The organism is Hominimerdicola aceti (assembly GCF_025567495.1).
Taxonomy (GTDB): Bacteria; Bacillota; Clostridia; order Oscillospirales; family Ruminococcaceae; genus Hominimerdicola; species Hominimerdicola aceti.
On record NZ_JAOQJZ010000004.1, the window covers coordinates 1 to 56,053 of the forward strand.

Here is a 56,053-nt window from a genome sequence, read left to right on the forward strand (position 1 = left end):
CCGCCAAATACGCCACCGAAAATAGCTCCGGTCACCACGCCGTCCTTAAAGCCCTCCCAGAATGAACCTCCTGACGCCCAACTTGATAGTCCACCTATCAGACCTCCGCTCAAAGCACCTTTCAATGAGCCGATTAAAATTCCAGAGCCAAGCCAGTTCAAACCCGGAACAAAGCAAAGAACAACACCGGTGATAACAACTGCAATCGCAAGAATCTCTTTCCAATGCTCCTGGCACCACTCGCCGACCTTTTTGCAGCCGTCTTTGAACTTCTCCCAACCGCTTTTTTCGCATTCGGGCTTCAGATATTCATATTTATCGTAAAAATCATCTTTGCTCTTATTGATTGCATCGGCGGCGTCACCGTCAATGCGTACAACATCAGATATAAAATCATTTATATCCTGTTTTAGATTTTCCAGAGTTTCAATCTTATCTTCCTGCGTTTTCGTTGATGATTTTATCGAACTGATAACATCATCGACGTCGCATATGCTTTCATCTATGGAAAGCACCTTTGATTTCAGCGATTTCAAGTCTGATTTATAGCTTTTGACCGATGTTTTTGCTTTATTTATCAAACTTGACATCTGGTTTATCTTGCCTGAATATAAAGTAATCGTCGCCATATATACTATTCCTCTTCGTACATCTTGCGTCTGTAATACTCCATATCATATGACGCATTCCGTCGTACATTTCGCCAATCCGAGGCTGCCGAGCAAGCCGTATCTATCCCTGAATTTATATCCTGTAATTCTGATTCTGCACGGTTTATATTTTCTTCTAACTCGGAAATTTTATTATTTACCGTATTTTTCTTGTTCCTGAGATTTGAGAAAATATTGTTTAAAGTATTCTGACTTTTCATTGATTCTGAACTGTAAACGCTACTCAAACTCTTGTTGGCAACTGAACTTGAACTTGCCATTTTGCCGAAATTTTCAGAAGCTGAATCGATTTTATTATTGATCGATTTTATATCATCTTGAAGTATTGAGTCTTTTTTTAAAGCTGCATTTAGCTCTGACAACACTTTTTGATGTCTTTTTAAATCTGATTTGAGCTGATTGATATATATAATTTTTCTTTGTCTCTGAGACCTCAGCTCATTTGCTCTGTTTTCATAGTTATTAACTTCAGAACAAGCGTCATAATATCTACTTCTAGATTCATAGTAGTAATCTTCATAATCCATAGGTATTAACACTCCAATCACGAATATTTGCTGAGTTTTAATTTCCCAATGACCAACATTAGAGATTCCGTAAACATAACAATAGGAATAGTTTTTTCTACGGGCTGAAAAATCACTGATACTGCTAGCCATATGAAAAATTCTATTGATAAGATCAAATAGGCTCTTTTTTTAAATACGCTAATTTCATCTCTGTCTAAAGGCTTGTTTTTATCTTCGACAGGGGCAAAAGCAAAGCATACCACCATTCCGACCAATAATAAGATAATATATATTATTGACAAATCAACATAACCAATAAATAATAACATTGCCATGATAATCACTATGGAAATAAAATAGCTGATGTTTGACAAGCAAAATCCAAAAAACTGACAAGCAAAACGCAAAAAAGTGATGAAATGTTTCAACAAAACGAAACACTCATCACTTTTTTTGAATTATCGAGAATTTTTGAAACGTATTTTTTACAGCTCTAAAATGTCATTTAAATCGCATTTTAAAAATCTGCAAATCAGCTCAAGATGTGAAAATTTGAAACCGACAGCGATGTTATTGCAAAGCTGTGAGATTGTGGACGGTCTGATGCCTGTCGCCTGCGCAAGTTCAGCCTGAGTAATGCCCCTGGAATTAAGCAAAGCCCTTAATTTTACTCTCATGATTACCTCCGGTATGTTTTTTACAACATAAATAACGAAATCCGTTATTTATTCTCTAAAAAAAATACTAGAAATTTGTGATTATTACCTCTTTGAAATCACCTGATGAAAGACTGTTATTGCGGGTGACCGCCTGAATATTGTAGTCTTTATACAGGTCTCTCACATACTTGTCATCGTTGTACGACAGTACAAATCTGCCCTTGATCTGGTGAAGAACTCTGCAGAGCCGCTCATGGTCATCCTCGGTAAATTTAACAGTGTAATGCCGCTCTGTCTTGTGGTATGGAGGGTCGCAGTAGAATAAAGCTTTCTCACGGTCGTATACCTTGATAAGATCCTCAAAATCTTTGTTTTCGATCACTACTCCATCCAGTCTTGCCTCGATATCTGCGAAATTATCTGTGTTAAGCCGCTTTTTGTTGCAGCCGAACGTTCTCAGACTTGCTCCGAAGCCTGTCTTGACAAGCACATAGAACATAGCAGCCCGCTGAATGTCTGTAAATCCGGTTACAGATATGCGCTCACGGCAGTCAAGGAACATTTCCCGGCTGTTTAAATAGTATTTTATCTCCTTTTTAAGCTCATCAGAATGATATTTTAAGCATCTGAAAAAGTTGACCAAATCACTGTTGGCGTCATTATAGATCTCTAGATCAGCGTGTTTGCCTTTTGCAAAAAGTATAGACCCGCCTCCGCCGAATACATCGATAAATCTGTTGTAGCTTTCAGTAGGCGGGAAAGACTTGATGATCTTACTTTTAAGCTGGCTCTTTCCACCAATCCATGGTATTGGACTTTTCATAAATATGACCTCCTTTTAATATAGTATACAGCTCCGAGCGGATTGCCCGGAGCTGTTACTTTTAAATCTTTTTAAGCCAATCAGCAACAACATAATAATGCTTGCGACCAAGCTTGATTTTTCTCCAGTAGTGACCGTGATGAAATTCATAAAAATCATCAGCGACTTTTACCGGAGTATTATCTTCGAGAACGCCAACGATCGTTCCGGCGGTGAAGTTGCAATCGCTCCTGTAATTAAGCCTAGTGACTGTCACCATTTGGCTGTATGATGTTTCTTTTGTATCCATAAGCTACTCCTTTACTTTATCGTTGCAGACAGCTTTTTAATAAATTTAGTCCCCGCAATACCGTTCTGAGTATAGCCCCACTTTTTCAACAGAGCATTGACCGCCTTTAGGGTACCGTCTCCGAACGTGCCGTTGTTGTCAAGTTTGTACCCTGCCAGCATAAGGAGCTGTTTCAGTGCAAGAACTCCATCGGATTTATCACCTTTCTTAAAGCCCGAACTGTCAAGTACCTTAGACGTGCTTGTGTTAGTAGCCTTAAACCCGTTAAGCCCCTTAGCCTTTATCACAGATGGGTAATCCACATAGCAGTAATCCATGTCTACCGGCACGGAAACACCGCTGACCTTGCCCGTTGAACTGTACTGCCACATACCGTATGTGCCGCCGTAGTTGCACTTGCTGTTGTATTCTGCAATCCACAGTGCATAGCGTCTTGCGACATCATTTGTTATGTAAGTCTGGAGCGGACTGCGGCTGATATACAGACCTGCGAAGTAGCCTGCTTCCTCCAGCGCAGTGCAAAAAGTTTTTACCATGTCGGAGCATACCGTTTTACCGCGTGCAAAAGCTTTCTGCCACTCCAGATCAAAGTAAATCGGGTATTCAAAAGTTTTGCCCTTGATGTAATCGAGACAAAGAACTGCGTCCTGTTTCGCACCGGATACCGTTGTCTGCCATGTATAGTAATATGCACCGACGTCAAGCCCAGCTGCCTTTGCATTTTTGTAATGCGTTTCAAAAAGCGGGTCTTTTACTACACAGTTCTTCGTGTGATCCCAGTTATTGCATCTGATAATAACAAAACTGTAGCCCGCCGCTTTGACCTTTGCGAAATCTACGTTTGTCTGATACATAGAAACATCAATGCCTTTAATTGTCGCTGCCATGATAATTATCCTCCTTGTTATTTTTATAGTTTTTCTGATACTGCGTGCCGAAATAGAACGATATCACCACAGTAAACACCGTGATGAACTGCTCTGCTGAAATCGTGCGGCGCAGTGCCAGCACGCAAAACACCGCTGTCAACAATATCGTCACGATAGACTTGACGTCTATAAGCTTTGCAAATTTCTGTTTCATATCTTGCTTACTCCTTTATCTCAAAAGCAAATCTGCTTAACAGATATTTCTTATTATTGAGCAGTATAGTTTGTGTAGGTACAGCGTAGTCACAATAAGTATTGCTATCTGATATACCCTGTATATGAGAAAGTATATGATATACATTTGTAAAACCTTTGTTTTGACTGGTAGAAACTACAGGAGTAAGTGATGTTACTGACTTTTGTTGACAAAAATACCTATAAGGTGTAGACAGTACGGACATTCCGTTTGTAAAAACAGCATATTTGTCAATAGTATTAGTAGCACAACTTGTTGTCATGCCTATTTCAGTTTCTCCTGTTTCATAATTAGTTATTTCGCCAATTATTATATTTATATTAGGTCTACTAGCTGTGTTATTGTCTATACCTATAGCAACTAAATCACTTTGCTTATAAATAATCCATCTTCTTTTATCGCTTTTATAATTTGTTATGCTAACACACGGGCAAGTCAATGCTTCAGTTCTTAGGTCACACCAACCGTGTGCCGCAGTATCAGTAAATTGACCCCTTAAAAACAGTTCATCTGTTACCCAAAGCTGAAAGGTGGCATCTTTGGTATCAATACTCGCATTATCGCCCTCGAACACAACTTTCTTAAAGTCATAGACCTCGATAAGCTTCTTGACTAATCCTCTTAGTCCGTCTGTTCCCTCATATATTTTCATCTTCGACCGCCTCCGCTATGCCTATTATACCTATATTTCCGTACGCTTCTCCCACTGACACACCCACAAGGCTCTGTCCGCTCGCCATATCGGGTATAGTGTCGATAATATCCATATTGCCGTTGAAGTCCTCGATGCTGAACCTGTCCGTCCTGTCGGGCTTTTTAAGTCCGAGATTTTCCGTGAAACTAGCCAACTATACTTCCCCCTTCCGCATTTTTGCCAACTATGAGATAGTACACCTTGAAAGCGTATGTGCCGCCCTGGTCTGAGGTGTGTTCAAGGTATGCCTCCCAGTCGATGTCCCTGCCGTTGCTTGCGACTTTGTATTGAAAACTCTGCGACTTGAAGTGCTTTTTGCCCCAGTCGCACACCATAAACACCGCAGGGTTAGTGACCCCCGAGGGTATCATGCCTGTGCGTGTATTGTAAGTCCATTGTGAGCCGTTGTCGGCGTTGACCTTCATATTCACCGTGAAAGACCCCCACCGCATATACAGTGGGTAGAGCCTGTTCACAAGACTTACTATCTGCGCCGCTGTCTTTGCACGAAACACCGCTGTACCGCCGTCTAAAAGCTCGTCCGTCTGTTCGCCCGAGTACCGCAGCTCATACTCCTCCTCGCCGACTATTTCTTCAAGTGCCGCCACTCTCGCCGTAAGCTGCTGGATAAGCTCCTCGGTGGTGGGCGTTGTCTGACCTGTGTCTGCTGTATCGGCAGTTTTCTCCGCCTGCGTATCAGCTACAGTTGTTATCTCGTTCTCGTCCATAATCTCGCCTCCTAAAGCTGTTCTTCCACAGACAGACCCACCGCAGAAATATCGGCTGAAAGTCCGCCGTCAAAATTGAATCCTATGTTAGTTATTGGTATATCGTAGCTTTCGCCGCTTTCGCTGACGTATGTTATCACGTCCCCGACGTCAAATCGTGGGTCGCCAAGGCGGTGAAAAAGCTCCGTTGTATACCACGAAAAGCCGCCTATCCTATGCCACAATGACCGCAGCAGCGACATTGTCATATACGGATTTTCAAACTCCAGCACACGCCCTGCCGAGCCTGTGGTGTTGCCCAGCCGCAGAGTTTCGCTGTCGCTGACCTTGCAGACAATGCCTGCAAGGATATTCGGACGTTCTCCCAGTGTTGGCAGGTCGATAGTGTTGTTGTCCAGTATCTTCACGCTCGAGCCGTACCATTTGCGGACGTACCGCCCGAAGCGGTCAACAAAACCGAACTCGCCTTGTGCCGAGGCGATGTAACTGAGCATTTGCCGCATTGTGGTGTCTTTTGGTATGCTCGATATTTTGAAGTCGAAGTTTGCGGTCTTTAATCTGATATGACCCTTGCCGTAAAGCCTTGCACCGCCCTTTACACGGAGCTTTGCAGGGATGGTGTAGTCGTTGCCGTTTTGCAGTCCAAGCTGCTTGCATATGTCATCCTCAACAGCCTTTGACCACGCAGGTAGCTTGACCTTTGGCACATAGGTCTTGTCGGAGAAGTAAAGCCTATCCGCAAAAGTGACCTCAGTATTTCCGCCCGACTTTTTCGACTTCACGCAGGTGAACCGCCCCAGGGGTATTCTTTCGCCGCCAAGCACCTCTCCAAGCTTACTTATCTGCTCCACTGTCAGCTTTGAAAGTTCTGCGTAGGTGTAGGATTCTAGGGTGGAGTAGGTGGTCACGCCTGTGAGGTCCGCAAGGTACAAGGAAAGGTCATACTCGCTGCCGAGGAAACGTGTTTCAGCATCGTTTATCTGTAATGCCCACGACTGCGAGCACACTGCACCAAGCTCTATGTCGTCACTGAGGCTCGTTGACTGCACGTCACTGGTAGCGGACATTATGTTGTCCCCCATTATTACGCTCTCGTCGTTTTCAAGCCACATACGCCATGTGCGGCAGTAGCTTTCGATGCGTGAGGAGACGGTTGTACTTGTTGTATACATATATCCGCCTCCTACTGCATGATAAGGTCAACAGCAACGCCTTTGCAAAACTGCCGCTTTTCGTCCCAGCCGAATATTTCATAGCTTGGATCTCCTGCATAGACTCTTATTTTGATTTCATTAAAAGTCTCGTCCAAAAGTGTGGCGTTAAAAAATGGGCTATCAACATTTGAGATATACTTATTTATCTGTGCAGTCTGCTCGCCTGTGAGATGATACCATTTAATAGTGACCGTTTTCTTTATAGCCCTGATGTCTCCGACCATAAGACAATTAGCGGTGCGCCCTGCATTGCCCGACCAGATTTTATTGTTACAAAAAGTAATTTCAGCAGGAGTGGCTACCGTTTCTTCTTCAAATTTCAATCCATTTGATTTCATAGTATCCCTCCTATACTTTTATCGGCGATTTGCCGTTGCGCTTGATAAAATCATTTATATCGTCAATAACGATCTGTGACAGCACTCTGCCCTTTACTTCGATCGGTATCGTTACGCTTATTTTCTGATTGCCTACAGCTCCGCCGTAAACAGCAAGCGCCTCAAACAAAGCCTGCTTGATCGTATCCAGCGGAGCTTCGATGTTTGTGCCGCGTTTCTGGTCGCCGAGAACCGCAAGAAACTCGGAGTTCGGCGGAATTACCGCGCCGGTGGCGAGCATTGGAATCTGAGGAACTGGTATAGGGTCATAGTCCCAAAACTCATCAAATGGTGTAAAGCCTGCTATTTCAATATCACGAATATCATTAAGTATGCCATTAAGAAAATCCAGTGGAGTAGAAATAACTTTATTTATTCCGCCAATTATGCCGTTTACAACCGTTGTGAATACTCCTGTTATACCCTCTTTGATACCGTCAAAAATTTTGCCACCAGTCGAAAATACGTCCTTAACTGCTTGCCAAGCCTTTGAAAATATATCTTTAAACCAATCAGCTACCTTAATAAACGGTGATTTTATTGCAGTCCACAAATCCCTGAAAAATTGTGCTGTAGCCGAAAACGCCGATTTTATATTTGTCCACGCAGTTGTAAATATATCTCCAAACCAACTTCCTGCTGCAGAAAAAATGTCTTTGATTCCTGTCCACAGATTTGAGAACCAACCTATAACGGCATTCCAGACAGACAAAATACCGTCCCAAGCTGCTTGGAAAATTCCCGTAAACCATTCTGCCACGACAGCAAATACATCTTTTATGCCTTGCCATATTCCGGCGAAAAAGTCTTTAATTGATGTCCAGACCTCTGTTACCCAGTCTACAAATTGCTGTATGGTCATTTTAAAGCTGTCCCACAAATCAATAAAAAACTGTTTTACTGTTTCCCAATTTTTGTACAGCAGTACGCCGATAGCGATAAGCGCACCGATTCCTAGACATACAAGTGTGATTGGACTCGTCAAAAAATTAACTGCTACACCAAGTGCAGTAATTAACGGTGTCAATACACTTGTTCCTGCCGCCAATGCGGCAAATGCACTTACTACGCCTTGAATTATTCCGGATATTGCAAATGCCGATCCCAAAGTCCCAACTACAACAACAAAATTTTCGACAGCAGTCTGATGATTCTTTATCCAGTCACTAACCCCATTTAAGGCTGATGTAATACCTTTCAACGCGCCTACTATAATACCTCCGGTCCATGTTGCAATAGGCTTCAAAAATTTATCCCACAGCCATTTACCCATAGGTTTTAACGCTGAAATTGCTGAATCAAGAACTTTTATAGCTGCCGCCAGCAAATTAAGAAATGTTGGTATCAAAGTACTTATAGTCCATGATGCCATAGGGAGCAAAATATTATCCCAGAACCATTCGATACCGTCAAATATGTCGGCAGTTAAAGGCTTTAATGCGGATGTTACATTTTCAAATGATGTAATGAGCGGTGAGAAGTCAATGTTCTGCGCCCATTCAACAGTGTCTGCCGTTATGTTTTCAATTGTGTCGAGTATATCATTAAAAATATCAAGAATGTCCTGAATAATTTTTGTACCACTGCTATCAGACCAAGCGGAGGAAAAATTGCGTGACACATATCCGATTGTATTATTAATGTTTGTCCATATACCGAGTAAATGTTCAGAAACTTGCTCGCCCGTTCCGTTACTCCAAACATCGGTGAATGATCCGCCTATGCTTTTGATAATACTCCATACACCCTCGAAAGCAAATCTCATACTATCTGTTACCTTGACTCCATTTTTATCCCAAGCTTGTTTAAATGGCGTAAAAATAGTATTAAAAGATGATTTTACCCAATAAAAAAAATCTTTAAGCTTTTTATCGGCATCAGATGTATCAACATCTACAGTAGTGGAGATCGTATTGCCGCTTAGAGTACCGACCACTGGCGATGCATTTGTATCAGATGAGGAACTGTTGTCCGCCAGCTTATTTATCTGATCAAAGCTTGCAAGTGCATTTTCTTGAGCCTCGACAGTAGCTTCAGCCGATGTTGCCATATCGGAATAATTTTCCGCCGCCTGCGAAGAACTTTCAGCAACTCCATCTGTTGTATTCATCAGTTTAATTCCAAACACCTCAGAAAGTGCTTTAACTGCTGAATTAGCAACAGCTGTCAAACTTTGCAATTCCGCTGTTATGTTTTTTACAACTGTTACAGCACCAGAAAGAACAGGCTGTCCTATTACAGCAAGCAACTGTTTCCAAGACTCTTTCAGATTACCGATGACATTTTCCCAGCCGTCTGCTTCTCGCGCGGCTTGTCCCTCCGCTCCAGAAAGAGCATTTGCATCCTTGACCATTTGCAATAGTGTAAGTTGCTTCTGAGCTTCGGATAATTCCATAAATGATTTTCCATAGAGTTTATTAGCCGCTGTGTTTCGCGTAGTTTCTGTACAACTCAAACCCAAAGCAGCATCGTTTTCAAAGTTGCCTTTCAAGAACGATTTTAGGCTTTCTGCAGTATCTTCAAGGCTTCGATCGTAATATGCCGCACTGTCTGCTGTTACCTGCAACGCTTCTTCCATCATTTTTAGAGCACTAACTGAATCCATACCCGTAGTTTTAGCAAAAGCATAAATAGATGTGCCTACATTTTGAAGTCTTGTCTGAAGAATGCTACTGTTATCAGCTACACTTTTCATAGCATTATCTGCAGCAGATTTTAAAGTTCCAAAAGTCTGTTGCATTTGAGAATTTGCAGCATTTATATCTGCAGCAGCTTCAAGAGCTTCTTTTCCACTGAACACAGTACCAAGTGCTGCACCCATTTTTAAAACTATATTTCGGAGATTATTAAGCTGGTTACCTAAACTGTTTATACCTTTGGAAAATCCTTTTGTATCTATTTTTGTATCGAAATTAAGTCTGCCGTCAATTGCCAATTATATCAGCCTCCTTTCTTGACAAAATCCTCCATACGCTGTATAATGAAAAAAATACATAATGGGAGGAAATGTTATGTTTTGCTTTAAATGCGGCGCAGAAATATCCGATGAATCAGATTTCTGCATGAAATGTGGAACTGAAATTCTGCATCACAATAAAACCGAAATTGAAGAAGTCAACTCGATTTCAACTATACCTATGAATGCCACAATAAAATCGGCTTTTGTGTCAACTATAATAGTTTCGGAAACGGAGATCTCATACAAAAGTGGGCTCAAAAGCGAAACTATAAAAGTATCCGACATATCAGATATTAGATATACAGCCGGAACTCCTTCCGAGAACGGTCGCTTGTTTATAACAGCAAACGGAAAATCATATAACGTAATGTTTTTCTTTAACAATAATAAAAAAATTGCTGAGTTATGTGGTTACTTCTCCGCACTTAGCAATAATACTTTTATACCGATGGAAGTAACCACATCAACTTCATCACAAACAGGCGAAACACAACATGAAGAAAAAACGTTATCAAAACGTCAGCGTATAAAGGAAAACAAGAAAAACGGTATTGCTTGCTGTCCTAAATGTGGAAGTACTTCGCTTACGGCAAACAAAAAAGGCTTTGGAGTCGGAAAAGCAGTCATAGGAACTGCTGTTGCCGGTCCAATAGGTCTTGTTTCCGGAAACAAAGGAGCAAAAAAAGTTCGTATAACTTGCCTTAACTGCGGTAATCAGTGGTGGGCGTAATAAAAAAGTCAGTCCAAACGGGCTGACTTTTTTTATAACAGATTATTTATAAAATCAAGTTCATCCTGTTCCTCTGCTGTAAGCTTCACCTTAATATCAATAAGTTCTTTGTTGTTCCGGTAAAAGTCCTGTTCTCCTTTACTAAGTTTTTTATTGTGTGCAAGCTTATAGCGTATATTTATAACATTACTGTATAAACCCTCACCAATCTCATTAAAAAGGCCTAAAACCGTCCACCAATGCATATAATCAATTTCACGAATTTCCTTTCCTGCTACCTTATTGAGAGCTGGAAAAATAATCCCTTCATCCTGATCCCAGTTTATCAACGGTTTAGGTTGACGTTTAGATTTTGGCATATCTCCGCCGTCAAGAAACCATTTGGCTTGTTCTGCCGCTTCGTAAAGATCCGAGTTAGGTATCTGATCGTGATGCTTGTACAACAGTTGTATACATCCATATGTTTTGGCTTTGTCATTAAGCGTATCGTCATTGCACATAGAAAAAATCAGCAAAGCTACGCGATAATCACTATATATTGAATATATTTTACCGTTGACTGTCAAAGCTTTAGGCAATGCACCTATCATTTTGTTTCACTAACAATGGTATTGCGCTGTGCCGCATAGGAATTAAGTTTCTCCTGTGATTTCTTTCTTTCCTCCACAGAACATTCATTTATGTACGCGAAGATGCACTGCATAAAATTCATAAATATTGGTTGACCTCCGGCAGGCGAAAGACATGAATCAGTTCCGAATACTATTAATGAAATATCATAACCAAAGATATCATTTATAAGATCCTTCACCGCCATATCAAGTTTGTCCACACTATCAGCGGCAAGTTTCAGCTTTTCAAAGTCCGGATTATTCTCATCAAGATTCTGCAGATCATTGATAGAGTTCATATCGATATCTCCGTATCTACTGCGTATATTCTCATATTTCTCATCAAAGCCTGAAATTCGGTTAATAAACTGAGTATCTGTTGGATTAATACGGATTATTTTATCCGGATTCCCATTTAATTCGATATTTTTGTATCCGTCGTCAAAACTAAGCTTAATTGTTTCTGACATAAAAAACACTCCTTAGAAAAGAGGGGCTTAGTCGCCCCTCAAATTATCCTTCAGCCAGCGGCGTAAATGTCACCACTTTATTTGCGATTGTTACAGTACCCTTAATACGATTGCCGCAGGGTTGGATATTAAACGGTATGTTGACACCGCCCTGCGGTCCGCCATATGACTGCGGCTTAACGATGCAATCTTCCATCCATGCATCGTAAGGACCTTCGGTCTTATCGATAAGCACCTCAAGATATTTGCTCTTGCAGTCGTCGCCAACAAGACGATCCAACGCAATAGATTTGATCTTTTCGTAAATCGCATCTTCTGTATTTGCGTAGTAGGTTTCAACAGACAAACTAGGTTCGTAACCGTTGTCATTTACATCTGTTTCATCAAGGATATTCTTAACAGTCGCGGTATCCGGTCCCAAATCCATAGACATATCCTCAATGTTTTTGCCGATCAGGAACCATGACGGAGTTTCTCCGCCAAAAGTGGAATCCAACAAATGCATAAGATGACTTCTTTTAAGCTTTTTTATTCCTGTAGCTGCCATTTATATTTCCTCCTCAAATGTAAAATGTATCTGTATCTGATACAATCCTCTGTCTCCGTCCTCATCCAGAGCAAGCAGTATGCCATTATCAGCGGATATACTGATAGGTTCAAAATTTCCTGCAAGTTCTGGATAATTCCGGCTACTGTTCTGTTTTTCAATCCAGAAGATAAAATCCTCCGTAAAAGCTGATGCATTGAGCCTTGACAGATCATCGGCTGTGTACTCTCTGCTCTGGAGCAAAGCATTGTACTGCCATATCTGATTTCCGCACACGTCCTCACTGAGTTTTACAAGACCTGATGTCTGTATACTGTAATTAACAGGTTCAGACTCAGTCTGGTCTATGTGCAGATCAATATCTCCAAGATTGGGATACTGTAACACATATTCTTTCATAGCCTCCAAAAGGCTTTTATTTTGCTCCGGCAATTCGTTTCACTCCTTTGATTATTCCGGACAGATGATCGGGTTTCATACGCTCAAACCATAGTCTGCCTCGCTTGCCCCCAAGGTTAAGCCCCTGCTTGCCCATACCTTTGTTATCGTAATAATTTTTGCGGGCGTATGGTGTGTTGTAATGCACCATGCCTGATCCAACTACCGTTGATGTAATACCGGACTGTTTAAGCTTACCGGTAAGCATTGGCACATAACTATCACAGCAACGTAATACTTCGCTGTCGATATACTTCTGTACTCGGCCGCCTTTTTGCAGACCACGCCTCGCAAACAGTTCATTTTCGGGAGCGACCGTGAGAGTTACTTTAATACTGTTATTACTCATTTAGCCGTCACCTCCGTGTGCCGCATTATGGGACTGCCGTAATCCTTGCGCTCTACAGTACTGATTTTGAGCGGGCTTACAGCCTTAAGCAACTCTGCCACAGAGGCTGTCACGTCAAAATCAATATCGCCCTTTGCAATATAGTCGGACTTATCGACTACAGCCAACAACGGCAGATGTATCAACGCCCGGTCAACATCGGTCTTGCCCGTCTTTGCAATGTTTTCGGCTTCGGTGTCCTGCCACCAGCACGGATAATGCTGTGTAATAAATGCACCGTCGGGCTGTTTGTGCCAGACGGTGCATTTTGTATTATATCTCATTTATATCCACCCCACAGACCTGAGATTAAGGTATCTGGAGGCGGTCTTGATCAGCTCATCGGCGACAGCAGTCTGAGTGGTCGAATAACTTATCGAATAATCTCCGACCTTTTCGGAGGCTATCTGTTTATCCGGCTGTGCGGAGTACATGATCTCTGCACAAGCACAGCAGGCTTTGGCAAGGCTGATCTCGTCGGTCTCGGCAAAGCTCAGATTGTCGAGATATTCCGATGCACGCTCCGCAAAATAAGGATAATCCGTTTCGGAAATCTTATTGCCATGAAAATCAGCAGTGTAAAACGTGTAATCAGCATAAGCCATAGCCTACACCTCCGTTTCGCTTGTCGTATCCTCTACCGCAACTGCATCGACGATTTCCTGAATGATTGCGTCCTTCTTGCTTGCCGACCCGAGGTCAATGCCAAGTTCGGCGGCATAAGCTTTTAGTTCAGGGACTGTCATGCTCTTATAATCAATGACATTTTCATTTTCGCAATAGTCGGCAGGCGGTTCTATTGTTATTGGCTTCTCGTTAAAAGTCAATCCTACTGTCTTTGCCATAACGACACCTCCTATGCCTTGTGGTGCAGATAAATACCTGCCGCCTTGTTTTCGTACACATCAGCCAGACCATAAGCACGGAAGAAGAACAGCCAGCTGTCATCCGTCTGATTTTCCTCCGGCGTAACGACCTTGTTTACCGTGTGCTTAGGATACTGGATAACCGCCGACTTCTGGATTATCATAAAGTTTATATCCTTTGCGGTTGTCGCCTTAGCAAAACCGCCTGCCGTTTCATCGACGCCCTCTGATTTTGTCGTGCCGTCCTTAAGATCGATCGCAGTGTAAAATCTGCTCTGAGGCACTTTTACGATCTTAGCAAAGCCGTCAAGTACAGCCTTTGACTTTGTGGTGTCCACATTGATAGCAAGGTTATACAGAGTAGGAGTGATGTACAGAATACGGTTTTCCGGCAATACTTCGTCTTCGTCCATTTTGTTCTGTGCAGTGATCAGAGCGGTAAGGACATCATTACCCGATGAAAGTGTTGCTCCTGCAGAAACCTTAGATATGCCTGTTGTACCTGCATAGGTCGCGAACCTGAATGCGTCCTGTTCGGGAGCAACCTTGACGCGGATAAACTCTGAGGACAGTCTGCCGAAAGCAAGTCCTGCAGTCTCCTCATTGTCCATATTGTCAACGCTGAATTTACGACCTCTGTCGTAATTAAAGGTAACAGTCTCGTTTGTAAGAGTAACGTCGCCCTTTACATAGCCACTGTTTCTGGAGTAGTCCGCCAGACCGTCCATAGAGATCTTAGGGATTATGATCTCATTTGCGTTTGCGCCCGCTTTAACAAGAGTAGGATCGCTGTCGAGATCGGCGGTCAAAGATGCCTGCTTGTAAACCTCGTCAAGCAGTGCGATGTAGGTTTTAAATTTTGTAATTGCGTTTGCCATAATATTTTACCTCCGTAAAATTACTTAGTCGCAGGCAGACCCATTACGGCTCTTGCCTGTGCGTCTGATGTTGTTTCTGTTGCCGAACCGTGGTCAAGACCGGTGTCTATCCTTGCGGTAGGCTCATCACCATCCGCAAAGAGAAATGCTTTGTCGGCCTTAAGCTTGTCAAGCTGTTCGGTAAGACCTGTGATCTTGCCGTCATCGTCAAGCTTGAGGAGCGACGAGTCAAGCTGAGACTTGACAATGTCCACATCTCTTGCTTTTGCTCCGGCAAGGGACAGTTCCAGAGCCTTGTCAAGCTTAAGTGCGGCAATATCTGCATTGTACTTGCTTTCCCAGTCGGACGCCGCTTTCTTAAGTCCTTCAATGTCCTCGCCGTCAAATGCTTTGACCTTATCAGTAAGCTCTGAGATCGTGCCTTTTGCCGTTTCCAGTTCTGCGTTAAGGTCTGTGTACTTCTGCTGTTCTGCGGTCAGCTCCGCTGTGTGCTGTTCAAGCACCTTGTTTGCCTGCTCCTCGGTAATACCGAGAGCTGTTAAATCTTTCAGTTCCATAGGGATTTTTCCTCCTTAATTTTGAGTATAAAATTTATCTCCTCGCAAGCGGCTCGGATTTTTGCTCCGCAAAAACGAGGATAAATAAAACGCCCTTGAAAGAGCGTTTTACTATCGTTAAAATGCAGTTTTAATCATCTGATAAATCTACAAGGCATTTAATAACCAAACAAATACCTTTTATTATTGTGAAGACCCATGCGGCTACATAACAGCCAACGGGGATTTGCCCTGTATCGAGGGCGTAAAGCAATATGAGGGTTGAAAGCATAAATTATCAGCTCCTTTTTGCAAAATTAAAAGCCCCCAGTAGCTGGGAGCTTATTCATTATGAATTTGAAAATAAACCTTATCATAAATATCCAATGCTTTATATCCGAAATCTGTCATATTATTCTGATTTTCGTCCATGCCATAAACAACTGATATGTTGCTAATTATGCATTGAAACATAGAAACATCTTTATTATTTATTTCTATCTGACTTGTTTCGGGGAAGAGCTTGTATGGGTATTCCAAATCTTCAAAATCGCCATATTTGACAAGCATTTCATATTCATCTTTTTTGAAATTGAATATCATAATAATACACCTCACTTTGGATTACATTGAATAAGCACGCCCGTTTCAGGATTTATGGATACTGCACATTTATCTGTAACAAATAGCTGAGATATTTTAGGTTTACCATCTTCATCATATAAAATGTTACCGTTTTTATCCCTGCTAATTTTGGGTTTCATTGCTTTACCATTGGTCAAAGCATCCTGAATATCTTGAAGTTCAACGCCAAGACGTTTCTTACCCGTATCAGGATCTTTGATTACACCAATAACACGTTCAATGAAATGATCCGATTGCCCAGTTATTTCAATACCGTTAGTTGTAGTTAAACCAACAAGACTGTTGTTAATCTCATTGTGCAACTTCTTATAATGATCGTAACCTACAAGCGGAGAAAATTTTCCCTTTTTTACAGAAGTAATATATGCATTCATCAATTTGCACTCAGGAGAGTTATTATACTTCATATTTTCAAAAATGTCAAGGCTTTTCGGCGGATTTTCTATGCCGTAGCTTTTCATTTGCTTAACAAAGTAACGATTATTCCCATATACCGCTTTCTGCGAAACACTCTTGTTAAATCCAACAACCCGAACTCTGTCCTTTTCGGAATAAAGATCGTTCGTATCGCAAAACTCAGACAGCCGTTTTTCCTTAGTTTTCAGTATAGCCGAGTGGCGTTCAAACTGATTTTGCAGTCTCCGTTTAAGCACCTCGTCTTCCGTCTCAGAGATAGCACCGTCATATGCAGCTAAACGTCTTTTTGTAGCTCGTATAGACCGCTCCATAGCACGCTGTTTCTGCGATAATTCATACTGTCTGTTGTTTTCGGTCACGTCAACAGGGAGATTAGCACGTTCGGAAATTCCCTCGAAAAACGGATAAAAATCATGTCGGCAGTTCCAGCCTTTCAAGCCGTCACCCGTTCCGTAGCCTGTGGCGGTGCTGAGTTTAGGGTATTTTTTAGATTTGCCCGAAATGCTGTAAACCTTGCCTTGCCATAAAGCGTGTGAGGGACGCGCGCCCATGTGTGCGGTGACCTCAACCAGATCGCAGTCCATTTCTGCGGCAAGATCAAGCTGCATCTGACCTGCGGTCTGACTTATGCCCGTCATTACCGCACGCCGCACTGCAACGTCTGCCCAGTCGGTCTTACCCGATGGATAAGTTACAGTCGCAATACCTTGTTTAGCAAGCTCGACAACTGCGTCGTAAATAGCATCCTGATATGTAAAAGCACCGCTTTGTACCTTTAACCATGCCTTGTCCATAAGATGAGTAACAGTTGCCTGCGAGGACTCTACCATGGACTTACACAGATTTTTTGTCATACCATTTGCATTTTTAACGCCTGCCTTAAGCGTGTTGGATAATGCCACCGACCTCAGAGCGGCGGAGCAGTCCTTGCCGTAAGTTCTGTATATCTTGGCGTCGTTGTTGATTGCCTCCTTACAGGCATCGGTGTACAGCTTTGATATCTGCCGCTTTGATTTGCCTGTAAATTCTGCAAGCATAGCAGTGATCTCTTTTGTAGACATCTTCAACTGGCTTGCTTTGTACAACTGCCATTCTGCCGAGGGAGTAAGATAGTCCGCTTTAACAAGCTTTTTGGCAATAGACTTGATTATATCAGTCTGTACCTCGCTTACAAGATCAATCAAGTCATCTGGCAGTTTTTGTAACGTCTGAGGGGTAAGCATTACTCCTCACCGTCCTCAAAGCCCATAAGCTCATCGTCGGTAGGTTCACCGTCTGCAAGACGTGCCTTTGCCTCCTCTTCCGATTCGCCGTACCATTTAACACGGTATTCCCACTTCTGCATTAAACCTGCTGTGACATCATCTTTGTCACGTTGTCGCTCGGCATTTTCGTCTACCAGTGGACTTTGGTCAAAGACTATGGATATATGTGCGTCCTCCTTGACCTGTGCGTCGATAAAGCTGTGGCCTATCCAGAGGAGCGTTTTAACAAGACCATGCAAAAAGCTCTCAACTTTTATAAAATGCTTGTGTGCGTTTTGGATCAAGTCCTGCTTGTCGCCTGTGTACTGGGTAGCAGTTACTATAGAGCCTGCATTAAACTGATAATGCTTAGTACCAAATCCCACCTTAAAGCTGAGATAATCAAGCTGTGCCTGTATACCCGCCGTATTGTCTGCAACTCTCAGATCGGGATTATGCTCCTGCACCATACTCTTACCCGTGCCATCGTCCATAGTCTCGCCGATATAATAAAACAGTTGTTGATTTACCTCATCGGGAGCAACCTTTTTATCTCCAGACATATCTTCAAGCATATTTTTGTTTAAAAACACTTTTTTCTGTCCCAACCAAAAATCAGAGTTAAGATTATTATATGCAAGATCAACTCCCTTCAAGTTGTCAATCGCTCCGGCAAAAACCGCACAGCCCATCCCATTATTGCCGTTAATGGGATTAACGATAGCAGGTTTGCATATGGTAAACCAAGACTTGTCTGATCCTGTATGCATTATTCTTGCAACACCGTCCGGCAGAGGTTCTTCGCTCAACAGCGATTTATCTTTTATTCCAAAGATGTGATTTTCTATGACATATTCGCCTTTTTCCAGACGGTGTATCTCAAGATACAGCTTGTTGCTGCCTTTTGTACAGATATCGGAGCAAAACGCTGCTTCGGTGATAATGCCGTTGTCCGATGATAGGACTATTATCCTATCCGCCTCAAGGTAATTTAGATCTATCCATGCGTCCGGTGACGGCAGAAGTCTGCCGTCTGAGCTTACCACAGCATTTTTAAGACGTATCACAACGGCACAAGTGCCGGAATACATCATTTTTTCCATGAGGTCGTTAGCCTGATCCCAGAAGTTGTTGCTGCCGAACACTCCGCCGTTGTCGGTATCGCCAACGATGAACTTTTCCGAGTATTCATCATCTACTTTTACAAACGTTTTGTCGTTTATTAATATGCTTGCCCAGTCCTCGCACACCTTTTTGGCCATTTTCATGGTATACATATCACGACTCTTGCGTTTTTCTCCGTTTTCAAAAGTTATCCTATGAAATGGTTCATGAAAACCCTTCCACCAGTCTTTCCATACGGATATATTATTATAATAGTTGGTCGAAATGTTATAGCCGAAGTTATTATTCAGCCAGTTTATTATCTCACTGTTCAAATGTTTTCACCTCCTGCCAGCGTTAGCGGCTTGATAAATTTGCTAAAGCTGTACTCCAGAGCGTCAGCGGTATCTATATCGCAAGTACCGTCGTCAAGACGCTCGTCTCTGTCCGGAATTTTAGGATCCCATATCTGCTCCGACAAGCTTCCGATAACATTTTTGCAAATGTCAAGCACCCAAAATCTGCCCTGAGCCATCAAAGACGTAAGCATAGATATTCTGTCGTTTCGTGGAGCTTTGTAGCAGTCCACGATCTTGACCATCAGTCTTGCTCTGGCACAGGCTACTCTCAGACCGTTTATTACCGCTTGGTTTTCGTTGTCCGCCCATGCAAATTTAATTAAAAGCGGATTAAAACGCATATATAACGTCTTTACAAACTTTATAAAAGCAGTGTAAATAGTATCGGGACCGACCTCGCCCTTGCCGCCGTCTATTTTGTGATCTGCAATAACGACAAGCTTTTTAAAGCCCTCAATAAAAGCCGTAGCCACGAATGTGGTCTTTGACTTGTTGCCGCCGAAGTCGATACCTATCTGTATTGATGTGATCTTGCTTTTGTCAAGCTGTGATTCGGGTATTATATACTTTTCGGGGTCGTTGGCAAAGCTCTGGAAGATAAGACCCTCTGCCGCTATCCTTAACCCCAGTATATCTCGCTTGTACCAGATAGATGTCGGATCGTACTGAGATTTTACCTCAGCCTTACGCTGATCTGAGATATTTATGTTATCGTCAATAGTAAAATGTGCGTAGTTGTATCCGCCGAGGAATTTGCAATCGGCGGCGTCCTGCTGGTACTTGTCAATGTACTCGGTGTATATCCAGCTTTTTGGATTGTCCGGGTTAAGATCCCACCATATCTTACGCTTATCTGCGGCGATAGATCTGTTAAAAGCCTCCTGCACAAATGATTTGTGATGCAGATTGATCTCAGTACCTATCCACATACCATAAGAGTTGCCTCGTATGGACTTATAACTGCTGGCAAGCATAGCGCCGGAAAAGATGACGATCCTTGTTTTAAATCCTGTATCCTTGCCCTTTATGATAAGAGCCTCATTGCCCTTGTACTTACCCCAGCGGCATTGACCTCGAAAGAAATGCTCAATACCAAAGCCGTTACAGTCGCCAAGAATGATTTTCGCATTGCCGAGTGTTGACGCCGATGCAAGATGTATCTTGTCTTTAGTAGTCTTAAGCTCGTGACAAAAAGCAAGAACGTTGTCCACTGTCTTTCCGGCTCTTACCGCTCCCTCGGCAACGTTTATCATGCAGTCCTGTGACTTTCGGATATATGCCTTATGCTTATCGCCAAAATTGTAGGGTATGGTCTTTTTGCGTTTCTCAGGCTTAGTTGTCCTTGCCATAGATATCCTCCTCAATTTCCGACGTGTCCTCCAGCTCAGGATCAGCCTTGGGATTCGGTGACCAGTTTTCTTTGTCTTTATTCTGCAAATAGCTCAGAGCGGCGGACGGATTGGGAGCGACTTTTTTTACCCTGCGCCTGATCGTTTTGCGCCCTCTGGCGTCAACTCTAACTTCTTCCTCTGCATATTCGCCGCCCAGAGCCGCCGCAAGCAAAGCTCTCTCCACTTCGGAGTTTACAAGTTCAGGATTGTCGTCCAAAAAATCCTGAAGTTCCTTGTGCCGCTTTTTATAATCTGTGGCAAGCTTTTTCCGTTCTGCCTTGTCGGAGGTATTAATAAAAGCCTCCGACAGCTCGCCGAGGCTTTGTATATCCGTCTGTATTTTTACATCATTAATGTTGCTTACAGCTGCCGACAGCGTGTCGATAGCCTGTTTTCTCTTTACATTCACATTAACACCTCCGTTCGCTCAAACTCAAACTACACGCCCGTTTTAAGGGTTTTCTCTTTCAAGTGTGAAATTATCCTAAGAATTATTTCAAAACGTGCTATAACGCCGTTAAACGCCGCTAAAATGAAATCAAATAGCAATGCTTCGCCATTCGGATATTTTTGTTTCAAAATTCCGTTGATGTCCGGCGCTATGTAATCTGAGCTTAAGCGCAGGGGACGAATCAACCTTACGCTTATGATCAGATCTTTTCCAGTTCTGCAGCAACGTCAAAGTAATGACGCCTGCCGTTTATCTCACAGTACAGCGTACAGCGTTTACGCCGCTTGCTGTATTTAACAATGCAGTGTTCTCTGCCTTTGAGCAGTCCCTCTGTGATAGTCACCTTTCCGCTGTTTATGTAACCACGGCTGACGGTAAGATTTTCGACATCAAGTATCCACCGAAGTCTGACTTCCTCGCTCATCGGCAGCGGAGTGGGCGGTCTGCCCAAAAATCTCAATACGCCGACAGTATTTTTCACGGTGTAGTAAAGCTCGTCTGTGATGCCTTCACTGTTAACAAAAACATATGTGGGAAATATCATCCGGCGTACCATGCGCCACACGCCGCCTTTACGTTCCAACAGGTCGTGAGCAGGCGCATAGGCGTTAATATTTTTATCTCTGAGAGTGGCAACAACGTCATGCTCTCTGCCGCTCTGAACATAAATAACGTAGATCATATATCGCTCCTTTTCTCCTCAAGGAACTTAGCCACATCCTTGTAAAGATCGGGACGTTCCCTTGCCATTGCCTCGAACACCATTGACTTGACCTGTTCAAAGCCCGCGTTAAGGATATCCTCGTTTTTCAGATCCATATTCTTTTTATACGCCGCAGCCTTTACAAGGCTGGTAGCCTGTTTGAGCAAGGCTTCCGGGTCTATGTTCTTCCATTTTTCTTCGGGAGTGTTCTGTATAGATTCCAACACGTTATGCGACAGCAGCCTGATTATTCCCTCGCTGGTATCGAGAGCCGGATACTTGTTTATCTCCTCCATTATGACCCTGAAATTCTCCTGAGCCATTCTGAGGGTCTCAACAGATTCATTCAGATTTGCGGCGTATCTGCAAACCGAGGATATTGATATGGGCTGATCGGTCTGATCCTTTATATAGTCTGCGATCTCCGCATATGTAAAATCGGCTTTCATCATATCTTCGACCGTTGCTTTAAGTTCCGGCGACAGCTTGTCTATTTTAGAGTGCTTTCTGCGCTTTCTTGCCATTATCCGCACCCCCTACAGCTTTATGCAGGGGTCGTTGATACCTCCGGCAAGCAGGCTGATCCCCTTTGCCGTAAGCTTTGCCTCGAGATCGTCAAAATCGCTGTCTGCCAGCGTAGACGGCTCTTTGGACAACACCGTCCTCAGATGTATGTATCCGGCTTCATAAAGATAGTTCACGCTGTCGGTAATTTCGCCCTTTGTTATATCGGGAAGAGCATACTCAACGCTCTTAAGCTTATGATACTGATATCTGAGCATATTTATAGTGCGCATAACAGAGCCGTTATTTTCTTTAAAATTGCCTGCTCTGATAAGCTGCATCTGCTTTTCCATATCCATGCTATTTTTCTCCCTTCATTTCCATCAAGATATCCATGATCTTGTCCAGCTTCTGTTCAGTCTTAAGCTGTTCTCTGTAAAAATCCTCTTTGGTAAGATAGTTCTGCTTGACGTCGGTAATATCGGTCTTGCACTTGTCAAACTCGTCTTTAGAGACGTAATTTTCTCTGACCTTATCCAGACCGCTTTTGCATTTATCGATGTCGTCCATAGTCCGCTTTAAAAAGTAGGTTATAATACCTATACCGCCTGTAAGAACGAGCTGAAATACTATCGTAAATATCTGCTGACTTGTCATAAAAACACCCCCAATATATTTAGTACCGTTATCCGTTATAATAACTGTACCATATATATTGGGGGTGTTACAGATGAAGCGTTTCAGCGAGTTTCTGCAATTATATTTCATCAAAGGTAATCTGACCCTCGATAGGAGCGTTTTGCTTTTCCTGCCTTATCTCAGCCGTTATGCTGCGGATCGTGCGCTCAGACAGATTATATTTATTGACAAGAAACTTGAAGTTATATCCGTTAAAATCCCTGCGTATCTTTTCGTCACGTGCCGATCGGATAACAGAATCAGCTTTTGCAATGTAAATTGACAAACCACCGTAACGCTGCACAAGCTTTTCGTATGCCTGTGAGCCGATGCAGTCGTAAATATCCCGCTGCTCTGGAGTAAGGTCTTCTTCGTATATATCAAGTTCCGGCATATTTCTCACCTTGCCTTTTCGCCCGCCGCTCTGCCGAATTAACATAACGCTTGAGCTGTTCGATAAGCTTAGAACACTGTTCCTGATCTATCCACCGAAACGGCTGCTTTTTTGATGCCGTAACGCCCAGTACTTTGCCTATCACGCCAATTAGCCTGTCTCCAACGTCAGCTGACTCTGGATTAGTGTCAAGTTCCTTGAGCCTGTAGCAGTATCTCCAGCACAGCCGCTGCTGTTCAGGCGTAGCCATACCGTTGCAGCCGATCTCTTCAGCTTCTTTCTTTTTGTTTCTAGATTTGGTATTATGCAGCAGATGGTTTGGATCGGCAAGCTTCATGCGATTGATAAGTTCCGCCTGAACAGCCTTGAATTCGCTATCGTCAAGCTGTTTTACCGAATCTTTACCGGTAATGCTAAAGATCAATTCGTGCAGCATATCATCTTTATCTTTGCCGACAATACCAAGACCTGCTCCCAGACCGTAAATTCTTTTAATCTGCTCCTTTGTTGCCATATCCAAATCCTCCTGTCCTTATTTTTTAGCCGTGAATTTCGTTTTCGGCGTTCTTTCAACTACAACCGCGCTGTCAATCATATCCACAGCACGCTCCACAATCTCATCGGTAAGCTGTTCGTTATTAATCATAAGCAGACGTTTAAGATTCTGCCAAGCGACGGCTTCGGATACCAGATAAGCGTTCTCCTGCGCCGCCTTTTCATCCAGACCGCCAAGCTGCATAAGATTTTTTACGTCGGTCTCATATTTCGCACCCTTAAGCTTTTTCTCCAGAACTTTGCGGCTCTTATCGTCAAGCCCAAGCCCATCCAGTATCTTAGCAACGCTGCCGTCCTTTATGTACTCCTTGTTGTAAACGGCGGAAAGCAAGCGTTTTGCAGATTCTGACAAGGTGTAGGTTACGTCCTCTTTTACAACGTCGCCGTACGCTTTACCAAAGATCTCCTTAAGCATTGTTGGGTACACAAGCTTAACGTTGTCGGCGTTGGTGACTGTGATTGCATTGCCAGCATTGTCGCTGTAGACAGCAGATTTAAACTTTGTATCCTGCAGGTCGGCTTCCGAAGCCTTAAGGATATCAGCCTCGATGCCGTCTGCCTCTGATTTAAGCTCCGAAATTTCCGCCTTGATCTCAGCATAACGTTTTACCTTTTCAGACAGATCCATAAGCCGTCTTTACCTCCTCTATGATTTCTTCGGCGCAGTTTCTGCAGGTATCACGTCCCTTGATAGAGCGCACATTATCAACACTGCCACAATAGCAACAGGTAGGTCTGTGCTTGCGAATCATGATACCGTCCGCTGTCTTCTCGATGTCAACAGCCATGCCTCCCGCAAAGCCCGCTGCAAGTCTGATGTCCTTCGGGATCGTCAATCCAGCTTTGCTTGTAAGCTTTTTATGTTTTGTTTCCATAGCGTTTTTACCTCCTTGTTTTTCTGCACTCTGCATTTATCAGGGCTTGTGACCTGCGCCGATCGGCGGCTGCATTACAGGAGGGGCACAGCCCCTCTGATACTTATTATTTCTTGTCTACAATTGAGCATTCATTGCATTCTCCGTTACTGTTGCAAATATTATCACAATAGCCGCATTTATCGCAGTACGGACAGTCATCACAACACATTTTCATAAAAAAGGCACATTCTGCGCTGCCTTTCATAAAACATTCAAAATTATTATGCATATTTAGTCGCCTTTACTTTCCTCGGCTCCTCGATGCGTACCATGTCTATCCAGCGTATCTTATCAGTATATCTATGTACAAGGCAAAGCTGCTTGTCCGTCGCCTTCGAAACCATCCAGTCCGCAGGATCAAGCTTGTAATACGCTATTATTCGTTTCTGAGCTTTGGTGGGATTTTTTCCGTGCTTCATTCTTTTTGTCCTCCGTTTCACTTTTTATACCGCCATATCCATATATTTAGCGATTGCAGACAATCCCTTGGCGGTCACATTGCCGTTATCGAGGGCGTTGGAGTATAGATTGACCGCTCCTCTGATAGCCTGTGGACTTTGAGCGATACGCAGTAAAAATTCAACAGCAGCAGCGTCCTCTCTGATATCCGGAAAGAGCATTTCGATGTCGCTCTTCTTTATCTGCTTAACGCTGTAAAACCGGGTATTCTTCGTCCTGTTGCGTATCTGTGCAAACTCCGCTTTCTGCTTTCCGCCAAGTCTGCTTACCGTGGTCTCGTTGCCGACAAAGCATATTCCAAGGGTCTGTCCCTTTTCGTCAAAGCAGTCGCAAAGGCTTCGGAGAGTATCAATGGCATTTCTGGTGAGATGCTGGGCTTCGTCCACGATTATCACCATGCCGTCCGAAAGCTTTGACGAGATTTCCAACCAGAGTCTGCTCACAGAGCCGGAGGATACGTTCAGCTTAGAACCGATAAGTTCCAGCACGGATTTTGATGACTTGATGCACGGATTTACCGTTATGTATGTACAGTTTGTGCCGTGCTCACGGTAATACTGCCTGCAAGCCTGTGTTTTGCCTATACCTGCGTCACCGCAGGCTATGGCAAGACCGCCCTGAAGCTGACAGTTACGTATGATCTTGTACACGTTAGACGATATTGACGTTTCCTTATAGTCTGTGCCGACATAGATTTCAGCTGCAGCCTGCTTGGTTTCAAAGTATTCAATTACTTTTTTCATCTGCTTATCTACATCGCCGTTGTAGGTACCTGACTTAATTGCAGAGTATGAGCTATCGGATATACCAATCTTTTTGCAGACTGCAGCCGCAGATAGATTTTCCGAGTACTGCAGCTGTTTTATCTGTTCCAATGCCCACTCCTGTTTAGCTGTTAGCTTTTTCATTTATTAATCACTCCTCCATTTATTCTTCCGCCTCTCGGCGTTTTCGTTCATTTTATCTATATTGACCACAATATCGTCTCCGGAAGCCTTTGATATACTTTCCGGTTCATTATCAGCTCTTATCATAATCACATTGGACGGCATAACGATCTTAAAGCTCTGCTTACCATGTGCTGCCTTGAGAGCGGCAGCCTCCATAAGGTCGATCTTATGCTCTGAGTTTAAGCCATCTGTGATATTCTGAGCCTCGGCTTTAATAAACCGTTGTACTCTGCGCTGTAAAGCCATTGCATCGGAAATCTCTTCCTTGCTTTCGGTGATGTAATCTATAAGCAGCTTGTCCGCACATTCCCAAGTCCAAAGGTAACGGTCCGATTTATCGTAAACCCTTACGCTTCTAAGATCGGCGGGATCGTATCTTACATAGACCTCCTCGCCCAGGTGACGGTAAGTGTTTTCATAGTCCATAAACCAGACCTTTTCGCCGGATATTTCAACAAATACGCCGTTGCGCTTGATCTTTTGCACCCTTGTTGATCTCATAAGCATAAGATTAAGTTCGGCTTCCGGAGCTTTGCGTATTCCTACAGACTTTATATCCATATTCCATACGTCAATACGACTCATTCCTTTGTACTTTGTCTCAGCTCCGCCATATTCCTGCATATTAAAATCACCGTCAATATACATATCAATATATTCTCTAATCTCAAAGTCGCAGGGAATCTTGCCTTCTTTAATTCTACGCTTAAGGCTCTCAGGTCGCTGCATAATAGTGCCGCCGCAGTAACCTTCAAACATTCTTGCAAACTGCATTGTGACCGTGCTAAATGTACGCTCAATAGGCTTTGCTTTAGCGTTACGGACGATTGCGTTATGCATCGTGATTCCAAGCCTTTGGAGTATTGTCGGTGGTTCGATCTCAGGGTTATCGGTTTTCCTGCTTCGATGACCTTTTCCGCCAACGTCATGGGTCAAAAACTCTCGACCGTTATCAAAATATACGGCTTTCGGAATGCCAAACCGCATAATTCCATGCCTTAATGCGATGATTGTTGACTGGGAGTTCGGACTGTCGCATATATTCCAGCCGACCAGCACTCCGCTTTTGGCATCCAAAAAGGCTGTAAGGTACAGCCTGTGGATCGTGCCGTTATCTTCATCGTAGGACTGTATATCGAACGTGTGGTTATCTGCGATCCAGACGTCGTTAGCGTGGAGACCGTCGTACATACGGCTGATATATGGCAGGCATTTATCTTTCATAGCCTTATCGCCGTCGCGCATATATGTAAGCACGGCTTGTGGTATTTCCGACTTTATATGCCGCCTGAAAGTATTGTCTGACGGGAAGTTTGATACCATTGACGGATACCACTCTTTTGCACATTCAAGCGTTAGGTCGTAACAACGCGAAACGGTAGGTTTGTTTTCGGAAAGATAGAAATAGCAAAACTGCTCCCACAGCTCCGGTGGGATACTGCTCTTACCCTTATTGGCTCCGCCTCGATTTTCACAAAGCCCCTGCAGATTATTATTTCTGTAGGCTGCATACTTGCGGTATAGTATATCCACCGACACTTTGATATCATTATGCTCGAGCTGACACTTGCCGACGTAAAGCTTATCCACTTCGGTTTTCTTTCCGGGGTATTGATCCCGGTAACGCTGCCAGTCTCTGAGGATATCTACCCAGAGTGCGATTTCATCACGCTCATCTTCGGAAAACTCTTCGATTGACGTTTTCACAGGCTTTTTGGGCTGTTTTAACGCATTTTTAACAGGCTGTGCAACAAGTTCTAAGCCCGCTTCCGCTCTTTTCTGAGCATAGTATTTTGCCTGCAGGCCTTCGGGGAGTGATGATATTGGGATCATATATTTAGGACGGTTCCTGTCGTTGATTTCGATATTGCATGACAATTTTCCGTCCTTGCACAGTTTCTTTATATATCGTTCACTGCAGCCTTTAAGATCAGCAGTTTTGGCAACCGTCAAATATTCCACATCATCACCTCCCGAAGTTACTTGACAAAACTAATGTTTTCTGATATACTAAGTATCAGAGCCAGAACGGTTGTTTACGAGGTCGGACAGAAAATCTTCTGTTTCGGTCAATACTGCAAGAATGGTCGCAACATTCCTGCGGAGCTGTTCAGGCTCTATTTTTATGTCCTCAAGGCAGCTTGCCTGAGCCAGAAGCCGGGCTTGTCCCACCGCATGAGACAGTACTTGTGTTTTAAATTCCTTGTATTTCATTGGTTACACTTCCTTTCTCGGTCTGCCATCATCAGTACCGGGAGACCGTCCCCGGCAGACCGAACCGCCTGTTGCGGCTCGGTTTCGGCTAGAAAAATCGGAATGTATAAGTCTACTCCTTCCGAAAGAGTACCCTGCGCACTTATACTGCGTTGCACAACCTTGTCGACTAGGTTGATTGAGTTGGCTTTCACATCAGGACTTGCACCTGATAGGCTTACGCTTGCGAACCTAGCACCATGCGTGAACATTTAGCCGCCCCGATTATTACCGAAACGGCAAGGTAGATAGGATAAAAAGTTATCCTAAGTGGGTCTGATACGCTCAGACGGGCGGTATCTTTATGTTGTCTTTAGACTGTGTTATAAAAATACAAAAAACGTTCCAGCTGGTGCAAACATTAAGCTCATGCGCTCTCAGCTTGCATTTACGAGTTCGCACCTTAAGGAAAGTCGGAACCCTTATAACAAAACCTGTACCTCGGCTAATTCAACCCGACGACACGTAGCCAGAACACGTGGTTTTTAAGTCATACGCTACCGATATTTTATGTCCTCGGTTTACAGACTGTATGACAGGCTTGGTTCAAGATCTAAGTCGTTACCTCTGAGCTTGCAAGCTGCAGGTGATTCACTATATCCCCTATGGCGGGCAAGCACGGCACCTGCATATTTTGGTCTGCCATCATCAGTACCGGGAGACCGTCCCCGGCAGACAGCCGAGTTACTGTCGGCTGTTTCGGCTGTTTCGTGATCTGCCGCACAGATCGTCAAGACTGCATTGCAGCACATTGGCTATCCTGATCGTAGTCTTAAGAGAGGGCGTCAAAACGCCCTGCTCTATCTTGCACACGGTCACATTGCTGATCCCCGCATACTTAGCAAGCTCTCTCTGATTAAGATCACGCTGCTCTCTAATCTGCTTTATGCTTTTCCCAATATCTGCGCTCATAAAGGCGTTCCCTCCTTTTAGCAAAGTATATATCTCTGATAAGAGAGAGGATAAGGTGCATACAGATCAATCCGGATAGTGTAAGCAACGGTATGATCCAGAACTCGGAATGTCCGCTAAGACTTGTTATGGCACACCATAGCATGATAATGGCAAACATGGTAAGCACCTTTCCCTCGTCCGTAAGTTTTTTCATAATAAACCCTCCTTACTTATACATCATAACGGTGATAACGTCTTTAGCGGCAGCAAGCGGACTGTCTCCTGTGATGCCTATATCATACACATGACCGTTCTTCATGGTTACAAGCACCCACTCTTCTCCGTTGTCTTCGCAGTAAGTTATATCATCAACATCATCATTGGCGGCATGGAGCAGGAAGTAGAGCTCTTTTTCTACGAATAAAGCTTTATTCATTATATATCCTCTTATTGGCGGAGTTTGTTCCGCCCTTGTTTGCTGCTCGCCGTATTTTTCAGCTATGCAATCAAGATCATCATCTATTGCTGCCTTAGCATCCTCGATTGTATTATAAGCCTTTGGCGAGAAAGCCCCGTAAGGTGATATGCAAACATAGCCTATCCTATCGTTACCTGATATCGTATAGCCTCTGTACTCATACATATTCACATCGGTTTCCTTAATCTTATACTTATTCATTAAAATTCCTCCTTTTTCGATTGACGTTTAACGCTTTTTGTGTTAAACTTAATTTATCATGGGGTAACTATGCCCTAGAGGTTACCCTATAGTAAATTATAACTAGATTTTTTCTAATTGTCAAGTGAAATTCTAACTCGAAATTAGAAAAACGCTAATTTTGTGATAAGTAACAAAGGAGATGATTGAATTTTGGATATTTTGGATAGAATAACTATGCTTTTAGGCAATCGAGAGCAAAAAGAATTGACTAATTACCTGAAATTAAATAATGTTGCTTTTTCAGAATGGAAGTCTGGGAAAAGCAAATCATATAGAAAATATCTAATTGAAATTGCTGAATTTTTTGATGTTTCAATAGATTACCTTGTTTACGGTAAAGAAAAAAGCTCACTAGCGGAACAGTTGACCGCTGATGAGCAGGAGTTACTTACATATTATAAGGAATTAGATTTAATGAAAAAGGGTCAAGTCCTCGAACGTGCCAAGGTCCTTTTTGAGCAGTCAAAAATACCATTAAAAGAGCTTGAAAACAGTGTTTTCATAGAGTACTATTCGTTGCCTGTCAGTGCCGGAACTGGCGTTGATCTGGATGGCTGCGAAAAAGGTATGTTGGAGGTTAAGAAAACGCAGCTCACTCTTGAGGCTAATTTTGCTCTAAGAGTGTCTGGCAACAGCATGGAGCCTGTATTCCACGACGGAGACGTAGTTCTGATAGCCTCGCAGCCATCTGTTGAGATCGGCGAGATAGGCATTTTTATACTTAACGGGGAAGGATTTATAAAGAAGTTCGGCGGAGATCGCTTGATTTCCCTTAACCCGGATTATGATGATATTCCGCTGCATGATTATGATAGTATCTATTGCCGGGGAAAGGTTATTGGAACTGTATGATATAAAAATATGAAACTAAGCAACTTGTGCTTGATCTTCCGACTGTAGTGATTGTTCGAGCCGCACAGTGGGACATTGATAAGTTAATGGGAACTAGTTCCCATTAATCGAATTTTTAGTTCCTATATTCCCGTATAAAATATGGAAATCTTTCAATGAGATTTTTCAATTGAACATTCAAACTATTTTATAAACGTTATAGCTTTAAAATGCGTAAATACGCTGTTTTGTGACAATTTTAAAATTTGAAAACAGTTCTAAAACGTTCTAAAAAGGTAAAATTTAAAGGTCTTAAAATGCTTTTAAAATTGCATTTTAAGACCTTATTTTTTTGACATTCAATTTTCTTATCCGCAAAGCACGTCAACTTTTTGCATATTCAAACCGCCGCATTTGCGCCACTTTCGTGGGTTTTCTATGCTAATTCCGAGTTATTCCGCATTTTTGCGTTTTTCGGATTTTGCGTGGCGAGCAACAATAGCACCTCCACGGGGTGCTAGCGTGGTATCCTCCGGCATAGCTTCTCAGTGGTATATAAAAAACTAAGAAAGCTATGCTTTCAAACACCTTGCCCACAATAACGCCGATAACTATAGTGCTGATAAGGTTAAGTAAAACCGTTATCCCCATATTGAATCCGTATTCATACAAATCGAAATCGCTTTCTGATATAATACCTTTTTCACATAGATGTTGCGTTATTTTGCAGGCAGTTTTCTTAAACATTAGAACTTACGCAGTTTCTTAGAATCAGCAGGCAGTTCAGGCTGGTGAGTGATGAACATGCATGTAGAATTCACGTTTGATACAGTAACCAAAAGTGCCAATGCAGCAAACACCTTACCCATTCTTGTGCTGAGTTTCATTAAATTTCTTTTCATATGATTTTCTTCCTTTCATAACAAGTTATGATTTGATTATACATAATATAAGAATAAAAAACCGTAAATGTCAAAAAAAACGTCTTTTTTGTAAAAAAAATAGAGGCAACTTATTGTTACCTCTATTTTTCATACATTATCACTGATGTTTCAAACCAGTTATCAGCTACATCAGTTTTTAAAATTCCACCATATTTTTCTGCAATATTTTGAACACTCTTTAACCCTATTCCATGATTTATCTCATCATTTTTTCTTGTCCTTTTATCCTTGTGTATGATTCCGTCAAATGAATTTCCTACTAATATTTTAATGTAACCCTGCTTATAAACAATATCGATAGTTATCTTCTTTTCATCGTTCTCTCCTAGGAGACTTAACGCTTCAAGTGCATTATCGATAAGATTACAAATAACAATATTTAAATCAAATGAACTGATAAGAATTTGCTCAGGAAGAACAACATGATAACTTTTTTCAACGCTATTGTTCTCTAACGGTGCCAATTTGTAATTCAGAACACTGTCGATCGTTTCATTTCCTGAATCGATAATAACATTATTACTATAAATATAATCATTGGTTTCAGCAAGGTAATCTTTAAGCTGATCGTATTTCTCAGCACTAAGCAAACTTTGCATGTTGATAATATGATTTTTCATATCATGCTTTAAAAATCTTATCTTCATCTGAGATTCCTGCATTAAATGCAGCTGATTAAGATATGCCTTGTTTTGCTGCTCAATAACGTCAGTTTCATATTGCTGGGAAAACATATTTACCAAATTATCGTAAAGGTAAAGAATAACTATGTTCATCAATAATATGATAACGCTTAAAATCAACGATACGACATTGAGATCTTTTGCGACAAAGTAACCAACCATTATACTGCCAAGCGAAACAAATATCACAGTAATATAATACATTATTGGTAATTTTACAATTTGATCGCTGTATTTAAAATAGCTCTTAGCTATGATATTTACAAGTGTTAGAAGCACAATATTTGATACAAATCCCTCATCAAAAAAAACAGAGTTTATATTAAGCAAAGACTGTATAGCAACAACCGCTGTATCTACTACAATGGAAAAAACACATAACACAAATGCTGACAACAGAGACTTAAATAACGATACTTTATAGTACAAAAATATAAGAATAAAAGGTATAATGTTTGACAGGATTGTAATAAGCCGATTGTCAAAAAGTAAATACGCACAGCTATTTATAATGTAATAAAGTGTAAACAGAACAACGTCTGATTTTGCCGATTCTTTTTTCTTTTGTAAAAACACATTGGAAAACTGATAAGTGGCATATATGTGAAACACATTTGAAAACAAATAAAATAAAGTAGTCATATCATTCTTTCAACAGCTGTTCACTGACCTCCATTTTCTTATTAGGGCTTATCGGTAATTCCACTCGGTCTATGCCAATAAGGACGACTGAATGTGACGTGAATCTTTCAATATAATTTTTATTTACTAAATACGATTTATGAATACTGATAAAATCACTTAAACTTTCATTGTCAAGCAGGTTAGATAATTTTCCGTAAAAGGTATATTGATTCGTAATAGTATGGATCACTATTGTTCTGCCCTGACTCTCAAAATAACAAATATTAGATACTATGATACTGTTTTTGACTTTATGTGCAGTGTATTCAAACACCTTTTTTCTCTTAGCCTGATCCAAATAATAAGTTTCAAAAAATTCAACTATTCTTTCATAGGTAATTGGCTTTTTTATATAATCATAGGGCCTTATTTTAATGGAGTCAATAGCATACTCGCCATAAGATGTCACATAAACAATAGCAGTGTTGTCATTGGCATACAGTCCACGCAATCTTTTTCCAAGCTCAATACCATTCATTTGTTTTTCATCATTATTTTTAAATTCAATATCGAGCAATATTACATCAAACGAGTTCCCCTTGAGATACTCGTCCATTAATTTCTCACAAGTATCAAATTCTGAATGATCAATTTCTCTGTCACATTGTATTGAATAATCTAACAAATACTTTGATAAACTTTCCTGCATACGTTTATCATCATCACAAATTGCAACTCTGATCATACGATCACCGCCTTTATTCGCCATTATACCAAACATTTATCAGAAAATCAATACATATTTTATCAATTTTCTGGTATAATAGTTTACAAAACAAAATATAATTTTTTCGCAAAATCTGCACCTACAGGCAAAAAGGCAAAAAAGCAACGTAAAATCATGCATTATTTACTACCAATCAGATGTTTCTGACGGCTAAAAACTTTTAAGCTACAAAATTGAGTTTTTCAACATATTTCTTTTTTGTATCAAGCGATGAGTGAACATAGCGGTTAAGTGTAATATTAACATTAGAATGACCTAGCAACTCGCTGACAATTTTAGCATCAAAGTCATTCTCAATACAAACAGTAGCGTATGTGTGACGCAGTAAATGAAAATTAACGTTTTGAAAATGAACTTTAACCGTTCTTCTTTCCTGACTTCCGACGGTTCGCAGCGAAAAAAAACAGATGCTTACTCCAGAAATTCATTAAGCTCTTCAAGCTCACGGTTTATCTTTTCAAGCTCTTTGATCCGCTTGTTTGCTGCCAGAAGCTGGGTATGTGCAGCTCATCTGCTGCTGCCTTGGTGCCAATCTTCTTTGCGAGCTTTATTGCCTGCTTTCGTTAAATTGTGTTGACAAATCCCATTAAACAAGGACTTTCGGATAAAGAAAACGGACACCAATCAAGATACGCATTGTATCAAAATTGGTGTCCTGTTATGGTGCGGATGACGGGACTTGAACCCACATGACCTTGCGATCACTAGCACCTGAGGGTAGCGTAACGACAGTGCGAGATAGCGCCCGATATCCGCCTTTATTTTACTTTACTATTCTCCCGTCACTTATCTCAATAATCCTGTCGCATTGTTCGGCGATTTTGGGATCGTGAGTAACTATCACTACTGTACGTCCCTGTTTATTCAATGATTTGAACAGTGCCATGATCTCCGCAGAGGTTTTGGTATCAAGCGCACCTGTTGGTTCATCGGCGAGTATCATGCTCGGTTCGTTGACTATCGCACGGGCGATTGCAACTCTCTGCTTTTGTCCGCCAGAAAGCTTATTGCAGGGCTTTTTCGCAAGTTCTCCAATGCCAACAGATTTTAATGCAGCAAGAGCCTTTTCTTTTTTATTTTTTATTTTCTGCTTTGAGAAATTGAGTGGAATCATAACATTTTCCAAAGCTGTGAAATCTTCTACAAGAGCAAAATCTTGCATTACCATGCCTATTTTTTCATTACGAATTTTTGCATATTGCTTTTCTGAAAGATTTTTTACCAGAGTTCCGTCAATAGTATATTCGCCTTCCTGATAATTGTCAATGCAAGCAAGAATATGCAAAAGTGTAGATTTTCCTGCTCCGGATTTGCCAATAACAGCCACAAGCTCTCCGTCATTAATCTCGCAGGAAACTCCGTGCAGAGCTTCAAATTCGTTGGATTTTTTAGGATTGTATTTTTTTGTTATGTTTGATATTTTTATCATGATTACCTACCTGTTTTCCTTAATATTCTGAATGATGTCAAGTCTTTTTAAAGTAAAATACGGTATTATCATTGCTGAAATGAATGCAATACATAATAGAATAATTACAGCAACAGCTTCTGATGTTCCAATCGAAAAATAATTACTGAATTTCACTACTGCTTTTGCATGTTCTTTTGAATAAAATGCAGCTAAATCGATATAGCGTTTAATATAACACCAATATGAATAGCTGAATTTTACAATAAATGCTATTAATGTTGAAATTATAACCAATAAACTTATTACTACTGCATTTATACCAATACATTGCTTTCTTGTCATACCGTTAAGGCAATAAATACTATATGTCTTAATTTCTTTTGATACACTTAATGCAGTCATTCCTATAAGAGAAATTATTGCAATTAATGACGCTGTTATCAAGAAAATAATATCGTTCTGAAAATTCTTTTTATCACGGATATATGTGTTTTGATAAGCCTTCTTCAAATCAACACATTCATATTTATTTGATGTTGCAACGGAAAAAAACTCATTTTTTTCTTCTTAAGTAATATCATCTTTCAGCTTAACGGATTGACTGAATGGTTCTAAAAAAAAGAAGTATTTTTTTGCTTTTTCTTCAAAAAAATCCGGAGAATATTCAGCAAAAATAGTTGCTGAATTAAATTGCAGCATGTTATCTAAGGATAAATAGTTATCTGTTTCAAAAGACCCATGTTCACAAATTTCTTTATAATATGAATAATCAGCCAAACCAACAATTTTTCCTTTTATGGCTCCGTCAACGTCACCCATAGATACGTCAATAACATCGCCGATATTATAATTGCTGCTTGAAAAAGCTACCAGATTAAGATAATCATCTGTTTGTTCTGCATCAGAAAGCCAATTTCCACTTTGCATTTTAAAATTCAAATCATTAATATAATCAGTACTCAATAAAGTTATTAAATCATCAGGGGTATATGTTAGTGTAGAATCATAATAAGCATATATTTTCCCTACATAAGGTAATTTGGATATATCAGGAGGAGCGGAACATTCATCTAAATTTTCTTCTTTAAATATTTTATCATATTTTTTATCCAGCTCTTTATATTTTTTTTCTAATTCTTCCTGTGTAATTTCTTGATTATTCAGTTTGTCCAAATAAGGCTGAAATTCAGCATCAAAAGCGTTTGAAAGTTCACCAGCTCTGTCGTCTTTTTCTATACTATAAGAAATATCATATTGAATATAATAACTATCCCCTTCACATATCTTTTTTATAAGATTGCTTGTCACAAAATAACTGCTTATTTTGGTTAAAATCATACTTATTAAAAGTGTTATTACTGCAAATTGAAATAAAATTAAAATAGTCATGAAAGGACGTCTTTTCAACTGTTTAACTGCATACTTAAAAATCATTTTATCACCCTTTCATCTTTTGTTTTATCTGAATAGCATTCTTCTTACAATAATAAAAAAGAACAGGAATAAATATCAGCAAACACAATACAAAAATGATTAAAAATGCAATGATTACATGAATCCGGGAATATCCATAATAAAATGCCACATCATATTTTTTCAAAACATTTATCAGAATTACTCTGAAAATAATAAAGGCAACTCCGAATTGCATAATTAACAGAGCTATCATTTCAGAAACAAAAATTTTCATTAAATTTCCTGGGGAAGCACCACAAAGCTTGAAAATATATATTTTGTTTACTCGCATTTGAAGTATAAAAGAATAAAAATAAGCACATGAAATAATTGCTGCAATTACCATAAGTAACAAGCAGATATTTTCAAAATCAAGCATAACAGGAGCGTTTTCTGAAATATAATCCATTGTAGTTTCTATTTTAAATTCCGGAAACAATTCTTCAAGTTCTTTTTTATATTCCTTGATTTCCTGTACACTTAATTCTTTGTCGAATACAATTGAATATGTTGTTGGAATGATATTATTTTTTATTAATGACTTTTGAGTTAAATATCCATTCGCCATATTATTAGGAGCATAACTACCTATCACCTTGAAATTTGTATTGTCGTATGTCATAGACTTTAATTCTGTACCAATTCCCACAATAATCATTACTTCATCGCCATTTTCTATTTCATCATCAGAGAAAAAACGACCTTTCATAGGTTTGTATTGTTCAGAAAATTTTTTTTAGTTCTCTTTTTCGTCTGTGATAAAAAAGCCCATATAGCCTTCATCGGAATCCAGATATCCACAAACATAATTAACAGAGCTATTATTTTCATAATAGCTCTGTAATCTGTCTGAAATATCATCAATTGCCAGTTGGCATTCATTATTTTTTAAGTCAATTTTATTGAGAGATAAATCGCCTGCACTGACCGTATCAGATAAGCAATCAAGCTTAACCACTACATACAATATTGTAATTGTAGATATAATAAGTGCAATAAACATAATGATAAAAACAACAGTATGTTTAATTATAAAATTTTTTAGATTTTTTATAACAATTGATAATATATTCATTAAATATCTCCTAATTAATGAGTGATATTAGTGCTTGCTCGTCTACGATAAGTAGTACCTGATGTATATGTATTGTTCTGTGATTTTTTTACTGTTGTATTTGCAGGTGATATTATTGGGTAAATATCAGCTCTAAAATATGTAATATCACTATCCCATGTATTCCATTTCATTCCATCACTTAAATCTCTAGATTTTGTTACATTATTATTTAAAGTGTAAGTATATTTGATCTTATCTTTAATTTTCCCAGACGCTTTCCATTCAGCGTACCAAATTACCTTATTAGCATTAGTCTTACCATTGCAAGGGGAAAATGTAACTGTTCCATAATTATATTTAACTTCGTGTATACTATTAACAGCGCCATTGTTACCACGTGCTGTATATGAATTTAGATCTAAATTAATAGAATTTTTATACTTGCAGGAATTACCCGTATTATCTTTTTTACTTGTGCTTGCAGCATCTGCTACCGCAAAAGTTCCAGACATCATAATAGTTGCCAAAGCTGCACATAAAGTTTTTTTGATGAAGTTATTCATTTTTTTACTTCTTTTATGTTAATATTTATTTAGTAAAACGTTTTACAACATTATAATAACATAGCAATAATATTTTGTCAATATATGTTTATGAACAAAATTATATTTTATTCATAATGTGCAAAATATTAAATAATATATAGGACATTTTCATTGACTTTGTTATAAAAAAGATAATATAATGCACTTTTTAGTTTTGTCTGTTGTGGTAAGTGTAGATGGTTACTATATTTGCAAGTGTTTAGACAGGCATAAATCCGACAAGTAGCAAAAAGACCCTCGAAGTGGCATCTTCTGGGGCTTTTGTGTGTCCGATTGGAAACACATAATCTCTTTTGTGGTTGTTTTTCTTGATTTGTCAATAATACCTCTGGATTATTTTATGGACAAGTCCATTAAACAGTGTGACTATCACATACATAAATATAACTGCCACACCCTCCATCGCAAACAGCGACGGCGAAAACGCACATCTTACCCCCGTGTCAAAATCAAATCTCCTGTGCAAAACAATGAAAATGGACCATGACTATTGACAAACGTATTAAAATGCGATACCATAATAATGGTGAATAATATAAGCTCGTAAAGATTTTAAAAGTCTTTGCGAGCTTTTTGTTTTGAATATAAATTTCGCTATGTTCAGTGACAATAACAGAAACTTGAAAACAGAATAGGAGGACTGATAACTTGAAACAATTTAACTCAAAATCCTGCGAAGAAATAATGACAACTGTGTACAAGCCAATAGAATTCGTTATAGACGGCTTGATCGCACAAGGTCTGTATATCTTAGCAGGTGCACCAAAGGTCGGCAAATCGTGGCTGGCACTTGATATGTGTCTGTCAATAGCGAAAGGAGAAAAAATTTTAGGTCTAAAAACTTCACAAGGAACTGCTCTGTATCTGTGTTTAGAGGACAGTTACGCAAGAATACAAAACAGGCTCTATGAGCTGACCGATGAACCAACTGAAATGCTTTACTTCTCTGTTATGTCTGACCCGATAGGAGGCGGTCTTGAAGAGCAGATTGAAGGCTTTATGAGTGAACATCGTGATCTGAAAATCGTTTTTATTGACACTCTGCAAATGGTTCGCAGCGATACTGATTCAAGCTATGGTTCAGACTACAAAGACCTATCCGTTCTGAAAGCACTTGCTGACAAACTTGAAATCGCAATAATAGTTGTACATCACACTAGAAAATGCAAAGATATCGACCCGTTCAATATGATCTCAGGAAGTACAGGAATCAGCGGCTGTGTAGACGGAAGTATGGTTCTGGTCGAAACAAAACGTGGCAGCCGTAATGCAAAACTTTATTGTGTAGGACGTGATATTGAAAACGCAGAAATAAGTTTGCATTTTGATAGCGATTTGAAAAAGTGGGTCGTTACCGATGAGCCGTCCGCTCCCAAAAGTAAGGACAACATTTTTCTTGCAGCGTTGTATGTTTATCTAAAAAGGTATATTTCTTTTACAGGTACTGCGTCAGAACTTGTAAGTGAACTAAAAGAAGTCACACAAGAACAATTCTATCCAAACAGAGTTACAAGAGATCTAGTTCAGAACGGTTACACGCTGAGAAAATACGGCATTGATTTTCAGTACAAGCGGACACGCAACTGCAGGCTGATAATTCTTCATTACGACCGTGAGCGTGACAGTAGTGACAGTAAAAACACTAGCGAAGTTACTGTCAACAAGCTAACTTCAAAAGTGTGAAAAGCCTTGAAATTACTTGCTTTGCGAGGTGTGACGGTAAAAGTTAAATCAATGTTTACTGTCAACCCAAATCAGCGAACGTGGGGCGATTTGCGGGCTAAAAAAATCAGTCGGGTAAGTTTAGCAGAAACTCACCAAAACCCCACACAAGCGATTTGTGAGCCGATGTGGGCGATATTTTAAATAAGATTAGCTTGTGCAAGTCGAACTCAACGATTTGAGCAATTATGTACTTTTCACAATTCAGCAGCTAGAGCTATAACCACCAAAGCTAAATATTTCATTGCAAGTTAAAGTTTCGGGGTCATAGCCCCCGAAACAGTCACAGCGGACGAGCAAAGCTCGCCGCAAAAGTGCCGAAAATACGCAGTTTCAGCAAAATGATTGTGCATAATTTTTATGGGGTCATAAATTTGAGCTTTGAATGATTCAGGGGTCGTAAGTGCAAAAAACTGCGTGAAATCGGCATAATTGCGGGCGTTGTTGATGATGTCAAACGAAATTTTAAGAAAGGAATGATTAAAAATGATCAGTTTAAAAATCAGAGAAAAAGAAACTGAAAAGACAGTAAGGAGGGCGATAAAAATATGCCAAGACAAAGAGAAATCCCGAAAATCAATTCAGTCACTGTTATCTATAATGGCGACGGAAAGACATTTGATACCTTCATGGAGTCCATGATTAACGACTATTTGAATTCAGATAGTATGTCCAAATGCTCCGACTCCGATTTTATTGAAAAGGTAGAACTTGTTGATAAAACAGCGTAATCGCTGGACTTTCAGGTCGGCTTGTGGTAGTGTCAATCTGAACGAAGTTCAGATAGGTAACGCAGACACACCATAGCGTGCCTGCCGAATTTAAAGGAGGTCGATAAAATGAGAGCGTGGCTATACTACAGATTATCTCGTGACGAAGATGAGGAAATGAACAGTCTGCAAAATCAACGACAGATTTTAGTTGATTACGCTGAGCAGAATGGTTACGAAATCGTCGGAGAGAGCTTTGATGACAATGTTTCAGGAATGACGTTTAACAGAAAAGGCTTAGGAGAACTTGAAATTGCTGTTGACGAAGGTAAAATTGATGTAGTTCTGGTCAAGGATCTATCAAGACTTGGCAGACACCGTACTCAAACGGAACTGTTCATAGATCACTTGCGACAGAACAATGTCAAGGTCTATTCTGTGACTGAGGGCATTGATTCCAGTAACGAGAATGACGATTTGATGATTGGATTCAAGCAGATCTTCAACGATTTTTATGCTAAGGACATCAGCAAAAAAGTAAAAGCAGGTGTACGTCAAAAGCAGAAAGGAAAAGGTCTGATAGAGTCCTTACCCCTCGGTTACAAGCGTGACCGAAACACAAATACTGTTTTGGTAGACGATGAAACAGCTTGGATAGTGCAGGAAGTATTCAAGCTATACGTTGACGGCTACGGCTTGACCACAATCGCAAAGAAGATGAACGAGCGTGGAATTAAGTCGCCCGAATACTATCAGCGAAGAAAGCTAGCCGACTGGAAACCCGACATCTCTAAGAAATACTTGTGGGTACAAACGGCGGTCAAAAGAATTTTAACTAACGAACTATATATTGGAACAATGGTAAATCACAAAACTGTGACAAGTAAAATCTACAAAACAAAAACTTTTATTCCGCTAGAGGAACAGTATCGCCATGAGAATTTCTGCGAACCAATAATTGATGAAACAACTTGGAAACAGGCACAGTTTTTACTGGAACAGCGTTCACAGATTAATCCACGTTCGCAAAATGGCAGGAATCTTCATCGCTATTCCGGATTAATAAAATGCTCCGACTGCGGGGCTTGCTTTGTAGCTCGCACAAGAAAATGGAAAGGCAAAGAGTACGTTGAATACACTTGCAACAGCGCACACCGCTACGGCAAGCAATACTGTACTCCGCACACAGTCCGTGAAAATCAGCTTGACGCTTTGATCGAAGATGAAGTCCGAGGACTTCGTGAAACGATACTTGCCGAAAGCGAACGCTACAACAAGATTGTCAAGGATTGGGTAAAGAAAAAGCCGCTGTATGAACGTCAGATACAGCAGCTCAACGATAAGATATTATCACTCCGACAGCAGATCGAAGATTTGATTATAGAGCGAATCGGCGACAGAGAACACGCACAAGTTTACAACAATATGATTACTAAGCGTGAAGAAGAAATATCCGCTATTGAAAAACGGATAACCGACTTGAGGGAATATGACAAAATCTGCAAACAGAGAAAAGAACAGCTTAAAAACACAACACAGATACTTGATGAAATCCTGTCCGAGGGTACGATTTCGGATATCAATCTAAGAATGTTAGTCAAGCGAATTTTCATTCATCAAAATGAAGATAAAAGTCTTGATATCAGATTCGAGATGAACGGAGAGTTTAATGGAACTGTCAGCGTGTTTATTGAGCCAACAGAAGAATTAGAAAGTGCATAGAAATTAAAACGAAATCCGCAGTATCGCCTGCGGATTTGTTCGTTACATATATGAATATATTAACCGACAGACGCATTAGCTATGGTAGTGCGTTTTAGCATAATATCAATTAAAAATTGTTCTTAGAGCCAGCGTGTCTGCCCATTTATTTTTACTGGAGCAAAAGAAAAAAGCCCGATAAAATCGAGCTTTTCGTGGTGCGGATGACGGGACTTGAACCCACATGACCTTGCGATCACTAGCACCTGAAGCTAGCGCGTCTGCCAATTCCGCCACATCCGCATATAAAAATTTGAAACTTTTACTCGGCTCAAATCCAAAACCGAGGTGGGTGCTTATCACACTAATCCACATTTATGATGAACCAGAAAGCAGCCAAGCAAATAAATTCACTGTCGTTACGCTGCCTGAAGCTAGCGCGTCTGCCTATTCCGCCACACCTGCATATAAGAATTTGAAACTTTCACACGGCTCAAATTCAAAAGCCGAGGTGGATGCTTATCGCACTAATCCACATTTATGATGAACCGGAAATCAGCAAAGTAAATAATTTCACTGTCGTTACGCTACCTGAAGCTAGCGCGTCTGCCAATTCCGCCACATCCGCATATTTTACGTTGCTCAATGCAACGTATTTATTATATCATATTACACGTACTTTGTCAATACTTTTTCGCAGTTTTTTCGATAAAAGCGCCAAAAAATAAAGCCTGACTAAAAAGTCAGGCTGATTTTTATATCGGAATCGTCACCCGTTTTTAAACTGCTCACTAAGAGCCTGATCACTCATGCCGAAAGTCACAAGCTTGCTGAAATACTTGTTCTTCATAAGCGCCTTGATAAGTATTACACCAACTATCGTTACGCATACAAATTCGCCTAAGGCTACCCAGCCCATGTTCACAAGAAGCGGCGTCTTGAAGACATATGTCAGTTCAAAGCCAACTATCACCGCATTTGATATCACCGGGAAAAGCGACGCAACTACAAGATTTACCTTGTTTCTCAGCAGATAGATAAGAACCGCTGCCACAACTGTAGCAAGCGTTCCAAATACTACGTCCACCATTCCGAGCGTACTGAATAGATTGACTATCAAACAACCTATAGAAAGCGAAATGATGTAATCCTTGTTGAAATAACAAAGTAGCATCAAAACCTCAGATATGCGGAACTGTACCTGTCCGTATGCAAGTGAGCTGCAAAGCATCGTAGCCACAACGTATATCGCTGCAATAAGTCCCATGTTTGTTAAACGACGTGCACTGAAAATTTCCATAAAAAAATCTCCTTGTTTTTATTTGTGAGTGGTTGATCTAGGTTACACTCTATTTAATTGGAAAATAAAATAACATAAAAAGGCTGCCGCCGAAACGACAGCCCGTTTATTTACGTTAATTTAGCTATTGATTAAGCCTTGCCAACAGAACCGAAGAGTTCCATCTTCTCCTTGACCTTAGCCTTGATAGCCTCGAAGCCAGGGTTGAGAAGCTTTCTTGGGTCAAAGCCCTTGCCCTGAAGATCCTTGCCCTCTTCAATGTACTTTCTTGTAGCTTCCTGGAATGAAAGCTGGCACTCTGTGTTTACGTTGATCTTTGCAACGCCAAGTGAGATTGCCTTCTTGATCATGTCATCAGGAATACCTGTACCGCCGTGAAGTACCAGTGGCATATCACCAACCTTTTCCTTGATAGCAGCAAGTGTCTCGAATGAAAGACCTGGCCAGTTTGCTGGATACTTACCGTGAATGTTACCGATACCAGCTGCGAGCATTGTAACGCCGAGATCAGCGATTGTCTTGCACTCGTCTGGATCTGCGCACTCGCCCATACCTACAACGCCGTCCTCTTCGCCGCCGATAGAACCAACTTCGCACTCGATAGAAAGACCAAGCTGATCTGCAACGTGAACAAGTTCAGTTGACTTAGCAAGGTTCTCATCAAATGGATAATGTGAACCGTCGAACATGATAGATGAGAAACCAGCCTTTACGCACTTGTAGCAGCCCTCATATGTTCCGTGGTCAAGATGAAGTGCAACAGGTACTGTGATACCAAGCTCTTCGTCCATTGCCTTTACCATAGCAGCAACTGTCTTAAAGCCTGTCATGTACTTGCCTGCGCCCTCAGATACACCAAGAATTACAGGTGACTGCAGTTCCTGAGCAGTGAGAAGGATAGCCTTTGTCCACTCAAGGTTGTTAATATTGAACTGACCTACAGCATACTTGCCTGCAAGTGCCTTTGTCATCATTTCCTTAGCTGAAACTAACATTTTTTAACGACCTCCGTTATTTAAAATTTTCCTCTATTATTATACAACATTACACCGTAAATTGCAATAGCGTGACATTAATTTAACAATTATGTAACATTTAAACCTCGTACATCTCGATGACCTTCTGAGCCACCTCGATCTTTGTGCATCTCTTATCCATAGCCTGCTTTTCAAGATATTTATGAGCCTGCTGTTCTGTAAAGCCAAGATACTGCATAAGTGAGCACTTTGCTCTGTTTATCGTTCTTATCTCTTCAAGCTTTTTGTGCAGTTTCAGATTTTCAGACCGTATTCCGAGCATACGTTTTCTTGCGGCACTGACAAATTTCATTGAACGGTAAAAATACTGTCTGCCTAGTGGCTTTGGTATCACCATTACGCCGAAATCTTCCAGTTTATCAGCAAGGATATCCGCATTTTCCGACTTTGCGATAGCCACACAGCTTGCGTCAGTTGAGGTGCAGACTATCTCCGCAAGCTCGTTGCCATATTCGTCTGACAATGGACAGTTTATCACGACACAGTCATAACTGCCTGACCCTACCGCACGCCTTGTTTCAAGACCCGTTGCGGCTATAGAAGTCTTGCAGGTGGGAAAGGTTTCTTTTAACAGACTCACAAGCATAGCTGTTGCCTTGTCATTGCTTGAAGCCACAAGTATCCTGTCCATTTCCCCACCTCCTTTTTTTAGCTTTCTCTGACATTACAGATGATAAAAATATCTGGCTGTTTCAAACTGCTCCTTATCGGCAGCTCTCTCATATTCTATGATAAGCTCCTTTTCTATTGCGATAAAACGCTCCAACATATGCTCAGGAAGCCTATCCGCAAGAAACTCGCTCTTTTCAGCACGTTCCACTGCCTCTTTCAAAGACTGCGGAAGAGTTTCAAGCTTTGCAAGCTCGCTTTCATCTGCCGAGCCTATATTGAAATTAAAAGGTTTTGGAAGTTCTTCCTTATTTATAACACCGTCTATGCAGGCATAAATAAGCAGACCCATAGCAAAGTAAGGATTACAGGTGTTGTCTGCTGAACGGAGTATTATACCATTCTCATCTGTATCAGCAAGCGGTGCACGAAGAAGCTGTGCATAATTTTCATGTGACCATGAAATATACTTAGGTGCAAGCAGACTGCCAAAACGTTTGTATGAATTTGTAGTGGTGTTTAAAAACAGCGTCATATCGCCAACGTTTTTCAGTATTCCTGCTATCATGCGCTCAGCCTCTTTGGAAAGTCCGCCAAGCTGAGGTCTGAAAACATTTTCCGTGCCTTTCATGCACATGAGCATTATATGCAGACCAGATCCGCAGTTGTCGACGATAGGCTTTGGCATGAACGTTGCGTAAAGCCCATTTCTGTCAGCCACAGATTTTACAACGTTCTTGAACGTCACAAGATTATCGGCGGCTTTCAGTGCGTTTGAATACTGAAAATCTATCTCGTTCTGACCCGGACCGGTTTCATGTCTTGAGCTTTCTGGGAAAATATCCATTTGCTCAAGTGTCAGGCAGATATCACGTCTGAGGTTTTCTCCCCTGTCAACAGGCGCAGCGTCACAATAGCCTGCATAATCGTGAGGACGCTTTGTAGGCATATCAGTATCATCCTTTTCAAAGCAGTAAAACTCGCATGAAGTACCTATCTGGAAGTTATATCCCTTGCCCTTCGCATATGCGATAGCAGTTTTGAGGAAAAACCTGCCGTCGCCCTCAAAAGCCGTTCCGTCAGGATATTTCAGGTGGCAGAAAAATCTTACTACCCTGCCGTGCTGCGGTCGCCATGGAAGAAGCGCCAGCGTATCAGGGTCAGGGAAAAGTCTAAGGTCTGAAGCAGTCACATTCAAAAAGCCACCGAGCTTTGAAGCGTCAAAGATAAGTCCCTCTCTGAATATTTTCGGCAGCTCGCCTGCTATAACAGAGATAGTCTTTAACGAACCGAATATATCGCAGAACATGAGCTTTACGAACTTTACGTCGTTTTCTTCAACGAACTGCAAAACCTCTTTCTCTGTGTATTTCATAATAAATCCTCCGTAATGATACTGTTCAGAAAAGTTTTCCGTTCCTTACTTATAATTATATCTGAACAGCCAATTCTGTAAAACCGAGCAGTTATAAAGATTTTGTTACTTTATTTTTACCTTGCGTTATTTGTCGATATCCTCCAGCCAAAGCTTTGCCACAGCGTCAGACGGCATTCTCCAATCTCCTCTCGGTGACAGGGTAACAGAACCGATCTTTGCGCCGTCAGGCAGGCAGGAGCGTTTGAACTGCTGTGAGAAAAATCTGCGATAGAATGTTTTGAGCCACTTGTCTATGACCTCGTCAGGATAATCCCCCTCAAAGGCATATTTCGCAAGCCTTTTCACCTTTGACGGCTCAAAGCCCCAGCGTATGCCATAGTAAAGGAAGAAGTCATGAAGCTCATACGGACCGACAAGGTCTTCTGTTTTCTGTGTCATCTCAGTGCCACTCTCGTCGGTAGGAAGAAGCTCAGGAGAAACAGGAGTGTCCAAAATATCGTACAGTACATCTCTCAGAGTATCAGATGTGCAGGTGTCGCCGTAATACTGAACGATATGCCTTACCAGCGTTTTAGGGATAGAAGCGTTCACACCGTACATGGACATATGGTCGCCGTTGTAGGTCGCCCAGCCGAGAGCAAGCTCGCTCAGGTCGCCTGTGCCGACCACCATTCCGCTCACCTGATTTGCGATATTCATAAGCACCTTTGTGCGCTCTCTCGCCTGACCATTCTCGAACACAACGCTGTGATCGTTATAATCGTGACCGATATCTTCAAAGTGCTGTAAAACTGCTTTTGAGATATCTACCTCTCTGAACGTTACCCCCAAAGCGTCGCAAAGTATCTCCGCATTGGAGCGTGTGCGCTTTGTTGTGCCAAAGCATGGCATCGTCACCGCAACGATATCAGTATGAGGACGTTTCAGCAAGTCCATTGCCATTACACATACAAGCAGTGCAAGCGTAGAATCAAGTCCCCCTGAAATGCCAATGACCACAGTTTTGGAATGTGTGTGTGCGATACGCTTCATAAGTCCATGGGATTGCATTTGCAAAATAAGGTGACAACGCTCATTTCTCTCCGCCTGATTTGCAGGGATAAAAGGCGTTTTAGAAAATTTCCTTGTAAGCTTGGTATCACACATATCAAAGGTGATATAATCTACAGGCAGAACGTCAAGAAAATACGGCTTATAAATTTCATTTAGCTGATCCCAAACCGAATTGCTCTCAGGATAGGTGGAGATCTTTCTTCTCTCGAACGCAAGCTTTTTGAAGTCTATCTCAGATATAGTTATGCCGTTTTCAAAAAGTCTGCTCTCTGCAAGTATAGAGCCGTTTTCCGCAATGATATTGTGACCCGAAAAGACCATATCCTGCGTTGACTCACCGTCACCGGCGGAGCAGTAGATATATCCTGCCACCAGTCTTGCAGACTGATTTGACACAAGCTGTCTGCGGTAAGAATCCTTGCCGATGACCTCATCGCTTGCGGACAGATTGCAAATAAGCGTTGCACCCGATTTAGCAAGATAATTTGAAACAGGGTCAGCCACCCACAGATCCTCGCAAAGCTCAAAGCCTATCTTCACGCAGTCGCTTGGCTGCTCGCCGTTGTTTTCCCAGTTGTCAAGCTCAAAGACATACTGTCCCATTTGTGCAGAATGCATATCGTCATCGGCAAAATACTGTGTAAGCTCAAGCTGGATATTGCCGCCCATATATGGTGCAAAATGCCTTGCCTCATAAAACTCGTTATAATTCGGTAAATGCGTTTTCGGTATAAATTTCAGTATCTCACCGTTTTGTATAACTGCCGCACAGTTATAAAGCTTGCCCTTTGCCCTCACAGGCATACCAACAGCCACAAGCATATCGCTGTTGACAGTTTTCTTCGCTATTTTCACAGCACCGTACATCGCCCTATCAAGCAAAGCGTTCTGAAAGAACAAGTCCTGACAGGTATAACCTGTTATGCAAAGCTCAGGGAACACAGCGACCTTTACGCCCTCTTCCCTGCACTTTTCAAGCTGACTGATTATTTTATCCACATTGAAGTCAACGTCTGCCACCTGTATCTCAGGGGTACAGGCGGCGACCTTTATAAAACCGTCTTTCATAAAAATAAGCTCCTTACAAGAAATTATCATTGTTATCATTATACCATTTTTTATAGGTATAAGTCAATGATTTTTACAGTATAGCAAAACTATTTTAGAACGATACTAGACAATCCGCCACTAATGTGTTAAAATTGAGATATCACATCAAAGGGGGGAACGCCATATGAACAAGCTGTGGGATAAGTTTCTTTTAGGCCTTAGCTGCTGTGCATTCATGCTTGCAGAGGGAACAGATCCGTCAAACATCACCACATTGCTATTAGCTGTCATATGCTCCGCTATCTTTCAAATAAAACCAAGCTCTGCCGTTGCATACCTTTCAGTTATTGCGTACAGCTCACTTTGCATTTTCAGCAAAGAAGCTTTGATACTCGCCCCTTTGGTGCTTTACGATGCTTTCTGTACAAAATTTTACCCTGCTATGGTCTTAACATTCATAGGCGTACTTGCAAATATATTCACTCTGGGAAAAGACATCTTCCCGCTTGTCGCTCTTTTTTTGGTAAGCTTCACAATTTCAAGCCGCAGCGTTCTGAACGAAAAGCTGACAAAGATGCTCATAAATACTCGTGACAATTCAAAAGAACTTACCACCCAGCTTGTAGAAAAAAACAAAGCCATGCAGAGAAATCAAGACTACGAGATATATCTTGCAACGCTGAAAGAGCGTAACCGCATTGCAAGGGAGATACACGATAACGTGGGACATATGCTCACAAGGTCTATTTTACAGCTTGGTGCGCTCTCGGTCATAAACAAAGATGAAACTGTCGGTGAAGCCATCAACGACCTGAGCGGCACGCTGAACACCGCCATGACGAGCATACGAAGCAGCGTTCATGATCTTCATGACGATTCTATCGCACTAAAGCCTGCTGTTGAAGACTGCATAAGACCTCTGAAAGACAGATTTGCAGTAAGCTGTGATTATGACTTTTCCGAAAGAATGTCACGAGATGTGAAGTTTTGCTTTATTGGCGTTATAAAAGAAGCACTTTCCAATACTGCAAAGCACAGCGACGGTGACAGCATAAAAATAATCATTCGTGAACACCCTGCTCTTTATCAGCTTAGTATCGCAGACAACGGAAGCTGTCCCGAAAAGATAGACGAAAGCGGCATGGGGCTTGCCAATATGCGTGAGCGTGCGGCTTCTTTAAATGGAAACATAAACATCACATCGGGCAGCAAGGGATTCCACATTTTTCTGTCTGTGCCGAAACAAAACCTGACTGAACGGAGGTCTTGACATGAACATTGTTATAATAGATGATGACAAGCTTGTGGCGGTGTCGCTGAAAACCATTTTGGAAAGCACAGGCAGTGTGAAAGTTCTTGCCATGGGAAGCTGCGGCGAGGAAGCCATAGAGCTTTATTCTCTTCTCAAGCCTGATGTTCTGCTTATGGATATCCGCATGAACGGCATAAGCGGCATTGAAGCCGGCGAAAAGATCCTTGCTGGGTACCCTGACGCAAGGATACTTTATCTTACCACATTTTCTGATGATGAATACATTATAAAGGCTGTGCTTATGGGAGCAAAGGGATATATTTTAAAGCAGGATTTTGAAAGCATATGCCCTGCCCTTGAAACCGTCATGAATGGGCAGACAGTTTTCGGCTCAGATGTTGCAAGCAAACTTCCTGAGCTTCTTACCAATCACAGCAGTTTTGATTTTGACCACTACGGCATAGTCGAAAAAGAGCAGGAGATAATCGAACAGGTGGCAAAAGGGCTTAGCAACAAGGAGATAGCCTCACTGCTTTATCTCAGTGAGGGCACAGTGCGAAATTACATCAGCACTATCCTGGAAAAGCTCTCCCTCCGTGACCGCACACAGCTTGCTATTTTCTACTACACCAACATACAATAGCACTACAATTTCATAAAAAGTAAAGAGGAGACGGCATGACCGCTCCTCTTTTTATTATTACATTTTAGCTCTTTCCTTAGCTCTCTGTGAGTTGCTCAGAATACGCTTTCTTATTCTTATGCTCTTTGGTGTTACTTCAAGAAGCTCATCATCAGCGAGAAACTCAAGTGAATCCTCAAGGCTGAGATTTCTTGGCGGAACAAGTCTGAGCGCGTCATCAGAACCGCTTGCACGAGTATTTGTAAGGTGCTTCTTCTTGCAGACATTTACAACAAGGTCTTCCTGCTTTGGTGAAGCGCCAACTATCATTCCCTCATATACAGGTGTGCCTGCTGTGATGAACAGCTCGCCTCTCTCCTGTGCGTTGTAAAGACCGTACGTTACAGCCTCGCCTGTTTCAAACGCAACAAGTGAGCCTGTTGCTCTCTTTGGTATCTCGCCCTTGTATGGCTCGTAGTCATGGAATACAGAGCTCATGATACCCTCGCCCTTTGTGTCTGTAAGGAACTCGCTCTTGTATCCGAAAAGTCCTCTTGCAGGGATAAGAAATTCAAGTCTCATTCTGCTTCCAACAGGTGCCATTTCCTGAAGCTCGCCCTTTCTTGCACCTATCTTCTCCATAACAGAACCTACGCAGTTCTCAGGAACGTCAATAACAAGTCTTTCGATAGGTTCGCAAAGCTTGCCCTCTATCTCCTTGAACAGAACGTGCGGTGTTGAAACGCCAAGCTCATAACCCTCACGACGCATATTCTCGATAAGGATAGAAAGGTGCATTTCGCCACGGCCTGCGACCTTGAATGCGTCTGTGCTGTCTGTTTCAGAAACTCTCAGTGAAACGTCCTTAAGAAGCTCCTTGAAAAGTCTGTCTCTCAGGTGACGGCTCGTTACGAACTTGCCCTCTCTGCCTGCGAATGGCGAATTATTTACAGAGAATGTCATTTCAACTGTAGGCTCAGATATCTTTACAAAAGGAACAGCCTCAAAGTTGCCGAAGTCGCAGATAGTGTCACCGATAGTGATGTTCTCGATACCGCTTATACAAACGATATCGCCAGCCTTTGCACTCTGGCATGGAACTCTGTTAAGTCCCTCTATCTGATACATTGTAACTATCTTGCCACGATATTCCTTCTTAGTCTGATGATAGTCGCCGATCGTAACGTCCTGATTAACTTTCATTTCGCCACGCTCTATACGGCCGATAGCTATTCTTCCTACATACTCGTTGTAGTCGATAGCGGAAACAAGATACTGCATTGGGCCCTCAGTATCTACCTCAGGTGCAGGGATATAGCTGAGTATCTCGTCAAAGAGAGGTATCATATCCTTGCCCTCTTCATCAGGTGAGTGAGTAGCTGTACCTGCTCTGCCTGAGCAATAAAGGATAGGGCTGTCAAGCTGCTCGTCAGTAGCGTCAAGATCCATGAGAAGCTCGAGAACTTCGTCGCCTACCTCGTTAAGACGAGCGTCAGGTCTGTCTATCTTGTTGATAACGATGATTATTTTATGACCAAGCTCAAGTGCTTTCTGAAGCACAAATCTTGTCTGTGGCATTGGACCCTCGGCTGCGTCCACAAGCAGTATAACACCGTTTACCATTTTAAGAACACGCTCTACCTCACCACCGAAATCAGCATGGCCTGGGGTATCGATAACGTTTATCTTAACGTCCTTATACTTGATAGAAGTATTCTTTGCAAGGATAGTGATTCCTCTCTCACGCTCGATATCGTTAGAGTCCATGACTCTTTCTTCAACAGCCTGATTTTCTCTGAAAGTACCGCTCTGCTTGAGCATCTGGTCTACAAGGGTAGTCTTACCGTGGTCAACGTGGGCAATAATAGCAACATTTCTTAAATCTTCTCTAATCATACATACTCCTCCGATTTATCAAGACACAGCAAAGCGAATGCTTTCTGTAACGATTTGCTTAATATATTTCGCAAAAATTATAAACAATAAAAATTATAAATATATTTTCTCCCATCAAAGGAAAGAAAATCGTAATTTTTCACAAAAAGCCTATAAAACACAAAAGCACCTTGCGAAATTTTCCGCAAGGTAACTTTCCTAATTGAGAATTATAGCACATTTTTGCCGATTTGTCAAGAAAAAAGTATCATTCACAGGTTACGCCTTGTACGGTGTGCCTTAGATTAAATGATTTATGTTTTTGGCTGTTTTACACAATATTACGCCACTGATATTTTACATAAAAATAGTTGAAATCTCGGTATAAAAGTTGTATAATATCAATAATCAAAGATATAACTTTGATAACAGAGATCATATATTTTGAAAGGCGGAATAATCAAATGGCTAACAGAATGATACTTAATGAAACTTCATATTTCGGTGCAGGCTCGATCAGCGAGATAGTTACAGAGGCAAAGAAGAGAGCTTTTAAAAAGGCTCTTGTTGTAACAGACCCTGACCTTATCAAATTTAACGTTGCAAAGAACGTTACAGATCTTTTGGAGGAAGCAGGACTTGCTTATGATATATTCTCTCAGGTAAAGGCTAACCCTACTGTAAAGGTAGTAAAGGCTGGTATCGAAGCTTTCAAGGCAGCAGGTGCTGACTATCTTATCGCTATCGGCGGCGGCTCATCAATGGACACTGCAAAGGCTATCGGTATCATCATAAACAACCCTGAGTATGCTGACGTTACTTCTCTTGAGGGCGCTATTGACACAAAGAACCCTTGCGTTCCTATAATCGCAGTTCCTACAACAGCAGGCACAGCCGCAGAGGTAACTATCAACTATGTTATCACAGACGAGGAGAAGAAGAGAAAGTTCGTTTGCGTTGACCCTCATGATATCCCGGTAGTTGCTATAATCGACGCAAAGATGATGTCATCAATGCCTAAGGGACTTACAGCTTCAACAGGTATGGACGCTCTTACACACGCTATCGAGGGCTACACAACACTTGGCGCTTGGGAGCTTACAGACATGATGCACCTTAAAGCAATAGAGATAATCTCACGTTCACTGAGAAAGGCTGTTGAGAATGACCCACAGGGCAGAGAAGATATGGCTCTCGGTCAGTATATCGCAGGCATGGGCTTCTCAAACGTTGGTCTTGGCGTTGTTCACGGCATGGCTCACCCGCTCGGTGCATTCTATGACACACCTCATGGTATCGCAAATGCAGTTCTTCTTCCGTATGTAATGGAGTACAACGCTGAATACACAGGCGAAAAGTTCAAGTACATCGCAGAAGCAATGGGCATTGACACAACAGGCATGAGCCAGGCTGAATACAGAGCAGCCGCAGTAAACGCAGTTAAGCAGCTTTCAAAGGACGTTGGAATCCCTGAGAAGCTCCACGAGATAGGCGTTAAGGAAGAGGATCTTCAGGCTTTGAGCGAATCTGCATTCGCAGACGTATGCACAGGAGGAAATCCAAGACCTTGCACAGTTGAGTCTATCCTCGGCATTTATAAGACAGCATTCTAATTCAAAAATCTTTTATCTGCCCTCGGTTTTCGGGGGCAGATTTTTATTGCCCGAAAAGAATATTTATGGTATAATACATTTAAAGTGAGTTTTAAGTTCATAGGTTATCATATATCGTAAGATATTATACTGACTTATAGGGAGGAATTTTAATGAGATTACTTCTTGCTGAGGACGAGGTGGAGCTTGCAAATGCGCTTTCGGCAGTGCTTAAACACAAAAACTATTCTGTTGACGCTGTTTACAACGGCATCGACGCATACAACTATGCAATTGCACAGGATTATGACGGCATAATACTTGACATTATGATGCCTGGTATGGACGGCATACAGGTGCTTACAAAACTCCGTGAAAAGGGTATCGACTCCCCTGTTCTGCTGCTCACTGCAAAGTCTGATATTGACGATAGGATAACCGGACTTGATTCAGGTGCTGACGATTATCTTACAAAGCCCTTTGCAATGGGCGAGCTTCTTGCGAGAATAAGGGCAATGACACGCCGCCGCACTGAATTTGCACCCTCTACCCTTACTTTCGGAAACGTTTCTCTCAACAGACAGAGCTTTGAGCTTTCAGGTCCTAACGGCTCTCAGAAGCTTGGCAACAAAGAGTTTCAAATGATAGAAGCCCTTATGCTAAATCACGGCACGCTTATTTCCACAGAGCGTTTCATGGAAAAGATATGGGGCTATGACTCTGACGCTGAGATAAACGTGGTGTGGGTATATATTTCATATCTGCGTAAAAAGCTTGGTCTTATCGATGCAGATATCGAGATAAAAGCCACAAGGGGCGTTGGATATACCTTAGAGGAACATCACAATGATTAAGCGTTTACAGCGGAAATTCGTTGTTATCGCCGCTGTGTGCCTTCTTATCGTAGAGTTTGCCATAATAGGCGGTATAAATGGAGTGAACATCTATCAGACCAACAAGAATGCAGACAATCTGCTGAACATAATAATCGAAAATGACGGCAGATTTCCTGAGTTCGACCCCAAGGGCATGAAGCATGACAAGCCGCAGGATAATTCAGACAGCGCCTCTCCCCCTGAGAGCAAAAAGCCTGATAAGCACAGAGGCTTTAACGAGGAAACTAAGTATCAGACAAGATATTTTGTTGTATACGCCGACAGCAATGGCGAAATAACCAAGGTAGATACAGGACACGTTGCGGCGGTGTCAAGTTCGCAGGCTATAGAATACGGCAAAAGCGTTCTTGACAGCGGCAAGACTTCAGGCACGTCAGGAAACTACCGCTACAAAACAGGCGACACTGACAAAGGCAAGATAATAGTTTTCATGGACTGCCGCAGTGACAGTGCCACCAAAAATCGCTTTTTGCTGGTTTCGTGCGCTATAGGTGCGGCAGGATATGTACTTGTATGTCTGCTTATCATAATCTTCTCAAAGCGTGCCATAAGACCTGTTGTGGAAAGCTTTGAAAAGCAAAAGCAGTTCATTACCGACGCAGGGCACGAGATAAAAACGCCGCAGGCCATAATCTCCGCAAACACGGAAGTTCTTGAAATGGTGTCAGAGCCAAACCAGTGGACGGTGAGCATAAAAAATCAGATAAC

Annotated in this window: 69 protein-coding genes, 1 tRNA gene, 2 other RNA genes and 2 pseudogenes (1 of these 74 cut by a window edge); 10 read left to right on the forward strand and 64 right to left on the reverse strand. The window is 41.5% G+C overall.

Annotated elements, in window-relative coordinates; translation table 11 throughout:
- From OCV57_RS04935 to OCV57_RS05000, 14 genes and pseudogenes are all read right to left on the reverse strand, one after another.
- Window positions 1–629, reverse strand: a pseudogene (locus OCV57_RS04935) (hypothetical protein); the annotation flags it as partial.
- Window positions 630–634: 5 nt separating this feature from the next.
- Complete coding sequence (locus tag OCV57_RS04940) at window positions 635–1,198, reverse strand: She9 / Mdm33 family protein (RefSeq protein WP_117859585.1); 564 nt, start codon at window positions 1,196–1,198, stop codon at window positions 635–637.
- A 17-nt stretch (window positions 1,199–1,215) separates the two neighbouring features.
- A complete protein-coding gene (locus tag OCV57_RS04945) occupies window positions 1,216–1,611 on the reverse strand; it encodes an accessory gene regulator B family protein (RefSeq protein WP_267300649.1) in 396 nt (131 codons plus the stop codon).
- 54 nt (window positions 1,612–1,665) lie between these two features.
- A complete protein-coding gene (locus tag OCV57_RS04950; protein WP_041337515.1) occupies window positions 1,666–1,857 on the reverse strand; it encodes a helix-turn-helix domain-containing protein in 192 nt (63 codons plus the stop codon).
- A 67-nt stretch (window positions 1,858–1,924) separates the two neighbouring features.
- Window positions 1,925–2,662 (reverse strand): DNA adenine methylase, encoded by a 738-nt coding sequence (locus tag OCV57_RS04955; protein ID WP_041337516.1) that lies wholly within the window; start codon window positions 2,660–2,662, stop codon window positions 1,925–1,927.
- Window positions 2,663–2,723: 61 nt separating this feature from the next.
- Window positions 2,724–2,951: a hypothetical protein gene (locus OCV57_RS04960; RefSeq protein ID WP_041337517.1), complete on the reverse strand. Its 228-nt coding sequence runs from the start codon at window positions 2,949–2,951 to the stop codon at window positions 2,724–2,726.
- Window positions 2,952–2,962: 11 nt separating this feature from the next.
- Window positions 2,963–3,838, reverse strand: coding sequence for a glycoside hydrolase family 25 protein (locus tag OCV57_RS04965; protein ID WP_041337518.1), 876 nt, complete (start codon window positions 3,836–3,838; stop codon window positions 2,963–2,965).
- A complete protein-coding gene (locus OCV57_RS04970; protein ID WP_041337519.1) occupies window positions 3,822–4,034 on the reverse strand; it encodes a hypothetical protein in 213 nt (70 codons plus the stop codon). The genes OCV57_RS04965 and OCV57_RS04970 overlap by 17 nt, the downstream gene beginning before the upstream one ends.
- Window positions 4,035–4,041: 7 nt before the next feature.
- On the reverse strand, window positions 4,042–4,728 hold the full coding sequence (locus tag OCV57_RS04975; RefSeq protein WP_267300655.1) for a hypothetical protein: 687 nt from the start codon (window positions 4,726–4,728) through the stop codon (window positions 4,042–4,044).
- A complete protein-coding gene (locus OCV57_RS04980; RefSeq protein WP_256322722.1) occupies window positions 4,715–4,924 on the reverse strand; it encodes a hypothetical protein in 210 nt (69 codons plus the stop codon). Before OCV57_RS04980 ends, OCV57_RS04975 begins: the two co-directional genes overlap by 14 nt.
- On the reverse strand, window positions 4,917–5,498 hold the full coding sequence (locus OCV57_RS04985) for a hypothetical protein (protein ID WP_267300658.1): 582 nt from the start codon (window positions 5,496–5,498) through the stop codon (window positions 4,917–4,919). Before OCV57_RS04985 ends, OCV57_RS04980 begins: the two co-directional genes overlap by 8 nt.
- A gap of 11 nt (window positions 5,499–5,509) precedes the next feature.
- Window positions 5,510–6,670, reverse strand: coding sequence for a hypothetical protein (locus OCV57_RS04990; protein WP_267300659.1), 1,161 nt, complete (start codon window positions 6,668–6,670; stop codon window positions 5,510–5,512).
- Between the two features lie 11 nt (window positions 6,671–6,681).
- A complete protein-coding gene (locus OCV57_RS04995) occupies window positions 6,682–7,050 on the reverse strand; it encodes a hypothetical protein (RefSeq protein WP_041337523.1) in 369 nt (122 codons plus the stop codon).
- Window positions 7,051–7,060: 10 nt separating this feature from the next.
- The gene (locus OCV57_RS05000; RefSeq protein WP_267300660.1) at window positions 7,061–10,024 is read right to left on the reverse strand and encodes a tape measure protein; all 2,964 of its coding nucleotides are present in this window, start codon (window positions 10,022–10,024) and stop codon (window positions 7,061–7,063) included.
- A 76-nt stretch (window positions 10,025–10,100) separates the two neighbouring features.
- Here OCV57_RS05000 and OCV57_RS05005 point away from each other — a divergent pair, with 76 nt between their 5' ends.
- Window positions 10,101–10,778: a zinc ribbon domain-containing protein gene (locus OCV57_RS05005; protein WP_158455163.1), complete on the forward strand. Its 678-nt coding sequence runs from the start codon at window positions 10,101–10,103 to the stop codon at window positions 10,776–10,778.
- Between the two features lie 32 nt (window positions 10,779–10,810).
- Here the strand turns inward: OCV57_RS05005 and OCV57_RS05010 are convergent, their stop codons facing one another.
- From OCV57_RS05010 to OCV57_RS05160, 32 genes and pseudogenes are all read right to left on the reverse strand, one after another.
- Window positions 10,811–11,368: a Gp15 family bacteriophage protein gene (locus tag OCV57_RS05010; RefSeq protein ID WP_041337525.1), complete on the reverse strand. Its 558-nt coding sequence runs from the start codon at window positions 11,366–11,368 to the stop codon at window positions 10,811–10,813.
- Entirely contained in the window at window positions 11,365–11,859 is a 495-nt protein-coding gene (locus OCV57_RS05015) for a hypothetical protein (RefSeq protein WP_041337526.1), read from the reverse strand. The genes OCV57_RS05010 and OCV57_RS05015 overlap by 4 nt, the downstream gene beginning before the upstream one ends.
- 43 nt (window positions 11,860–11,902) lie before the next feature.
- Window positions 11,903–12,406, reverse strand: a complete 504-nt coding sequence (locus tag OCV57_RS05020; protein ID WP_041337527.1) for a hypothetical protein — start codon at window positions 12,404–12,406, stop codon at window positions 11,903–11,905.
- Complete coding sequence (locus OCV57_RS05025; protein ID WP_041337528.1) at window positions 12,407–12,838, reverse strand: hypothetical protein; 432 nt, start codon at window positions 12,836–12,838, stop codon at window positions 12,407–12,409.
- A complete protein-coding gene (locus tag OCV57_RS05030; RefSeq protein ID WP_081856069.1) occupies window positions 12,822–13,193 on the reverse strand; it encodes a minor capsid protein in 372 nt (123 codons plus the stop codon). Before OCV57_RS05030 ends, OCV57_RS05025 begins: the two co-directional genes overlap by 17 nt.
- The gene (locus OCV57_RS05035) at window positions 13,190–13,516 is read right to left on the reverse strand and encodes a DUF6751 family protein (protein ID WP_041337529.1); all 327 of its coding nucleotides are present in this window, start codon (window positions 13,514–13,516) and stop codon (window positions 13,190–13,192) included. Before OCV57_RS05035 ends, OCV57_RS05030 begins: the two co-directional genes overlap by 4 nt.
- Window positions 13,517–13,837 carry a head-tail connector protein gene (locus tag OCV57_RS05040; RefSeq protein ID WP_041337530.1) on the reverse strand — a complete coding sequence of 107 codons (321 nt, stop codon included), beginning with the start codon at window positions 13,835–13,837 and terminating at the stop codon, window positions 13,517–13,519.
- 3 nt (window positions 13,838–13,840) lie between these two features.
- On the reverse strand, window positions 13,841–14,077 hold the full coding sequence (locus OCV57_RS05045) for a Rho termination factor N-terminal domain-containing protein (RefSeq protein ID WP_041337531.1): 237 nt from the start codon (window positions 14,075–14,077) through the stop codon (window positions 13,841–13,843).
- 11 nt (window positions 14,078–14,088) lie between these two features.
- A complete protein-coding gene (locus OCV57_RS05050; RefSeq protein WP_041337532.1) occupies window positions 14,089–14,976 on the reverse strand; it encodes a hypothetical protein in 888 nt (295 codons plus the stop codon).
- Between the two features lie 20 nt (window positions 14,977–14,996).
- A complete protein-coding gene (locus tag OCV57_RS05055; protein ID WP_041337533.1) occupies window positions 14,997–15,533 on the reverse strand; it encodes a phage scaffolding protein in 537 nt (178 codons plus the stop codon).
- Window positions 15,534–15,854: 321 nt separating this feature from the next.
- On the reverse strand, window positions 15,855–16,115 hold the full coding sequence (locus OCV57_RS05060) for a hypothetical protein (protein ID WP_041337534.1): 261 nt from the start codon (window positions 16,113–16,115) through the stop codon (window positions 15,855–15,857).
- 11 nt (window positions 16,116–16,126) lie between these two features.
- Window positions 16,127–17,797, reverse strand: a complete 1,671-nt coding sequence (locus OCV57_RS05065) for a phage minor capsid protein (RefSeq protein WP_051706956.1) — start codon at window positions 17,795–17,797, stop codon at window positions 16,127–16,129.
- Window positions 17,797–19,257 (reverse strand): hypothetical protein, encoded by a 1,461-nt coding sequence (locus OCV57_RS05070; protein WP_041337535.1) that lies wholly within the window; start codon window positions 19,255–19,257, stop codon window positions 17,797–17,799. The genes OCV57_RS05065 and OCV57_RS05070 overlap by 1 nt, the downstream gene beginning before the upstream one ends.
- Entirely contained in the window at window positions 19,254–20,630 is a 1,377-nt protein-coding gene (locus OCV57_RS05075; protein WP_041337536.1) for a phage portal protein, read from the reverse strand. The genes OCV57_RS05070 and OCV57_RS05075 overlap by 4 nt, the downstream gene beginning before the upstream one ends.
- The gene (locus OCV57_RS05080; RefSeq protein ID WP_041337537.1) at window positions 20,614–21,081 is read right to left on the reverse strand and encodes a hypothetical protein; all 468 of its coding nucleotides are present in this window, start codon (window positions 21,079–21,081) and stop codon (window positions 20,614–20,616) included. The genes OCV57_RS05075 and OCV57_RS05080 overlap by 17 nt, the downstream gene beginning before the upstream one ends.
- A 241-nt stretch (window positions 21,082–21,322) precedes the next feature.
- Window positions 21,323–21,805, reverse strand: coding sequence for a transcription termination/antitermination NusG family protein (locus tag OCV57_RS05085; RefSeq protein WP_041337538.1), 483 nt, complete (start codon window positions 21,803–21,805; stop codon window positions 21,323–21,325).
- Window positions 21,802–22,350 (reverse strand): phage protein Gp27 family protein, encoded by a 549-nt coding sequence (locus OCV57_RS05090; protein ID WP_041337539.1) that lies wholly within the window; start codon window positions 22,348–22,350, stop codon window positions 21,802–21,804. Before OCV57_RS05090 ends, OCV57_RS05085 begins: the two co-directional genes overlap by 4 nt.
- A gap of 12 nt (window positions 22,351–22,362) precedes the next feature.
- Window positions 22,363–22,689, reverse strand: coding sequence for a hypothetical protein (locus OCV57_RS05095; RefSeq protein WP_041337540.1), 327 nt, complete (start codon window positions 22,687–22,689; stop codon window positions 22,363–22,365).
- 1 nt (window position 22,690) lies between these two features.
- On the reverse strand, window positions 22,691–22,987 hold the full coding sequence (locus OCV57_RS05100) for a hypothetical protein (RefSeq protein WP_041337541.1): 297 nt from the start codon (window positions 22,985–22,987) through the stop codon (window positions 22,691–22,693).
- A 100-nt stretch (window positions 22,988–23,087) separates the two neighbouring features.
- Window positions 23,088–23,402, reverse strand: coding sequence for a Mor transcription activator family protein (locus OCV57_RS05105; protein WP_041337542.1), 315 nt, complete (start codon window positions 23,400–23,402; stop codon window positions 23,088–23,090).
- Window positions 23,389–23,916, reverse strand: a complete 528-nt coding sequence (locus OCV57_RS05110) for a phage protein GemA/Gp16 family protein (protein WP_051706958.1) — start codon at window positions 23,914–23,916, stop codon at window positions 23,389–23,391. The genes OCV57_RS05105 and OCV57_RS05110 overlap by 14 nt, the downstream gene beginning before the upstream one ends.
- A gap of 18 nt (window positions 23,917–23,934) precedes the next feature.
- Entirely contained in the window at window positions 23,935–24,585 is a 651-nt protein-coding gene (locus OCV57_RS05115) for a hypothetical protein (RefSeq protein WP_041337543.1), read from the reverse strand.
- A complete protein-coding gene (locus OCV57_RS05120) occupies window positions 24,572–24,832 on the reverse strand; it encodes an AbrB/MazE/SpoVT family DNA-binding domain-containing protein (RefSeq protein WP_041337544.1) in 261 nt (86 codons plus the stop codon). The genes OCV57_RS05115 and OCV57_RS05120 overlap by 14 nt, the downstream gene beginning before the upstream one ends.
- Before the next feature lie 263 nt (window positions 24,833–25,095).
- Window positions 25,096–25,293, reverse strand: a complete 198-nt coding sequence (locus OCV57_RS05125) for a DUF6906 family protein (RefSeq protein ID WP_041337545.1) — start codon at window positions 25,291–25,293, stop codon at window positions 25,096–25,098.
- 24 nt (window positions 25,294–25,317) lie between these two features.
- The gene (locus tag OCV57_RS05130; RefSeq protein ID WP_041337546.1) at window positions 25,318–26,241 is read right to left on the reverse strand and encodes an AAA family ATPase; all 924 of its coding nucleotides are present in this window, start codon (window positions 26,239–26,241) and stop codon (window positions 25,318–25,320) included.
- A gap of 3 nt (window positions 26,242–26,244) precedes the next feature.
- Window positions 26,245–28,245 (reverse strand): DNA-binding domain-containing protein, encoded by a 2,001-nt coding sequence (locus OCV57_RS05135; RefSeq protein WP_041337547.1) that lies wholly within the window; start codon window positions 28,243–28,245, stop codon window positions 26,245–26,247.
- Between the two features lie 48 nt (window positions 28,246–28,293).
- The gene (locus OCV57_RS05140) at window positions 28,294–28,497 is read right to left on the reverse strand and encodes a hypothetical protein (protein ID WP_041337548.1); all 204 of its coding nucleotides are present in this window, start codon (window positions 28,495–28,497) and stop codon (window positions 28,294–28,296) included.
- 16 nt (window positions 28,498–28,513) lie between these two features.
- Window positions 28,514–28,587: hammerhead ribozyme type II (locus OCV57_RS05145), an RNA gene on the reverse strand.
- 582 nt (window positions 28,588–29,169) lie between these two features.
- Window positions 29,170–29,241: hammerhead ribozyme type II (locus tag OCV57_RS05150), an RNA gene on the reverse strand.
- Between the two features lie 72 nt (window positions 29,242–29,313).
- Window positions 29,314–29,448 (reverse strand): annotated as a pseudogene (locus OCV57_RS14350) (helix-turn-helix transcriptional regulator); the annotation flags it as partial.
- On the reverse strand, window positions 29,411–29,644 hold the full coding sequence (locus tag OCV57_RS05155; RefSeq protein WP_041337550.1) for a hypothetical protein: 234 nt from the start codon (window positions 29,642–29,644) through the stop codon (window positions 29,411–29,413). The pseudogene OCV57_RS14350 and the gene OCV57_RS05155, both read right to left, overlap by 38 nt.
- Window positions 29,645–29,656: 12 nt before the next feature.
- Window positions 29,657–30,109, reverse strand: a complete 453-nt coding sequence (locus OCV57_RS05160; RefSeq protein WP_041337551.1) for a hypothetical protein — start codon at window positions 30,107–30,109, stop codon at window positions 29,657–29,659.
- 192 nt (window positions 30,110–30,301) lie between these two features.
- Between OCV57_RS05160 and OCV57_RS05165 the strand changes: the two genes are divergently transcribed.
- Window positions 30,302–31,003 carry a LexA family transcriptional regulator gene (locus tag OCV57_RS05165; protein WP_051706962.1) on the forward strand — a complete coding sequence of 234 codons (702 nt, stop codon included), beginning with the start codon at window positions 30,302–30,304 and terminating at the stop codon, window positions 31,001–31,003.
- A 420-nt stretch (window positions 31,004–31,423) separates the two neighbouring features.
- Here the strand turns inward: OCV57_RS05165 and OCV57_RS14355 are convergent, their stop codons facing one another.
- The 11 genes from OCV57_RS14355 to OCV57_RS05215 all read right to left on the reverse strand — a co-directional run bounded on the left by OCV57_RS14355 (window position 31,424) and on the right by OCV57_RS05215 (window position 38,506).
- A complete protein-coding gene (locus tag OCV57_RS14355; RefSeq protein ID WP_394804269.1) occupies window positions 31,424–31,729 on the reverse strand; it encodes an accessory gene regulator ArgB-like protein in 306 nt (101 codons plus the stop codon).
- Complete coding sequence (locus OCV57_RS05170; protein ID WP_117924657.1) at window positions 31,729–31,884, reverse strand: cyclic lactone autoinducer peptide; 156 nt, start codon at window positions 31,882–31,884, stop codon at window positions 31,729–31,731. Before OCV57_RS05170 ends, OCV57_RS14355 begins: the two co-directional genes overlap by 1 nt.
- Before the next feature lie 122 nt (window positions 31,885–32,006).
- Complete coding sequence (locus tag OCV57_RS05175; protein WP_267300668.1) at window positions 32,007–33,251, reverse strand: sensor histidine kinase; 1,245 nt, start codon at window positions 33,249–33,251, stop codon at window positions 32,007–32,009.
- A 1-nt stretch (window position 33,252) separates the two neighbouring features.
- Window positions 33,253–33,978, reverse strand: coding sequence for a LytR/AlgR family response regulator transcription factor (locus OCV57_RS05180; RefSeq protein WP_267300669.1), 726 nt, complete (start codon window positions 33,976–33,978; stop codon window positions 33,253–33,255).
- 202 nt (window positions 33,979–34,180) lie between these two features.
- Window positions 34,181–34,444 (reverse strand): tyrosine-type recombinase/integrase, encoded by a 264-nt coding sequence (locus OCV57_RS05185; RefSeq protein WP_317245098.1) that lies wholly within the window; start codon window positions 34,442–34,444, stop codon window positions 34,181–34,183.
- 339 nt (window positions 34,445–34,783) lie between these two features.
- Window positions 34,784–35,449, reverse strand: a complete 666-nt coding sequence (locus OCV57_RS05190) for an ABC transporter ATP-binding protein (protein WP_117878808.1) — start codon at window positions 35,447–35,449, stop codon at window positions 34,784–34,786.
- A gap of 6 nt (window positions 35,450–35,455) precedes the next feature.
- A complete protein-coding gene (locus OCV57_RS05195; RefSeq protein WP_267300671.1) occupies window positions 35,456–35,941 on the reverse strand; it encodes an FtsX-like permease family protein in 486 nt (161 codons plus the stop codon).
- 57 nt (window positions 35,942–35,998) lie between these two features.
- A complete protein-coding gene (locus OCV57_RS05200; RefSeq protein WP_267300672.1) occupies window positions 35,999–36,820 on the reverse strand; it encodes a hypothetical protein in 822 nt (273 codons plus the stop codon).
- A 49-nt stretch (window positions 36,821–36,869) separates the two neighbouring features.
- Window positions 36,870–37,595 (reverse strand): ABC transporter permease family protein, encoded by a 726-nt coding sequence (locus OCV57_RS05205; protein WP_267300673.1) that lies wholly within the window; start codon window positions 37,593–37,595, stop codon window positions 36,870–36,872.
- A 27-nt stretch (window positions 37,596–37,622) separates the two neighbouring features.
- Complete coding sequence (locus OCV57_RS05210; RefSeq protein ID WP_267300674.1) at window positions 37,623–37,961, reverse strand: hypothetical protein; 339 nt, start codon at window positions 37,959–37,961, stop codon at window positions 37,623–37,625.
- 14 nt (window positions 37,962–37,975) lie between these two features.
- Window positions 37,976–38,506 (reverse strand): hypothetical protein, encoded by a 531-nt coding sequence (locus OCV57_RS05215; RefSeq protein WP_267300675.1) that lies wholly within the window; start codon window positions 38,504–38,506, stop codon window positions 37,976–37,978.
- A gap of 690 nt (window positions 38,507–39,196) precedes the next feature.
- On the opposite strand from OCV57_RS05215, the gene OCV57_RS05220 reads away from it, so the two are divergent.
- The 3 genes from OCV57_RS05220 (at window position 39,197) to OCV57_RS05230 (ending at window position 42,702) form a co-directional block, all read left to right on the forward strand.
- Complete coding sequence (locus OCV57_RS05220) at window positions 39,197–40,231, forward strand: AAA family ATPase (protein ID WP_267300676.1); 1,035 nt, start codon at window positions 39,197–39,199, stop codon at window positions 40,229–40,231.
- 587 nt (window positions 40,232–40,818) lie between these two features.
- Window positions 40,819–41,001 carry a hypothetical protein gene (locus OCV57_RS05225; RefSeq protein WP_022286812.1) on the forward strand — a complete coding sequence of 61 codons (183 nt, stop codon included), beginning with the start codon at window positions 40,819–40,821 and terminating at the stop codon, window positions 40,999–41,001.
- Between the two features lie 108 nt (window positions 41,002–41,109).
- Window positions 41,110–42,702 (forward strand): recombinase family protein, encoded by a 1,593-nt coding sequence (locus OCV57_RS05230; RefSeq protein WP_267300679.1) that lies wholly within the window; start codon window positions 41,110–41,112, stop codon window positions 42,700–42,702.
- A 195-nt stretch (window positions 42,703–42,897) separates the two neighbouring features.
- Here OCV57_RS05230 and OCV57_RS05235 read toward each other — a convergent pair.
- The 6 genes from OCV57_RS05235 to OCV57_RS05260 all read right to left on the reverse strand — a co-directional run bounded on the left by OCV57_RS05235 (window position 42,898) and on the right by OCV57_RS05260 (window position 49,126).
- A tRNA-Leu gene (locus tag OCV57_RS05235) sits at window positions 42,898–42,984 on the reverse strand.
- 466 nt (window positions 42,985–43,450) lie between these two features.
- A complete protein-coding gene (locus OCV57_RS05240; RefSeq protein WP_038671335.1) occupies window positions 43,451–43,981 on the reverse strand; it encodes a QueT transporter family protein in 531 nt (176 codons plus the stop codon).
- A gap of 131 nt (window positions 43,982–44,112) precedes the next feature.
- Window positions 44,113–44,976: a class II fructose-1,6-bisphosphate aldolase gene (fba, locus tag OCV57_RS05245; protein WP_038671333.1), complete on the reverse strand. Its 864-nt coding sequence runs from the start codon at window positions 44,974–44,976 to the stop codon at window positions 44,113–44,115.
- Between the two features lie 100 nt (window positions 44,977–45,076).
- Window positions 45,077–45,649 carry an ANTAR domain-containing response regulator gene (locus OCV57_RS05250; RefSeq protein WP_022288387.1) on the reverse strand — a complete coding sequence of 191 codons (573 nt, stop codon included), beginning with the start codon at window positions 45,647–45,649 and terminating at the stop codon, window positions 45,077–45,079.
- A 33-nt stretch (window positions 45,650–45,682) separates the two neighbouring features.
- Complete coding sequence (locus OCV57_RS05255) at window positions 45,683–47,002, reverse strand: glutamine synthetase family protein (protein ID WP_038671331.1); 1,320 nt, start codon at window positions 47,000–47,002, stop codon at window positions 45,683–45,685.
- Window positions 47,003–47,128: 126 nt separating this feature from the next.
- Window positions 47,129–49,126, reverse strand: coding sequence for an NAD(+) synthase (locus OCV57_RS05260; RefSeq protein WP_267300683.1), 1,998 nt, complete (start codon window positions 49,124–49,126; stop codon window positions 47,129–47,131).
- Between the two features lie 166 nt (window positions 49,127–49,292).
- Here OCV57_RS05260 and OCV57_RS05265 point away from each other — a divergent pair, with 166 nt between their 5' ends.
- Window positions 49,293–50,378: a sensor histidine kinase gene (locus tag OCV57_RS05265; protein WP_267300684.1), complete on the forward strand. Its 1,086-nt coding sequence runs from the start codon at window positions 49,293–49,295 to the stop codon at window positions 50,376–50,378.
- 1 nt (window position 50,379) lies between these two features.
- Complete coding sequence (locus tag OCV57_RS05270; protein ID WP_267300685.1) at window positions 50,380–51,003, forward strand: response regulator; 624 nt, start codon at window positions 50,380–50,382, stop codon at window positions 51,001–51,003.
- Window positions 51,004–51,060: 57 nt separating this feature from the next.
- Here the strand turns inward: OCV57_RS05270 and typA are convergent, their stop codons facing one another.
- Window positions 51,061–52,878, reverse strand: coding sequence for a translational GTPase TypA (typA, locus tag OCV57_RS05275; RefSeq protein WP_022287673.1), 1,818 nt, complete (start codon window positions 52,876–52,878; stop codon window positions 51,061–51,063).
- Window positions 52,879–53,321: 443 nt separating this feature from the next.
- Here typA and fucO point away from each other — a divergent pair, with 443 nt between their 5' ends.
- The 3 genes from fucO to OCV57_RS05290 form a co-directional block, all read left to right on the forward strand.
- On the forward strand, window positions 53,322–54,470 hold the full coding sequence (fucO, locus tag OCV57_RS05280; RefSeq protein WP_195552189.1) for a lactaldehyde reductase: 1,149 nt from the start codon (window positions 53,322–53,324) through the stop codon (window positions 54,468–54,470).
- Window positions 54,471–54,622: 152 nt separating this feature from the next.
- Window positions 54,623–55,303, forward strand: coding sequence for a response regulator transcription factor (locus OCV57_RS05285; protein WP_267300689.1), 681 nt, complete (start codon window positions 54,623–54,625; stop codon window positions 55,301–55,303).
- Window positions 55,296–56,053: the 5' portion of a sensor histidine kinase gene (locus tag OCV57_RS05290; RefSeq protein WP_267300691.1), read on the forward strand. The gene runs 535 nt beyond the window's last position; the window shows 758 of its 1,293 coding nt (coding positions 1–758); its start codon is at window positions 55,296–55,298; its stop codon lies beyond the right edge, outside the window. Before OCV57_RS05285 ends, OCV57_RS05290 begins: the two co-directional genes overlap by 8 nt.

Bases quoted from the DNA above. Each gene is read 5' to 3' on its own strand.
- OCV57_RS04940 (WP_117859585.1), bottom strand. From the start codon at position 1,198: ATGGATTATGAAGATTACTACTATGAATCTAGAAGTAGATATTATGAC.
- OCV57_RS04950 (WP_041337515.1), bottom strand. From the start codon at position 1,857: ATGAGAGTAAAATTAAGGGCTTTGCTTAATTCCAGGGGCATTACTCAG.
- OCV57_RS04955 (WP_041337516.1), bottom strand. From the start codon at position 2,662: ATGAAAAGTCCAATACCATGGATTGGTGGAAAGAGCCAGCTTAAAAGT.
- OCV57_RS04960 (WP_041337517.1), bottom strand. From the start codon at position 2,951: ATGGATACAAAAGAAACATCATACAGCCAAATGGTGACAGTCACTAGG.
- OCV57_RS04965 (WP_041337518.1), bottom strand. From the start codon at position 3,838: ATGGCAGCGACAATTAAAGGCATTGATGTTTCTATGTATCAGACAAAC.
- OCV57_RS04970 (WP_041337519.1), bottom strand. From the start codon at position 4,034: ATGAAACAGAAATTTGCAAAGCTTATAGACGTCAAGTCTATCGTGACG.
- OCV57_RS04975 (WP_267300655.1), bottom strand. From the start codon at position 4,728: ATGAAAATATATGAGGGAACAGACGGACTAAGAGGATTAGTCAAGAAG.
- OCV57_RS04985 (WP_267300658.1), bottom strand. From the start codon at position 5,498: ATGGACGAGAACGAGATAACAACTGTAGCTGATACGCAGGCGGAGAAA.
- OCV57_RS04990 (WP_267300659.1), bottom strand. From the start codon at position 6,670: ATGTATACAACAAGTACAACCGTCTCCTCACGCATCGAAAGCTACTGC.
- OCV57_RS04995 (WP_041337523.1), bottom strand. From the start codon at position 7,050: ATGAAATCAAATGGATTGAAATTTGAAGAAGAAACGGTAGCCACTCCT.
- OCV57_RS05005 (WP_158455163.1), top strand. From the start codon at position 10,101: ATGTTTTGCTTTAAATGCGGCGCAGAAATATCCGATGAATCAGATTTC.
- OCV57_RS05010 (WP_041337525.1), bottom strand. From the start codon at position 11,368: ATGATAGGTGCATTGCCTAAAGCTTTGACAGTCAACGGTAAAATATAT.
- OCV57_RS05015 (WP_041337526.1), bottom strand. From the start codon at position 11,859: ATGTCAGAAACAATTAAGCTTAGTTTTGACGACGGATACAAAAATATC.
- OCV57_RS05020 (WP_041337527.1), bottom strand. From the start codon at position 12,406: ATGGCAGCTACAGGAATAAAAAAGCTTAAAAGAAGTCATCTTATGCAT.
- OCV57_RS05030 (WP_081856069.1), bottom strand. From the start codon at position 13,193: ATGAGTAATAACAGTATTAAAGTAACTCTCACGGTCGCTCCCGAAAAT.
- OCV57_RS05035 (WP_041337529.1), bottom strand. From the start codon at position 13,516: ATGAGATATAATACAAAATGCACCGTCTGGCACAAACAGCCCGACGGT.
- OCV57_RS05040 (WP_041337530.1), bottom strand. From the start codon at position 13,837: ATGGCTTATGCTGATTACACGTTTTACACTGCTGATTTTCATGGCAAT.
- OCV57_RS05045 (WP_041337531.1), bottom strand. From the start codon at position 14,077: ATGGCAAAGACAGTAGGATTGACTTTTAACGAGAAGCCAATAACAATA.
- OCV57_RS05050 (WP_041337532.1), bottom strand. From the start codon at position 14,976: ATGGCAAACGCAATTACAAAATTTAAAACCTACATCGCACTGCTTGAC.
- OCV57_RS05055 (WP_041337533.1), bottom strand. From the start codon at position 15,533: ATGGAACTGAAAGATTTAACAGCTCTCGGTATTACCGAGGAGCAGGCA.
- OCV57_RS05060 (WP_041337534.1), bottom strand. From the start codon at position 16,115: ATGATATTCAATTTCAAAAAAGATGAATATGAAATGCTTGTCAAATAT.
- OCV57_RS05065 (WP_051706956.1), bottom strand. From the start codon at position 17,797: ATGCTTACCCCTCAGACGTTACAAAAACTGCCAGATGACTTGATTGAT.
- OCV57_RS05075 (WP_041337536.1), bottom strand. From the start codon at position 20,630: ATGGCAAGGACAACTAAGCCTGAGAAACGCAAAAAGACCATACCCTAC.
- OCV57_RS05085 (WP_041337538.1), bottom strand. From the start codon at position 21,805: ATGATCTACGTTATTTATGTTCAGAGCGGCAGAGAGCATGACGTTGTT.
- OCV57_RS05090 (WP_041337539.1), bottom strand. From the start codon at position 22,350: ATGGCAAGAAAGCGCAGAAAGCACTCTAAAATAGACAAGCTGTCGCCG.
- OCV57_RS05095 (WP_041337540.1), bottom strand. From the start codon at position 22,689: ATGGATATGGAAAAGCAGATGCAGCTTATCAGAGCAGGCAATTTTAAA.
- OCV57_RS05100 (WP_041337541.1), bottom strand. From the start codon at position 22,987: ATGACAAGTCAGCAGATATTTACGATAGTATTTCAGCTCGTTCTTACA.
- OCV57_RS05105 (WP_041337542.1), bottom strand. From the start codon at position 23,402: ATGCCGGAACTTGATATATACGAAGAAGACCTTACTCCAGAGCAGCGG.
- OCV57_RS05110 (WP_051706958.1), bottom strand. From the start codon at position 23,916: ATGGCAACAAAGGAGCAGATTAAAAGAATTTACGGTCTGGGAGCAGGT.
- OCV57_RS05115 (WP_041337543.1), bottom strand. From the start codon at position 24,585: ATGGATCTGTCTGAAAAGGTAAAACGTTATGCTGAGATCAAGGCGGAA.
- OCV57_RS05120 (WP_041337544.1), bottom strand. From the start codon at position 24,832: ATGGAAACAAAACATAAAAAGCTTACAAGCAAAGCTGGATTGACGATC.
- OCV57_RS05125 (WP_041337545.1), bottom strand. From the start codon at position 25,293: ATGAAGCACGGAAAAAATCCCACCAAAGCTCAGAAACGAATAATAGCG.
- OCV57_RS05130 (WP_041337546.1), bottom strand. From the start codon at position 26,241: ATGAAAAAGCTAACAGCTAAACAGGAGTGGGCATTGGAACAGATAAAA.
- OCV57_RS05140 (WP_041337548.1), bottom strand. From the start codon at position 28,497: ATGAAATACAAGGAATTTAAAACACAAGTACTGTCTCATGCGGTGGGA.
- OCV57_RS05155 (WP_041337550.1), bottom strand. From the start codon at position 29,644: ATGAAAAAACTTACGGACGAGGGAAAGGTGCTTACCATGTTTGCCATT.
- OCV57_RS05160 (WP_041337551.1), bottom strand. From the start codon at position 30,109: ATGAATAAGTATAAGATTAAGGAAACCGATGTGAATATGTATGAGTAC.
- OCV57_RS14355 (WP_394804269.1), bottom strand. From the start codon at position 31,729: ATGTTTAAGAAAACTGCCTGCAAAATAACGCAACATCTATGTGAAAAA.
- OCV57_RS05170 (WP_117924657.1), bottom strand. From the start codon at position 31,884: ATGAAAAGAAATTTAATGAAACTCAGCACAAGAATGGGTAAGGTGTTT.
- OCV57_RS05175 (WP_267300668.1), bottom strand. From the start codon at position 33,251: ATGACTACTTTATTTTATTTGTTTTCAAATGTGTTTCACATATATGCC.
- OCV57_RS05180 (WP_267300669.1), bottom strand. From the start codon at position 33,978: ATGATCAGAGTTGCAATTTGTGATGATGATAAACGTATGCAGGAAAGT.
- OCV57_RS05190 (WP_117878808.1), bottom strand. From the start codon at position 35,449: ATGATAAAAATATCAAACATAACAAAAAAATACAATCCTAAAAAATCC.
- OCV57_RS05200 (WP_267300672.1), bottom strand. From the start codon at position 36,820: ATGACTATTTTAATTTTATTTCAATTTGCAGTAATAACACTTTTAATA.
- OCV57_RS05205 (WP_267300673.1), bottom strand. From the start codon at position 37,595: ATGAAAGGTCGTTTTTTCTCTGATGATGAAATAGAAAATGGCGATGAA.
- OCV57_RS05210 (WP_267300674.1), bottom strand. From the start codon at position 37,961: ATGAATATATTATCAATTGTTATAAAAAATCTAAAAAATTTTATAATT.
- OCV57_RS05215 (WP_267300675.1), bottom strand. From the start codon at position 38,506: ATGAATAACTTCATCAAAAAAACTTTATGTGCAGCTTTGGCAACTATT.
- OCV57_RS05225 (WP_022286812.1), top strand. From the start codon at position 40,819: ATGCCAAGACAAAGAGAAATCCCGAAAATCAATTCAGTCACTGTTATC.
- OCV57_RS05230 (WP_267300679.1), top strand. From the start codon at position 41,110: ATGAGAGCGTGGCTATACTACAGATTATCTCGTGACGAAGATGAGGAA.
- OCV57_RS05240 (WP_038671335.1), bottom strand. From the start codon at position 43,981: ATGGAAATTTTCAGTGCACGTCGTTTAACAAACATGGGACTTATTGCA.
- fba (WP_038671333.1), bottom strand. From the start codon at position 44,976: ATGTTAGTTTCAGCTAAGGAAATGATGACAAAGGCACTTGCAGGCAAG.
- OCV57_RS05250 (WP_022288387.1), bottom strand. From the start codon at position 45,649: ATGGACAGGATACTTGTGGCTTCAAGCAATGACAAGGCAACAGCTATG.
- OCV57_RS05255 (WP_038671331.1), bottom strand. From the start codon at position 47,002: ATGAAATACACAGAGAAAGAGGTTTTGCAGTTCGTTGAAGAAAACGAC.
- OCV57_RS05260 (WP_267300683.1), bottom strand. From the start codon at position 49,126: ATGAAAGACGGTTTTATAAAGGTCGCCGCCTGTACCCCTGAGATACAG.
- OCV57_RS05265 (WP_267300684.1), top strand. From the start codon at position 49,293: ATGAACAAGCTGTGGGATAAGTTTCTTTTAGGCCTTAGCTGCTGTGCA.
- OCV57_RS05270 (WP_267300685.1), top strand. From the start codon at position 50,380: ATGAACATTGTTATAATAGATGATGACAAGCTTGTGGCGGTGTCGCTG.
- typA (WP_022287673.1), bottom strand. From the start codon at position 52,878: ATGATTAGAGAAGATTTAAGAAATGTTGCTATTATTGCCCACGTTGAC.
- fucO (WP_195552189.1), top strand. From the start codon at position 53,322: ATGGCTAACAGAATGATACTTAATGAAACTTCATATTTCGGTGCAGGC.
- OCV57_RS05285 (WP_267300689.1), top strand. From the start codon at position 54,623: ATGAGATTACTTCTTGCTGAGGACGAGGTGGAGCTTGCAAATGCGCTT.